This is a genomic window from Rhizobacter sp. P2_G4 (assembly GCF_056403575.1).
In genome coordinates, this window is the sequence record NZ_JBFUFG010000012.1 from 1 (window position 1) to 55,168 (window position 55,168).

At 65.6% G+C, this 55,168-nt stretch carries 52 protein-coding genes, 2 tRNA genes, 1 rRNA gene and 1 pseudogene (1 of these 56 cut by a window edge); 20 read left to right on the forward strand and 36 right to left on the reverse strand.

The window, feature by feature from the left end; translation table 11 throughout:
• Positions 1–322 precede the first annotated feature (322 nt).
• The 4 genes from AC1DYS_RS27555 to ptsP all read right to left on the reverse strand — a co-directional run bounded on the left by AC1DYS_RS27555 (position 323) and on the right by ptsP (position 4,397).
• Positions 323–398, reverse strand: a tRNA-Ala gene (locus AC1DYS_RS27555).
• Between the two features lie 8 nt (positions 399–406).
• Positions 407–483: transfer RNA gene (locus tag AC1DYS_RS27560), tRNA-Ile, on the reverse strand.
• 147 nt (positions 484–630) lie between these two features.
• Positions 631–2,161 (reverse strand): 16S ribosomal RNA (locus AC1DYS_RS27565).
• Positions 2,162–2,603: 442 nt separating this feature from the next.
• The gene (gene ptsP, locus AC1DYS_RS27570; protein WP_477904741.1) at positions 2,604–4,397 is read right to left on the reverse strand and encodes a phosphoenolpyruvate--protein phosphotransferase; all 1,794 of its coding nucleotides are present in this window, start codon (positions 4,395–4,397) and stop codon (positions 2,604–2,606) included.
• A gap of 137 nt (positions 4,398–4,534) precedes the next feature.
• Here ptsP and AC1DYS_RS27575 point away from each other — a divergent pair, with 137 nt between their 5' ends.
• On the forward strand, positions 4,535–5,380 hold the full coding sequence (locus AC1DYS_RS27575) for a GNAT family N-acetyltransferase (protein ID WP_477904742.1): 846 nt from the start codon (positions 4,535–4,537) through the stop codon (positions 5,378–5,380).
• 25 nt (positions 5,381–5,405) lie between these two features.
• Here the strand turns inward: AC1DYS_RS27575 and AC1DYS_RS27580 are convergent, their stop codons facing one another.
• The 3 genes from AC1DYS_RS27580 to AC1DYS_RS27590 all read right to left on the reverse strand — a co-directional run bounded on the left by AC1DYS_RS27580 (position 5,406) and on the right by AC1DYS_RS27590 (position 6,766).
• Entirely contained in the window at positions 5,406–5,675 is a 270-nt protein-coding gene (locus tag AC1DYS_RS27580) for an HPr family phosphocarrier protein (RefSeq protein ID WP_477904743.1), read from the reverse strand.
• Positions 5,644–6,093 (reverse strand): PTS sugar transporter subunit IIA, encoded by a 450-nt coding sequence (locus AC1DYS_RS27585; protein ID WP_047489051.1) that lies wholly within the window; start codon positions 6,091–6,093, stop codon positions 5,644–5,646. The genes AC1DYS_RS27580 and AC1DYS_RS27585 overlap by 32 nt, the downstream gene beginning before the upstream one ends.
• 139 nt (positions 6,094–6,232) lie before the next feature.
• A complete protein-coding gene (locus tag AC1DYS_RS27590; protein WP_477904744.1) occupies positions 6,233–6,766 on the reverse strand; it encodes a hypothetical protein in 534 nt (177 codons plus the stop codon).
• A 38-nt stretch (positions 6,767–6,804) separates the two neighbouring features.
• Between AC1DYS_RS27590 and AC1DYS_RS27595 the strand changes: the two genes are divergently transcribed.
• Together AC1DYS_RS27595 and AC1DYS_RS27600 are read left to right on the forward strand one after the other, a co-directional pair.
• Complete coding sequence (locus AC1DYS_RS27595) at positions 6,805–8,070, forward strand: CaiB/BaiF CoA transferase family protein (protein WP_477904745.1); 1,266 nt, start codon at positions 6,805–6,807, stop codon at positions 8,068–8,070.
• A gap of 152 nt (positions 8,071–8,222) precedes the next feature.
• Positions 8,223–9,368 (forward strand): hypothetical protein, encoded by a 1,146-nt coding sequence (locus tag AC1DYS_RS27600; protein ID WP_477904746.1) that lies wholly within the window; start codon positions 8,223–8,225, stop codon positions 9,366–9,368.
• Positions 9,369–9,488: 120 nt separating this feature from the next.
• On the opposite strand, the gene AC1DYS_RS27605 is transcribed toward AC1DYS_RS27600, so the two are convergent.
• Entirely contained in the window at positions 9,489–10,175 is a 687-nt protein-coding gene (locus AC1DYS_RS27605) for a DUF4197 domain-containing protein (RefSeq protein WP_477904747.1), read from the reverse strand.
• Between the two features lie 12 nt (positions 10,176–10,187).
• Here AC1DYS_RS27605 and AC1DYS_RS27610 point away from each other — a divergent pair, with 12 nt between their 5' ends.
• Positions 10,188–10,691 carry a TlpA family protein disulfide reductase gene (locus tag AC1DYS_RS27610; RefSeq protein WP_477904748.1) on the forward strand — a complete coding sequence of 168 codons (504 nt, stop codon included), beginning with the start codon at positions 10,188–10,190 and terminating at the stop codon, positions 10,689–10,691.
• A gap of 9 nt (positions 10,692–10,700) precedes the next feature.
• On the opposite strand, the gene lipA is transcribed toward AC1DYS_RS27610, so the two are convergent.
• Together lipA and lipB are read right to left on the reverse strand one after the other, a co-directional pair.
• Positions 10,701–11,693 (reverse strand): lipoyl synthase, encoded by a 993-nt coding sequence (lipA, locus tag AC1DYS_RS27615; RefSeq protein WP_477904749.1) that lies wholly within the window; start codon positions 11,691–11,693, stop codon positions 10,701–10,703.
• A 22-nt stretch (positions 11,694–11,715) separates the two neighbouring features.
• On the reverse strand, positions 11,716–12,411 hold the full coding sequence (gene lipB / locus AC1DYS_RS27620; RefSeq protein ID WP_477904894.1) for a lipoyl(octanoyl) transferase LipB: 696 nt from the start codon (positions 12,409–12,411) through the stop codon (positions 11,716–11,718).
• 138 nt (positions 12,412–12,549) lie between these two features.
• Here lipB and AC1DYS_RS27625 point away from each other — a divergent pair, with 138 nt between their 5' ends.
• From AC1DYS_RS27625 to AC1DYS_RS27640, 4 genes are all read left to right on the forward strand, one after another.
• Positions 12,550–14,088 (forward strand): DUF4331 domain-containing protein, encoded by a 1,539-nt coding sequence (locus AC1DYS_RS27625; RefSeq protein WP_477904750.1) that lies wholly within the window; start codon positions 12,550–12,552, stop codon positions 14,086–14,088.
• Between the two features lie 10 nt (positions 14,089–14,098).
• Positions 14,099–14,353 carry a hypothetical protein gene (locus AC1DYS_RS27630; RefSeq protein ID WP_477904751.1) on the forward strand — a complete coding sequence of 85 codons (255 nt, stop codon included), beginning with the start codon at positions 14,099–14,101 and terminating at the stop codon, positions 14,351–14,353.
• Positions 14,354–14,416: 63 nt separating this feature from the next.
• A complete protein-coding gene (locus AC1DYS_RS27635) occupies positions 14,417–15,646 on the forward strand; it encodes a tetratricopeptide repeat protein (RefSeq protein WP_477904752.1) in 1,230 nt (409 codons plus the stop codon).
• Positions 15,643–16,788, forward strand: coding sequence for a HupE/UreJ family protein (locus AC1DYS_RS27640; protein WP_477904753.1), 1,146 nt, complete (start codon positions 15,643–15,645; stop codon positions 16,786–16,788). The genes AC1DYS_RS27635 and AC1DYS_RS27640 overlap by 4 nt, the downstream gene beginning before the upstream one ends.
• A 6-nt stretch (positions 16,789–16,794) precedes the next feature.
• On the opposite strand, the gene AC1DYS_RS27645 is transcribed toward AC1DYS_RS27640, so the two are convergent.
• From AC1DYS_RS27645 to AC1DYS_RS27675, 7 genes are read right to left on the reverse strand one after another with little or no spacing between them, the layout of a single operon-like run.
• The gene (locus tag AC1DYS_RS27645) at positions 16,795–17,070 is read right to left on the reverse strand and encodes an HP0495 family protein (protein WP_047489271.1); all 276 of its coding nucleotides are present in this window, start codon (positions 17,068–17,070) and stop codon (positions 16,795–16,797) included.
• 43 nt (positions 17,071–17,113) lie between these two features.
• Positions 17,114–18,001, reverse strand: coding sequence for a D-amino acid aminotransferase (locus AC1DYS_RS27650; RefSeq protein ID WP_477904754.1), 888 nt, complete (start codon positions 17,999–18,001; stop codon positions 17,114–17,116).
• Positions 18,002–18,032: 31 nt separating this feature from the next.
• Positions 18,033–19,226 carry a D-alanyl-D-alanine carboxypeptidase family protein gene (locus AC1DYS_RS27655; protein ID WP_477904755.1) on the reverse strand — a complete coding sequence of 398 codons (1,194 nt, stop codon included), beginning with the start codon at positions 19,224–19,226 and terminating at the stop codon, positions 18,033–18,035.
• A gap of 44 nt (positions 19,227–19,270) precedes the next feature.
• A complete protein-coding gene (locus tag AC1DYS_RS27660) occupies positions 19,271–19,882 on the reverse strand; it encodes an alpha/beta hydrolase (RefSeq protein WP_477904756.1) in 612 nt (203 codons plus the stop codon).
• A 10-nt stretch (positions 19,883–19,892) separates the two neighbouring features.
• The gene (locus AC1DYS_RS27665; RefSeq protein WP_047489087.1) at positions 19,893–20,219 is read right to left on the reverse strand and encodes a (2Fe-2S) ferredoxin domain-containing protein; all 327 of its coding nucleotides are present in this window, start codon (positions 20,217–20,219) and stop codon (positions 19,893–19,895) included.
• Between the two features lie 19 nt (positions 20,220–20,238).
• Complete coding sequence (locus AC1DYS_RS27670; RefSeq protein ID WP_477904757.1) at positions 20,239–21,453, reverse strand: VanZ family protein; 1,215 nt, start codon at positions 21,451–21,453, stop codon at positions 20,239–20,241.
• Positions 21,454–21,465: 12 nt separating this feature from the next.
• Positions 21,466–21,903, reverse strand: a complete 438-nt coding sequence (locus AC1DYS_RS27675) for a CopD family protein (RefSeq protein ID WP_477904758.1) — start codon at positions 21,901–21,903, stop codon at positions 21,466–21,468.
• Between the two features lie 393 nt (positions 21,904–22,296).
• On the opposite strand from AC1DYS_RS27675, the gene hemB reads away from it, so the two are divergent.
• Together hemB and AC1DYS_RS27685 are read left to right on the forward strand one after the other, a co-directional pair.
• Positions 22,297–23,301, forward strand: a complete 1,005-nt coding sequence (hemB, locus tag AC1DYS_RS27680; protein WP_477904759.1) for a porphobilinogen synthase — start codon at positions 22,297–22,299, stop codon at positions 23,299–23,301.
• Positions 23,302–23,310: 9 nt separating this feature from the next.
• Positions 23,311–24,423 carry a magnesium transporter CorA family protein gene (locus AC1DYS_RS27685; RefSeq protein WP_477904760.1) on the forward strand — a complete coding sequence of 371 codons (1,113 nt, stop codon included), beginning with the start codon at positions 23,311–23,313 and terminating at the stop codon, positions 24,421–24,423.
• Between the two features lie 13 nt (positions 24,424–24,436).
• Here the strand turns inward: AC1DYS_RS27685 and ybeY are convergent, their stop codons facing one another.
• Together ybeY and AC1DYS_RS27695 are read right to left on the reverse strand one after the other, a co-directional pair.
• Positions 24,437–24,877, reverse strand: coding sequence for an rRNA maturation RNase YbeY (gene ybeY / locus AC1DYS_RS27690; RefSeq protein ID WP_477904761.1), 441 nt, complete (start codon positions 24,875–24,877; stop codon positions 24,437–24,439).
• Positions 24,874–25,860, reverse strand: coding sequence for a PhoH family protein (locus tag AC1DYS_RS27695; protein ID WP_477904762.1), 987 nt, complete (start codon positions 25,858–25,860; stop codon positions 24,874–24,876). Before AC1DYS_RS27695 ends, ybeY begins: the two co-directional genes overlap by 4 nt.
• 93 nt (positions 25,861–25,953) lie before the next feature.
• On the opposite strand from AC1DYS_RS27695, the gene AC1DYS_RS27700 reads away from it, so the two are divergent.
• The 4 genes from AC1DYS_RS27700 to AC1DYS_RS27715 all read left to right on the forward strand — a co-directional run bounded on the left by AC1DYS_RS27700 (position 25,954) and on the right by AC1DYS_RS27715 (position 29,829).
• Positions 25,954–27,840: a sensor histidine kinase gene (locus tag AC1DYS_RS27700; protein ID WP_477904763.1), complete on the forward strand. Its 1,887-nt coding sequence runs from the start codon at positions 25,954–25,956 to the stop codon at positions 27,838–27,840.
• 79 nt (positions 27,841–27,919) lie between these two features.
• Positions 27,920–28,573 (forward strand): response regulator, encoded by a 654-nt coding sequence (locus AC1DYS_RS27705; RefSeq protein ID WP_047489106.1) that lies wholly within the window; start codon positions 27,920–27,922, stop codon positions 28,571–28,573.
• A gap of 25 nt (positions 28,574–28,598) precedes the next feature.
• The gene (gene ruvA, locus AC1DYS_RS27710) at positions 28,599–29,171 is read left to right on the forward strand and encodes a Holliday junction branch migration protein RuvA (RefSeq protein WP_477904764.1); all 573 of its coding nucleotides are present in this window, start codon (positions 28,599–28,601) and stop codon (positions 29,169–29,171) included.
• A 163-nt stretch (positions 29,172–29,334) separates the two neighbouring features.
• On the forward strand, positions 29,335–29,829 hold the full coding sequence (locus tag AC1DYS_RS27715) for a DUF8082 domain-containing protein (RefSeq protein ID WP_477904765.1): 495 nt from the start codon (positions 29,335–29,337) through the stop codon (positions 29,827–29,829).
• 48 nt (positions 29,830–29,877) lie between these two features.
• On the opposite strand, the gene AC1DYS_RS27720 is transcribed toward AC1DYS_RS27715, so the two are convergent.
• The 3 genes from AC1DYS_RS27720 to AC1DYS_RS27730 all read right to left on the reverse strand — a co-directional run bounded on the left by AC1DYS_RS27720 (position 29,878) and on the right by AC1DYS_RS27730 (position 33,406).
• Complete coding sequence (locus tag AC1DYS_RS27720; protein WP_477904766.1) at positions 29,878–30,357, reverse strand: copper chaperone PCu(A)C; 480 nt, start codon at positions 30,355–30,357, stop codon at positions 29,878–29,880.
• A gap of 162 nt (positions 30,358–30,519) precedes the next feature.
• Positions 30,520–32,898 (reverse strand): TonB-dependent receptor, encoded by a 2,379-nt coding sequence (locus tag AC1DYS_RS27725; protein WP_477904767.1) that lies wholly within the window; start codon positions 32,896–32,898, stop codon positions 30,520–30,522.
• A 106-nt stretch (positions 32,899–33,004) separates the two neighbouring features.
• Entirely contained in the window at positions 33,005–33,406 is a 402-nt protein-coding gene (locus AC1DYS_RS27730; protein WP_477904768.1) for a DUF2946 family protein, read from the reverse strand.
• Positions 33,407–33,458: 52 nt separating this feature from the next.
• Between AC1DYS_RS27730 and ruvB the strand changes: the two genes are divergently transcribed.
• The gene (ruvB, locus tag AC1DYS_RS27735) at positions 33,459–34,514 is read left to right on the forward strand and encodes a Holliday junction branch migration DNA helicase RuvB (protein ID WP_477904769.1); all 1,056 of its coding nucleotides are present in this window, start codon (positions 33,459–33,461) and stop codon (positions 34,512–34,514) included.
• 121 nt (positions 34,515–34,635) lie between these two features.
• Here ruvB and AC1DYS_RS27740 read toward each other — a convergent pair whose 3' ends face one another.
• Positions 34,636–35,040, reverse strand: a complete 405-nt coding sequence (locus AC1DYS_RS27740) for a hypothetical protein (protein ID WP_477904770.1) — start codon at positions 35,038–35,040, stop codon at positions 34,636–34,638.
• Positions 35,041–35,304: 264 nt separating this feature from the next.
• On the opposite strand from AC1DYS_RS27740, the gene AC1DYS_RS27745 reads away from it, so the two are divergent.
• Positions 35,305–35,493 (forward strand): hypothetical protein, encoded by a 189-nt coding sequence (locus AC1DYS_RS27745; protein WP_477904771.1) that lies wholly within the window; start codon positions 35,305–35,307, stop codon positions 35,491–35,493.
• A gap of 16 nt (positions 35,494–35,509) precedes the next feature.
• Positions 35,510–37,708, forward strand: coding sequence for a phosphocholine-specific phospholipase C (locus AC1DYS_RS27750; protein ID WP_477904772.1), 2,199 nt, complete (start codon positions 35,510–35,512; stop codon positions 37,706–37,708).
• Between the two features lie 40 nt (positions 37,709–37,748).
• Here the strand turns inward: AC1DYS_RS27750 and AC1DYS_RS27755 are convergent.
• The 7 genes and pseudogenes from AC1DYS_RS27755 to AC1DYS_RS27785 form a co-directional block, all read right to left on the reverse strand.
• Positions 37,749–38,798: pseudogene (locus AC1DYS_RS27755) on the reverse strand (sterol desaturase family protein); the annotation flags it as partial.
• Positions 38,799–38,894: 96 nt separating this feature from the next.
• Positions 38,895–39,797: an amino acid ABC transporter substrate-binding protein gene (locus tag AC1DYS_RS27760; protein WP_477904773.1), complete on the reverse strand. Its 903-nt coding sequence runs from the start codon at positions 39,795–39,797 to the stop codon at positions 38,895–38,897.
• Positions 39,798–40,010: 213 nt separating this feature from the next.
• The gene (locus tag AC1DYS_RS27765; protein WP_477904774.1) at positions 40,011–41,114 is read right to left on the reverse strand and encodes a DSD1 family PLP-dependent enzyme; all 1,104 of its coding nucleotides are present in this window, start codon (positions 41,112–41,114) and stop codon (positions 40,011–40,013) included.
• Positions 41,111–41,773 (reverse strand): histidine phosphatase family protein, encoded by a 663-nt coding sequence (locus AC1DYS_RS27770; RefSeq protein WP_477904895.1) that lies wholly within the window; start codon positions 41,771–41,773, stop codon positions 41,111–41,113. Before AC1DYS_RS27770 ends, AC1DYS_RS27765 begins: the two co-directional genes overlap by 4 nt.
• Positions 41,774–41,855: 82 nt before the next feature.
• Positions 41,856–42,482, reverse strand: a complete 627-nt coding sequence (locus AC1DYS_RS27775) for a YbhB/YbcL family Raf kinase inhibitor-like protein (RefSeq protein WP_477904775.1) — start codon at positions 42,480–42,482, stop codon at positions 41,856–41,858.
• 23 nt (positions 42,483–42,505) lie between these two features.
• On the reverse strand, positions 42,506–42,781 hold the full coding sequence (locus AC1DYS_RS27780) for a DUF1840 domain-containing protein (RefSeq protein WP_477904776.1): 276 nt from the start codon (positions 42,779–42,781) through the stop codon (positions 42,506–42,508).
• A gap of 38 nt (positions 42,782–42,819) precedes the next feature.
• On the reverse strand, positions 42,820–44,070 hold the full coding sequence (locus AC1DYS_RS27785; protein WP_477904777.1) for a class I SAM-dependent methyltransferase: 1,251 nt from the start codon (positions 44,068–44,070) through the stop codon (positions 42,820–42,822).
• Positions 44,071–44,152: 82 nt separating this feature from the next.
• On the opposite strand from AC1DYS_RS27785, the gene AC1DYS_RS27790 reads away from it, so the two are divergent.
• A complete protein-coding gene (locus tag AC1DYS_RS27790; RefSeq protein WP_477904778.1) occupies positions 44,153–44,989 on the forward strand; it encodes a fumarylacetoacetate hydrolase family protein in 837 nt (278 codons plus the stop codon).
• Positions 44,990–45,028: 39 nt separating this feature from the next.
• On the opposite strand, the gene AC1DYS_RS27795 is transcribed toward AC1DYS_RS27790, so the two are convergent.
• From AC1DYS_RS27795 to AC1DYS_RS27810, 4 genes are all read right to left on the reverse strand, one after another.
• Complete coding sequence (locus AC1DYS_RS27795) at positions 45,029–47,122, reverse strand: putative bifunctional diguanylate cyclase/phosphodiesterase (RefSeq protein WP_477904779.1); 2,094 nt, start codon at positions 47,120–47,122, stop codon at positions 45,029–45,031.
• Positions 47,119–48,417 (reverse strand): cyclic di-GMP phosphodiesterase, encoded by a 1,299-nt coding sequence (locus tag AC1DYS_RS27800; RefSeq protein WP_477904780.1) that lies wholly within the window; start codon positions 48,415–48,417, stop codon positions 47,119–47,121. The genes AC1DYS_RS27795 and AC1DYS_RS27800 overlap by 4 nt, the downstream gene beginning before the upstream one ends.
• Positions 48,418–48,630: 213 nt before the next feature.
• Complete coding sequence (locus tag AC1DYS_RS27805) at positions 48,631–49,989, reverse strand: putative bifunctional diguanylate cyclase/phosphodiesterase (RefSeq protein ID WP_477904781.1); 1,359 nt, start codon at positions 49,987–49,989, stop codon at positions 48,631–48,633.
• A gap of 164 nt (positions 49,990–50,153) precedes the next feature.
• Positions 50,154–50,738, reverse strand: coding sequence for a hypothetical protein (locus AC1DYS_RS27810; protein WP_477904782.1), 585 nt, complete (start codon positions 50,736–50,738; stop codon positions 50,154–50,156).
• Between the two features lie 82 nt (positions 50,739–50,820).
• Here AC1DYS_RS27810 and pcaF point away from each other — a divergent pair, with 82 nt between their 5' ends.
• Both pcaF and AC1DYS_RS27820 read left to right on the forward strand, forming a co-directional pair.
• Positions 50,821–52,023, forward strand: a complete 1,203-nt coding sequence (gene pcaF, locus AC1DYS_RS27815; RefSeq protein ID WP_477904783.1) for a 3-oxoadipyl-CoA thiolase — start codon at positions 50,821–50,823, stop codon at positions 52,021–52,023.
• A gap of 166 nt (positions 52,024–52,189) precedes the next feature.
• Positions 52,190–53,968: a zinc-ribbon domain-containing protein gene (locus AC1DYS_RS27820; RefSeq protein WP_477904784.1), complete on the forward strand. Its 1,779-nt coding sequence runs from the start codon at positions 52,190–52,192 to the stop codon at positions 53,966–53,968.
• 9 nt (positions 53,969–53,977) lie between these two features.
• Here AC1DYS_RS27820 and AC1DYS_RS27825 read toward each other — a convergent pair whose 3' ends face one another.
• Together AC1DYS_RS27825 and AC1DYS_RS27830 are read right to left on the reverse strand one after the other, a co-directional pair.
• Entirely contained in the window at positions 53,978–55,051 is a 1,074-nt protein-coding gene (locus AC1DYS_RS27825; RefSeq protein WP_477904785.1) for a protein-glutamate methylesterase/protein-glutamine glutaminase, read from the reverse strand.
• A protein-coding gene (locus tag AC1DYS_RS27830) for a chemotaxis protein CheD (protein WP_477904786.1) crosses the window boundary here: on the reverse strand, positions 55,048–55,168 show its final stretch. It continues 392 nt past the right edge of the window; 121 of the gene's 513 nt are visible here — the last part of the coding sequence; the start codon falls outside the window, past its right edge — the gene reads right to left on this strand; it ends in the stop codon at positions 55,048–55,050. Before AC1DYS_RS27830 ends, AC1DYS_RS27825 begins: the two co-directional genes overlap by 4 nt.

Consider the following 55,168-nt stretch of genomic DNA (forward strand, 5'->3'; position numbering starts at 1 on the left):
GTCGCCTGTAATCGCCAAGGCATCCACCACATGCACTTAGTCACTTGACCCTATAATTTTGACGCCTCTCGCAAGAAGCATCGTCAAGGACTGTCTATTGAGTATTACGCGTTATGCCGTTCTTCATATCTCTTGCGAGTTGAAGTTCATTTGACGCAATCAAAATGTCACTGACGGCACGGAGCGCCATGAAGCGCATTTCCGTCAGCAACGCTGATTTTCGACTCTACAAATTGTTAAAGAACAACAGCCGATTCTTTCGAATCGCTGACGCAAATAATCGAAGATTATTTGCGTCAGCGACGATATCGATGTGAATTTTTGGTGGAGGATGACGGGATCGAACCGACGACCCCCTGCTTGCAAAGCAGGTGCTCTCCCAGCTGAGCTAATCCCCCAATGAAATTGGTGGGTCTGGTTGGTCTCGAACCAACGACCCCCGCCTTATCAAGACGGTGCTCTAACCAACTGAGCTACAGACCCATCGCGAATCTTGTGAAGCGCGAAGGTCGGTGCAGTCACGTCAGCCTGGCGCAAGCGCGCTCGGACGCTTTGGCCGGCTCACATTTCACACTGTTGTAAACGACAGCCGATAAGAGTGGGCGCTCAAATTTGAGTGCTATTTTCCAGAAAGGAGGTGATCCAGCCGCACCTTCCGATACGGCTACCTTGTTACGACTTCACCCCAGTCACGAACCCTGCCGTGGTAATCGCCCTCCTTGCGGTTAGGCTAACTACTTCTGGCAGAACCCGCTCCCATGGTGTGACGGGCGGTGTGTACAAGRCCCGGGAACGTATTCACCGCGGCAAGCTGATCCGCGATTACTAGCGATTCCGRCTTCACGCAGTCGAGTTGCAGACTGCGATCCGGACTACGACCGGTTTTCTGAGATTAGCTCCCTCTCGCGAGTTGGCAGCCCTCTGTACCGGCCATTGTATGACGTGTGTAGCCCTACCCATAAGGGCCATGATGACCTGACGTCATCCCCACCTTCCTCCGGTTTGTCACCGGCAGTCTCATTAGAGTGCCCTTGCGTAGCAACTAATGATAAGGGTTGCGCTCGTTGCGGGACTTAACCCAACATCTCACGACACGAGCTGACGACGGCCATGCAGCACCTGTGTTCTAGTTCTCTTTCGAGCACGAATCCATCTCTGGAAACTTCTAGACATGTCAAGGGTAGGTAAGGTTTTTCGCGTTGCATCGAATTAAACCACATCATCCACCGCTTGTGCGGGTCCCCGTCAATTCCTTTGAGTTTCAACCTTGCGGCCGTACTCCCCAGGCGGTCAACTTCACGCGTTAGCTTCGTTACTGAACAGCAAGCCGTCCAACAACCAGTTGACATCGTTTAGGGCGTGGACTACCAGGGTATCTAATCCTGTTTGCTCCCCACGCTTTCGTGCATGAGCGTCAGTACAGGCCCAGGGGATTGCCTTCGCCATCGGTGTTCCTCCGCATATCTACGCATTTCACTGCTACACGCGGAATTCCATCCCCCTCTGCCGTACTCTAGCCATGCAGTCACAAATGCAGTTCCCAGGTTGAGCCCGGGGATTTCACATCTGTCTTGCATAGCCGCCTGCGCACGCTTTACGCCCAGTAATTCCGATTAACGCTCGCACCCTACGTATTACCGCGGCTGCTGGCACGTAGTTAGCCGGTGCTTATTCTTCAGGTACCGTCATTAGTCCAATTTATTAGATTAGACCGTTTCTTCCCTGACAAAAGTGGTTTACAACCCGAAGGCCTTCTTCCCACACGCGGCATGGCTGGATCAGGCTTGCGCCCATTGTCCAAAATTCCCCACTGCTGCCTCCCGTAGGAGTCTGGGCCGTGTCTCAGTCCCAGTGTGGCTGGTCGTCCTCTCAGACCAGCTACAGATCGTCGCCTTGGTAGGCTTTTACCCCACCAACAAGCTAATCTGCCATCGGCCGCTCCAATAGCGCGAGGTCTTGCGATCCCCCGCTTTCACCCGTAGGTCGTATGCGGTATTAATCCGGCTTTCGCCGGGCTATCCCCCACTACTGGGCACGTTCCGATGTGTTACTCACCCGTTCGCCACTCGCCACCAGGATTGCTCCCGTGCTGCCGTTCGACTTGCATGTGTAAGGCATGCCGCCAGCGTTCAATCTGAGCCAGGATCAAACTCTTCAGTTCGATCTTGATAAATTACTCAAAGAATTGAAGTGAACTTCACTTCTATGAGCGTTTAAGGTCCATGAGACCTTGAGTCTTGCGACTCTTGGCACTCGCCTTCAAACGCCCACACTTATCGGCTGTTAGTTTTTAAAGAGCTAGCAAACTTTCGTCTGCTTTCGCTGAATTTGTTATCTCAGCGGAGCCTGTGATTTTGACATGTTTTAAATAACCTTGTCAATCTCTTGGCTATTTGCTTTTCGTTGCTGACTTCGTTTTTGCGACTTCAACTTCGTTTAGCAGAGCCTGTGATTATGACTTGTTTTCTTTCAACTCGTCAACTACTTGCTCTATTTCTTTTCTGCTTGCTGCTGGCACTGCGTTTGCGGTGTTTTCTGCAATCAGCGAAGACCACGACTGTAGCACCCTTTTTCAAGGTCGCACAAGGGGCAGCAAAAAAATCTCAATTGAGCCCTGCCAAGACTTCGGTATGCGAAGGCCTAGCAAAGAGTTCACGGCAAGCCGCTTCCGCGTCTTCGCTCTCCAAGACAGTCTTAAGTTGTGGCGTCAGCCGTCGCGTGTCCGCTCTGAGAACACGCTGTTTGACGGCCGCGATCTGCGAGGGATGCATGGAAAAACTCCGGAGCCCCATGGCCAACAGCAGTTCCGTGAATGCCGGGTCGCCAGCCATTTCGCCGCAGACACTGACGGCCTTGCCAGCCGTGCGCGCGGCGGAAATGCTCTGCGCAATGAGCTGTAGCACAGCCGGGTGCCATGGGTCATACAGATGCGCCACGGCCTCATCGGCTCGATCGATGGCCAAGGTGTACTGAATCAGGTCATTGGTACCAATCGACACGAAGTCGAAATACCGCAACAAGGAAGGCAGAGCGATCGCGGCGGCTGGCACTTCGACCATGGCGCCTATCTCGATCGCGCCGCAAGGGCGCCCCGCGTCCAGCAGCTGCTGCCGTGCCCGTGCGAGAGCTTCCAGCGCCGAACGGACCTCACTGAGGTGCGCCACCATAGGAATCAATATCCTGACTTTGCCCAGAGCGCTTGCCCGCAGGATGGCGCGCAGTTGCTGCCGGAACATCCGCGGCTCCGACAAACTCCATCGGATCGCGCGCAACCCCAGAGCTGGATTCAGAGCATGTTCATGACGCAGCTCGGTCGCACTCAGTCGATCGAGCGGCTTGTCGGCGCCAATGTCAACCGTTCTGATCGTGACCGGCAAGCCTTTCATTGCCTCCACCGCAGCTCGGTAGGCCTCGAACTGCTCGTCTTCCCCTGGCAGCTCGCCCTCCCGGTTCATGAACAGGAATTCGCTGCGGAACAAGCCAACACCGACTGCTCCCGCTTCCATGGCAGCGATCGCATCGGCCGGGAGTTCGATGTTGGCCTGCAGCTCAACGCGCTCGCCGTCCAGAGTAACGGCTGGCGTGTGCCTCAGACGCGAGAGGCGATCGCGCTCCAAGCCGCTCTGCCGCTGACGAAACCGATATTCCTCCAGCAGCAGCGGCGACGGATCGACCACAACGACCCCGTTGTCGCCATCAATGACCACCCAATCATCCTGGCGAATGATGTGACTCGCCTCGCGCGCGCCCACGACGGCAGGAATGTCCATGCTGCGCGCGACGATCGCCGTGTGGGACGTGCGCCCGCCGACGTCAGTGATGAATCCGGTGAAGATGCTGCGCTTGAACTGCAGCATGTCCGCCGGTGCAATGTCGTTGGCCACCAGGACCAGCGGGTCTTCGCCCGCAAAGTCGCGCGGGCTGACACCAGGCGCCGGGGCATAAGTGGATGACGGCCCTCGACTCATAGCCCGCAGAAGCCGCTCTACCACCTGCTCGAGATCGGCCTTTCGCTCGCGCAGGTAGTCGTCTTCCATGTCGTCGAACTGGCGGGCGATCACCTCGAGCTGGGCTGACAGCGCCCACTCGGCGTTGTAGTGCCGCTCTTGGATCCACTGCTTGGTTGCCAGCGTCAGGGTTTCGTCGCGCAGCAACATCAGGTGAACGTCGAGCAGAGCGGACAACTCACCCGGCGCATCGGCCGGCAGGTCGCGCTGCAAGGCGCTCAACTCGGCGGCCACCGCGTCGCGCGCAACGCGCAAGCGCTCGATTTCTTGATCGACCTGACTCTCTTCAACAAAGTAGTGGGCCACGTCGATTCGACTGGACGCCACCAGCACCGCACGTCCGATGGCCACACCACGTGAAACCGGCAATCCGAAGACCTGAAAGCTCATGCGAAGCATCGTAGCAGCGCGAAACCTCGTAGCACCTGGGAACGACCCGCGCCGACTGTCATCGCAGCGTCACGCCAGCTTCACGGCCGCGTCACGCCTTCGCACGACCATCAGCGCATGATCTACAGGAGAAAGCCATGAGGGACTTGCCCTTGCCGACACTGCCCATCTCTGCGCTACGTGCCGACACGTCCCGGAGGTCAGTTCATCCCCGCTCACCGCATGCCGAACCTGTCCGCGCTGACGCGGCTCGGTTTGAAGTGGTTTGGGCTCGCGATGAAAGAGACGTTCGCCAAGCGCAACAGCTGAGGCACCTGGTCTTTGCCGAAGAAATGGGCGCTCGCCTGAGCGTGCCGCATGGTTCGCCAGCAGGGCATGACATCGACATGTTCGACCCGTTCTGTGAGCACCTGTTGGTGCGAGCGACAGGCGAAGCCGGTGAACCGGGCCAAGTCATCGGCACCTACCGCGTGCTGACGCCCGAATCTGCCAAGCGCGTGGGCGGCCTGTACAGCGAAACCGAATTCGACCTGACGCGCCTGCGCCCATTGCGCTCGACCATGGTGGAGCTCGGCCGCTCTTGCGTGCACCCCGAATGGCGGTCGGGCGGCGCCATCATGGCCCTGTGGGGCGCGCTCGCCGAGTTCATGGTGCGCAACAAGCTCGACACCATGATTGGCTGCGCCAGCATCAGCATGCGCGATGGCGGCCACTTTGCTGCCAGCCTGTGGGAGCAACTCCGGCACACGCATCTGGCACCAATCGAGCTGCAAGTGACGCCGCGCCTGCCGCTGCCGGTGGAAGACCTGCAGCACGATCTGGACGTCGAAGCGCCCGCCTTGATCAAGGGGTACCTGCGCTGCGGCGCCAAGGTACTGGGCCCGCCAGCCTGGGATCCCGACTTCAACACCGCCGACCTGCCGATGATGATGCGCATCGCCGACCTGCCTGCGCGCTATCGCAAGCACTTTCTCGGCGCCTGACGCCGGGTCTGCAGATGGAGGGCGGCTACTCGCCTTCGCCGAATTTGTCGTTGATCAGGGCCAGCAAGGCATCCATGGCTGACTGCTCGTCCGGACCGGAGGTCTCGATCTCGACCTCGCTGCCCATGCCGGCAGCAAGCATCATGACGCCCATGATGCTTTTCGCGTTGACGCGGCGGCTGTTGCGGGTCATGAAGACGTCACTCTGAAAGCCACCGGCCAGTTTGGTGAGTTTGGCCGAGGCTCGCGCGTGCAGACCCAGCTTATTGCTGATGCTGATGCTTGTTTTGATCATTGGCGCCGGGTTTGTAGGCTTGGTTCTGGGGTCGCGACGTCGCCACCTGCATCACGCCTTGTGTAGCGCCGGCGACTGCACGCGCGACCACCGCATCAAGCGATTCGTCCGCATAACAGAGCGAACGCCACAGCATGGGCACGTTGACGCCGGCGATCACCTTCACATGAACACCGTCAGCCAGGCGCTGAGCCACGTTGCACGGGGTGGCACCGAAAACGTCGGTGAAGATGAGTGCGTCAGGGTTGCTCACCTGCCCCAATAAGATTCGCGCCCGCACTTCGATCTCTTCGATCGTCTCCTCAGGCAGCACGTCAAGCGCTTCGAGGCTGCGGCCACAGTCCGGGAACGTGTGCTGAGCCACCGCCTTCAAGGAAGACGCCAGAGGCGCATGGGCGATGATCAGCAAGCCGGGCATGAGGAATTATCAGAGGTTCAGCGTGAGCAAACGGCCATCGTACGGGTTGAGCAGCACTCGTCTCGCCACAAAAACCACACATAGGGCGGCACGCCACTCACTGTCCTTAACGCAAAACCGTGTCAACTGGCTGACACCATCATGACGGCAGCTTCAGGTTGTCGAAGAATGTGGCCACAGCATCGGTGCCCGGAGCGGCACCCATTGCGGTCGCCTGGAAGACCCAGGTGCCTTTGGCAAAGAACCCCGCCTCCAACGTGACCGCGCCGCCATCTGGCAGCTTTCCTCTGATTCGCACACGCTCGGCCTGCGGATTGGGCGTCATGCCGCTGACCTGCAGCGGCCCGATGGCCTGCACCGATGCCGCCAGATTGGCCACGGAGGCAGCCCGCAGCGCCGCCAACGCCGGTCCCACCCGTGCAGGCTGCTCCGTGTCCGCAGAGGCCAGCGCCCATGTCACGTCGCCGGCACGGCAAGCGGTGAGCAGCATTCGCACGCGCGCGCCATCAAGCGTCACCATGCGTGCATCGGTCGTTGGCTTGCAGGGGAACAGGGCGACCACGCCCGTGCCTTCGGGCCGCACTTCACGCCAATCCAGGGTGGGCGAACACGCGCACAAGCCCGTCAGCGCAATCGCTGCAGCCACGCGGCCGCCAATGTGAGAACACAGCATCGGGCGATTATCAGGTTGGGCTGCATGACAATCTTTGGATGAGCGCACACCCCACTTCGCCCGCTGCCACTGCCCCACAGCCACTGGCGGGCATCCGCATCCTCGATCTGTCACGCGTGCTGGCCGGGCCATGGTGTACGCAGACGCTGGCCGATCTGGGCGCAGATGTCATCAAGATCGAGCGGCCCATGAAAGATGGCGCCGGCGGGGACGATACCCGCAGCTGGGGGCCGCCCTTCCTCAAAAACCGCGAGGGGCACGACACGGCTGAAGCCGCCTATTACCTCGGCACCAACCGCAACAAGCGCTCGGTCACCGTGGACATTGCCCAACCCGAAGGCCAGGCCTTGATTCGCCGCCTGGCCGGCGAATGCGATGTGTTCATCGAGAACTTCAAAGTGGGCGACATGGCCCGTTACGGGTTGGACGCCGCCGCGCTGAGGGCGCAGTACCCGAAGCTGGTCTATTGCTCGGTCACCGGCTTCGGCCAGACAGGCCCGTACCGCGAGCGCGCCGGCTACGACTACGCCGTGCAAGGCATGGGCGGCCTGATGAGCGTGACCGGTGAACGGGATGACCTGCCCGGCGGCGGCCCGCAAAAGGTCGGCGTGGCCGTGGCCGACCTCTTTACAGGCATGTACGCCAGCGTGGCCATCCTCGCGGCGCTGCGCCACCGCGACTCCACCGGCGAAGGCCAGGTCATCGACATGGCCCTGCTCGACACCCAGGTCGCGATGCTCGCCAACCTCGGCGCCAATTACCTGACGACGGGTGTTGCCCCGCAGCGCATGGGCAATGCGCACCAGAACATCGTTCCGTACCAGGTGTTCGAAACCTCCGACGGGCACCTGATCCTGGCAGTGGGCAACGACGGCCAGTTCGCCAAGTTCTGCGGGGTGGCGGGGCGGCCCGACCTCGCCCAAGACCCACGCTACGCCAGGAACGCTGACCGTGTGCGCCACCGCGACACCCTCGTGCCGCTGCTGGCCGAGATCCTGAAGAGTCGCAAAAAACACGACTGGCTGTCTGCACTGGAGGCGGCCAAGGTGCCCTGCGGTGCGATCAACAACCTGGGCGAGGTGTTCGCCGACCCGCACGTGCAGTCTCGCGGCATGACCGTCGCCATGCCTCATCCACTGACCGACAACCTGCGCCTGGTCGCGAGCCCGATGAAATTGTCGGCCACCCCCGTGCAATACCGCCGCCCGCCGCCGCTGCTGGGTGAGCACACCAACGAGGTGCTCCATGAGCTGGGTTGGCGCACCGACGAGGTCGAGGCGCTGCGAAATCTCGGTGTGATCTAGGTTTTACCCTCAGCGCCCAAGCCTCCAAATCACCCTCCATTCGGGGGAAAGTCCATGGTCCCGTGCCACAAAGCGGTCAACTCCGACGACACTTACGCCGTGCAACAAATGGCACGCTTTTTGTCACACGACGCGACCAGCCCGAGGCTCCCATGGACATGACCGAACTGAAGCGCGCACCAATCTCGCTTGCCCAGGCCCCGCAGAACGTGCCCGTCGAGCCCGATCATTGGCGCGATGTAGTGAGCGAAATGAGCGCCGAAATCGCCGGTCCACTGACCGCGGCCCTCGACCGCGTCCAGACCCTCACCACGACCGGCCGTATTGACCGCTCCAGCCTGCGCGCCCTCGGCGACGAGATTCAGCGTGCCCGCCAGATCAGCATGTCGGGCCAGCAGATCGCCCGCCTGGCCTCGGGCCGGCTGCGCCAGACCCACGAGCGCCTGCCGCTCACCGAAACGCTGAAAGACGTGCTGACCCAGCGCGCCCGTGAAACCCAGGCCCGCAACATCCACATCAAGCAGGTGTTGCGGCCGGCCGAGGTGATCGTGGATGCCTCATTGCTGTTCAGCCTGCTCAACACCTTGTTGAGCTGGTCGATGGAACATGCACAGTCGACCATCGACTTCCGCATCGACATCAAGACCTGGCCCACGCATGCGCGCCTGGCCAGCAAGTTCGCCTACCGCCCGGTCGACCAGCAATTTGACGCGACTGAAGAGCCCGCACTGCAGGCCGCGCTCGACTCGATGACCTGGCGCCTGATGGAGCAAACCGCCTGGACGATGGGCCTGCCAATCGATCGCAAGATCGACGGCGCCAACGTCCACCTGACCATCGAATTCCCTCGCACCATCAACGACCAACTCGAAGGCGTGAGCGCCATCGAGCTTGATCAGGGCTTCTCGCCCTCGCTGAGTTCGAAGCCGCTCTCCGGCAGCCAGGTGCTGGTAGTCGCATCGCGCCGCGATGTGCGCGTGCAGGTGCGCGACGCCATCCGCAACATGGGCATGATCGTCGACTTCGTCAACTCAGTGGACGAAGCGCGCGAGTTTTGCCGCGGCGGCCTGCCGCACGCGATCGTCATCGAATCGGTACTGCGTGGCGACCGCTTCAACGACATGCGCAACGAGGTCGAGTCCGAAGGCGCCGAGGTGGTCTTCATCGAGATCATCGAAGAAGGCAACACCTTCGAGATCTCGGGTTTCGGTGGCCTCAGCATGGCCCGCGTTGGGCGCGACGCGATCCTGACCTCGTTGCCTTCGGCCCTGATGTTCGAGTTGGCGAAGACGATTTAGCTCCCAGTCGCTTCGCTCCTGCCCCTGAGGGGCGCCGCCTGGCGGCCCGGCAGAGCCGGCTCCGCGGGCGTTGCTTGATGGGCTCCACGCGTTGCTGCCGCATGCCGGAAGACGCCCGAGCTACTTCAAACTGCCGAAGACCTTTTTCAAGATCGCGCTGCCGGTACCAATGGGGTCGGCGCGGATCTTCTTTTCCTCTTCGCCGATCATCAGGTAGAGGCCGTCGAGAGCCTTCTCGGTCACATAGGACTGGATGCTCGCGTCTTGCGGCTTCAGCAGGCCAAAACTCGCTGCCTTGCCGGCCACGGCGTTGTATTTGTCGACCAGCGCCACCTTCTGCGTGGCACGCGTCACGATGGGCAGAAACTTCACGCCCAGCGGCTCGCGGGTCTTGCCAACGAAGAACTGCGTGACCGAGTTGTCGCCACCCGTCAGCACCTGCTTGGCATCTTCCACGCTCATGCTTTTGACGGCGTTCACCAGCAAGGCTTTGGCTTCGGGCACCGCGGCCTCGGCGGCCCGGTTCAGCGCCGTCTCCAACGCGTCGACGCGCTTTTGCTGTCCGGTCGCCCTGAGAAACCCGGCCGCGTCGTTCAGGAAACCAGGCAGGGGAATGTGCACCTTCGGGTTGCCAAGGAACCCATCGGTTTTGCCGAGCAAGTTGACAGCGGACGTGGCGCCCCGCTCCAGCGCGACACGGATGCCCGAGGCTGCGTCGGTCTCCGTCAGGCTGATGGCCCTCGCAGGGCTCCATGCCCCCCAGGCCATCATCGACAAGAGCGCGGGCGTAAACTTTCTTCGCTGCATGAACACATTCCCATGAAATTGAACCGCCATCTTGCCGCCGGTATCGCCGTTTTGGCAATCGGCGCCACTGCAGCCTATGCCTACCTCGGCAAGAGGGAGATGGCACCCGACGCCGCCTTCACCCGCATGGACGGTTCACGCGCTCACGTCGCCGAGTTGAAAGGCAAGGTGGTGCTGGTGAATTTTTGGGCCACCACCTGTGAGATCTGCGTGAAGAACATGCCGCAGATGATCGCGACCCACAACCGGTTCAGCGGGCGGGGCTACGAAACCCTGGCCGTCGCGATGAGCTACGACCCGCCTGCACGCGTCATCGACTTCACCGAATCGCGCAAGCTGCCTTTCACCGTGGTGATCGACAACACCGGCTCGGTGGCCCACAGCTTCGGCGACGTGCAAGGCACGCCCACCTTGGTGCTGATCAACAAGCGCGGCGAAATCGTCAAGCGATTCGTCGGTGAGCCCGACTTCGCCGCGTTGCAAAAGGCCGTCGAAGCCCTCTTGGTCGAAGCCTGAACTGACAGGTCAGACGGCGTTTGCCACGCCGGCTTCACTGGCCTGCTTGTCGGCGTGGTAGCTGCTGCGCACCATGGCACCCACGGCAGCGTGGGTGAAACCCATCTTCACCGCCTCGGCCTCGAACATCTTGAAGGTGTCGGGGTGGACGTAGCGGCGCACCGGCAGATGGTGGCCGCTCGGCGCGAGGTATTGCCCGATGGTCAACATGTCAATGCCGTGCTCACGCATGTCGCGCATCACCTGCAGGATTTCTTCATCCGTCTCGCCCAGGCCGACCATCAGGCCGCTCTTCGTCGGCACGTGGGGCGCGAATTCCTTGAAGCGCTTGAGCAGGTTGAGTGAATACGCGTAGTCAGAGCCCGGCCGCGCTTCCTTGTACAGGCGCGGCGCGGTTTCCAGGTTGTGGTTCATCACATCGGGCGGCGCGGCCTTGAGGATCTCGAGCGCACGGTCCATGCGGCCACGGAAATCGGGCGTGAGGATCTCGATGCGCGTCTGCGGCGACAGTTCGCGTACGCGCTGGATGCATTCAACGAAGTGGCCAGCACCACCGTCGCGCAAATCATCGCGGTCTACGCTCGTGATCACCACGTACTTGAGCTTCAGCGCCGCAATGGTCTTGGCCAGATTCAGCGGTTCGTCCACATCCAGCGGGTCCGGGCGGCCGTGGCCCACGTCGCAGAAGGGGCAACGGCGCGTGCACTTGTCGCCCATGATCATGAAGGTTGCCGTGCCGCCGCCGAAGCATTCGCCGATGTTGGGGCACGAGGCTTCTTCGCACACGGTATGCAACTTGTGCTCGCGCAGGATCTGCTTGATCTCGTAGAAGCGGCTGTTCTGCGAACCCGCCTTGACGCGGATCCAGTCGGGCTTCTTCAGCGTCTCGGCCGGCACGATCTTGATCGGGATGCGCGCGGTCTTGGCCTGAGACTTCTGCTTGGCCGTGGCATCGTATTTCGCCGAATCTTGAGCTTGGTGGACGACGTTGTCGGTCGACATAACTTCTTTCTGTTGAGCGTGTTCAGCTCAGGTGGGAGGCCAGCCGGTCGCCCAGCACGCGGGCAACGTCAGCCCAATCGGCCATGACGCCCAGTGTAGCCAGATCGATTGTCTGCAGCCCGGCGTAGCCGCAGGGGTTGATGCCGCTGAAGGGGCTCAGGTCCATGGCTACGTTGAGGGCCACGCCGTGGTACGTGCAGTGCCGGCTCACCTTGATGCCCAGTGCAGCGATCTTGCCGAGGCCGGCAAACGGGTCAGCCCGCGGGCCTGTCAGCGCGGCGTGGCCGAATGGATCGGCCTGGTTCACGTAGATGCCCGGTGCGCCCGCCACCCGATGGCCGGTCACGCCGAAGTGCTCAAGCGTCTTGATCACGCAATGCTCGAGGCGGTAGACGTATTCCTTGACGTAGATGTTCAGGTGCCGTAGGTCGATCAGCGGGTAGGCGACCACCTGGCCCGGCCCGTGGTATGTGACCTGCCCGCCGCGGTTGGTCGCCACGATGGGGATGCCGCGCGCATCGAGCACGTGGTCGGCCTTGCCGGCCACGCCCTGCGTGTAGACGCCTTCGTGTTCGCACAGCCATATCTCATCCGCCGTGTCGGGCGTGCGCGTTTCGGTGAAGGCGCGCATTGCAGCCTCGGCCTCGAGGTAGGGCACGCGACCGCGCAGGTGCAGCGTGGGCAGAGCCCCTCGAACCGAATCGCGATCGGTAGAAATTTCTGACACGACAGGATTGTCTCTGCTGAGCCGAAGCGTCAGCGAAAGAAAGCGCGAAACCCCTGCATCCGGCACGACAAACCCTGCGTAGTGCTGCTAACCGACCACTTTGTCGGCACACACATCAGGAGATACGACATGCAACCTTCCCTGTTCAAGGCGGCACCGCTGCTGGCGGCCGCGCTGATGGCGGTCTGCGGCACGGCCGGCGCTTCCAGCCACCGCGAAGCGCCTTTCATCACCACCGTGCCCAAGGTGGATGCGACCGACTTCTACATGTTCCGCAGCTACGAGAGCGGCCGCACGGCCTACACCACCCTCATCGCCAACTACCTGCCGCTGCAGGACGCCTATGGCGGCCCGAATTACTTCTCGCTCGATCCGAATGCGCTGTACGAGATCCACATCGACAACAACGGCGACGCCAAGGAAGACATCACCTTCCAGTTCCGCTTCAAGAACACGCTGGCCAACGCCGGCAAGGGCATCGAGCTGCCGGTGGGCGACAAGAGCGTGGGCATCCCGCTGATCCAGGCCGGCGGCGTGGCCAACGTCAAGGACGCCAACCTGAACCTGGCGGAAAGTTTCACCGTGACGGTCGTTCGCGGCGACCGCCGCAGCGGCACATCCGCCGCGGTGACCAACGCGACAGGCGGCTCGGCCACCTTCGACAAGCCGGTGGACAACATCGGCGTGAAGACCATCCCCGACTACGCTGCGTATGCGGCCAAGCACGTCTACAACGTCACCATCCCCGGCTGCTCGGCCCCCGGCAAGGTGTTCGTCGGCCAGCGCAAGGACCCGTTCGCCGTCAACCTCGGCGTCATCTTCGATCTGGTGAACGCATCGGTGGCCACCATCACCGATCCGTCCCTGATCGGCGCCGCGCCCAACACCATCGACGACAAGAACGTCACCTCGCTAGCCCTCGAAGTGCCCACGGCCTGCCTCACGGCGGGCAGCGAAACCGTGATCGGCGGCTGGACCACGGCGAGCCTGCGCCAGGCTCGCCTGCTCGACCCATCACCCAAGCCCGGCCACCAGACCAGCGAGAAAGCCGGCGGCGCCTGGACGCAGGTCTCGCGCCTGGGCATGCCACTGGTGAACGAGGTGGTGATCGGCCTGAAGGACAAGGACCGCTTCAACAGCTCCAAGCCCAAGGACGACGGGCAGTTCGCCACCTACGTGACCAACCCGTCGCTGCCCAAGCTGCTTGAAATCGCGCTGGCCTTGCCCAACACCGCACCGACCAACTACCCGCGCAATGACCTGGTGACGACCTTCCTCACCGGCATTGCCGGCGTCAACAAGCCGGCCAACGTGGTGGCGTCCGAAATGCTGAGATTGAACACCTCGGCAGCACCGGTGGACTTCGCGCAGCAGAACCGGCTCGGCATCGTCGGCAACATCCTCGCTGGCGGAAGCGACGGCGCGGGCTACCCGAACGGCCGCCGCCCGAAAGACGACGTGGTCGATATCTCGCTGGTGGCGATGATGGGCGGCTTGTGCGTTGCCAATGGCGACACGGACGCACTGGGCTTCGGCACCGCCTGCAAACCCTCGGCCGCGCCGCTCGGCAGCACGGCATTCAAGCTGCACGATGCCGTCGACCAAGCCGTCGTGCCCTTGATGACGAGCTTCCCTTACCTGTCCACGCCCAACGGCGGCTCACATTAAGGAGCGGTTCATGACAACGACACGACTCCTTCTCTCCGCGGGCCTGCTGGCGGCCGGCCTCACAGCCTGCGGCGGCGACCCCGCCCAGGCTCCGCCGGCGCCCCTGGTCGAGGTGCCGGTCTCGGCGGCCAACTCGCCTTCGGCTTATGTCACCTTCGTTCAAGCGCAGGCGGCCAGCGGCAGCGAAGCCGGTGAACCGCTGAGCCTGGACAGCTTTGCCCTGGCTCCGACCACCGAAGCCGATGAACCGGTCGCATTGAACTGACGCGACCCTGCGGCCGGCTCACGAGGCTGGCCGCTCTTTCATTCACTCCCCAGGTTCACGACCATGCGATCTTCCTTCCAGAAGTTGGTGCAAGGCCTTGCCGTCTCAGCAGCGCTTTGCGCCATTGCGATCACCGGCACGGCCATAGCCGCTCCGTACGTGCCGAGCAGCGACGACGAGGTCGTCGAGCGTCTGCCCTCGCGCATCGGCACGGCCGAGCAGCGCCAGCAACAGCGCGCCGCGCGTGAACGCCTGCGCGCCCAGCCGGGGCAGTTGCCGCTGGCGCTGCAACTGGCACGCGAGGCCATCACCCGGGCACGCCAATTTGGCGACCCGCGTGAGCTCGGCCAGGCCGAAGCGGCGCTCGCACCGTGGTGGAAGCTGAGCGAACCTCCACCAGCCGTGCGCCTGCTTCGCGCCACGGTCCGCCAAAGTCAGCACGATTTCGACACCGCACTGGTCGACCTGGATGCGCTGTTGCGCGAGGGCAGCACCGCCCCGCTGCCGTTGCAAGCGCAGGCAGAGCTGACGCGAGCGTCAGTGCTGCAGGTCCGTGGCCGCTGGCAAGAAGCCGCCGCCGGCTGCTCGCGCCTTGGCGGCGAGCGCTATGCCGCGTTGGGCAGCACCGTTCAACTGCCGGCACAAGCGTGCCTCGCCGAGTTGGCCAGCCTTCAAGGCCAAGCCGACAAAGCCCGTGCCGATCTTGCGCGTCTGGCCCGGCAAGCAGGCGACGCCTCGGCCAGCTGGCTCAGCCTGGTTCGCGCCGAACTGGCCGAACGCCAAGGCGACGACTCGGCCCAAGCCCTCTACCGTCAGGCGCTGCAAACGCCGCAGCCCGAGGTCTACACCCTCGCGGCCTACGCCGACTGGCTGCTCGACCGTGGACGCCATGCCGAGGTCATCCCGTTGCTGGCGGGCCGTGAAGATGCCGACGCCTTGCTGCTGCGCCTGGCGATCGCGCACCGGCGCAACCACGATCCGCTCGCCGAAACAGCCATCGCCACGCTGGCAGCGCGCTTCGAGGCCGCGGCCTTGCGCGGTGACCGCAGCCATGGCCGCGAACAGGCCCGCTTCGAGCTCGAACTGAAAGACAAGCCGGCCGCCGCCCTGGTCTCCGCACAAGCCAACTGGGCGGTCCAGAAGGAACCCGCGGACGCGCTGGTGCTGGTGCGTGCCGCCCATGCTGCCGGCCAGGCCCAAGCCGCCGAGCCGGTATGGCGCCTGATGCGAGAGACCGGTCTGCAGGATGCGCGGCTGACAGCCGTCGCCAAGGTGTCGAAAGGCATGACATGAACCGCCTCTCTCGTGCCGCCGCGCTTGTGCTGGCGTTGCTGCTCCCCGCGCTGGCCCAAGCGCACAAGCCCAGCGATGCCTACCTGCAGCTTCAGGTGCAAGGTAGCCACATCGACCAACGCTTCGACATCGCCCTGCGCGATCTCGACCGTGAACTGGCCCTCGATGCCGACGACAACGGCCAACTCGAATGGCGTGAGGTGCGCACGCGCTGGAGCGACATCGCGCAACTCGCCCAGAACGGCGTTGCGCTGAGCGCCGAAGGGCGGCCCTGCAGCGCCGAATCCCCAGGCACACCGCAACTCGACGAGCACAGCGACGGCCGCTACGTCGTGCTGACGCGCCGCTGGACCTGCCCGGCCGAGGCGCATCAGCTCGACGTGAGCTACACCTTGTTCGCGCAGACCGATCCCACCCACCGCGGCATCGTGCGCGTACAGCATGGCGAGCAAAGCGACACGGCCGTGCTGGTGCCCGGCTCTGCTGCCCACCGCTTCGACATCGGGGCCAGCGATGCGCCACCCGCAGGTTTTGCCGGCTTCGTGCTCGAGGGCATGCACCACATCCTGATCGGCACCGACCACATCCTCTTCTTGCTGGCGCTGCTGCTGCCCGCGGTGCTGGTCCGCACGGCAACCGGTGGATGGCGCGCCGCGCCAAGCCTGCGCCCGGTGCTGACCGACGTGCTGCGCGTGGTCACGGCCTTCACCGTCGCGCACTCGATCACACTCGCACTGGCGGCCTTCGATGTGCTGAATCCGCCCTCGCGCTGGGTCGAGTCGGTCATCGCGGCCAGCGTGGTGCTCGCTGCCTTGAACAACCTCTACCCGGTGATCCGCGAAGGCCGCTGGAAGCTGACCTTCGTGTTCGGCCTGGTGCACGGCTTCGGGTTCGCCAGCGCGCTCAAGGACATCGGCCTCACACAGGGTGGGCTTGCGTTGCCGCTGTTCGGCTTCAACCTCGGCGTGGAGCTGGGCCAACTCGCCATCGTGGCGATCTTCGTTGCGGTGGTCTGGACGCTGCGCGACACGCGCCTCTACCGAGGTGCCGGGCTGCGTGCGGGTTCCGTTGCGATCACGCTGCTGGCACTGGGCTGGCTGGTCGAACGGGCGTTCGACCTCAAGCTGCCGCTGCTCTCGTGAGCCGCTTTACAGCACCACCTTGACCATCGGATGCGTGGACAACGTGCGGTACAGCTCGTCGAGCTGCTCGCGGCTCGTCACCGTGACGGTGACCGTCACACCCAGGTACTTGCCACCGCTGCTCGGGCGGATCTCAACGCTCGCCGCGTCGAAGGCCGGGTCGAACTGATGTGCGACGGTGGTGACGGCATGCACGAAGCCATCGACGTTCGCACCCATCACCTTGATCGGGAACTGCGACGGGTATTCGATCAGCGACTGCTCGGGCGGGATGTCTTGCATGGTCTGGGTCATGCCCCTGAAACTGGGGGCAAAGCAGGCGATTTCAAATGGACTGGCTGCGCTTGGCGCGCTGGTACGCCTCGTACAGCTTGGCGTAGACCGGCCCCGGCTTGCCGCGCAGCGCGCCGTGGCCCACCGGCTCACCATCGAGCAGCGTGACGGGCAGCACCTCTTTGGAAGCCGAACTGAGAATGATCTCGTCGGCCGCCAGCAGGTCGGCCTCGGGGATCGGGCGCAGGTTGAAGGCAATGCCTTCTTCTTCGCACAACTCGCGGATGAGCTCGTAGCGAATGCCTTCGAGCACGTGCTCGCTCTTCGGGGGCCCAAGCACCGCACCTTCGTGCACCACCCACACGTTGCTGGCCGAGGCCTCGGTGAGGTAGCCGTCGCGCAGCATGATGGTTTCCAGCGCACCATGGTCGGCCGACATCTGGCGCGCCAGCACGTTGCCCAGCAGCGAGATCGACTTGATGTCGCCGCGCTCCCAGCGAAAGTCGCGCGCGGTGATGCACGCGACGCCCTTGTGCCGCTGATCGGCAGAGGCCGGCGGCAGCGGGTTGCACATCATGAAGACGGTAGGCGCGATGTCGGCGGGCATTACGTGGTTGCGCGGCGCCACACCGCGCGTCACTTGCACGTAGATCATCTGGTCGCCCGCCGGCTGCGCAGCGATCAGCCTGCGGCAATGCGCCAGCCATTGCGATTCGCTCAGCGGGTTGGCGATGCGGATCTTGGTCAGGCTGCGATTCAGCCGTGCCAGGTGCTCGTCGAAACGGAAGATGCGCCCCTCGTACACCGGCATGGCTTCGTAGATGCCGTCGCCAAAGAGAAACCCGCGGTCGAGCACCGAAACGTGCGCATCGCGCATCGCGACGAACTCGCCGTTCAGGTAGCACAGGTTGTCAGCTAGCGTGTCAGGGACGGCGGACATTGCGTCTCCTACGTGGGTGGGAAGAATGAGGTTACTTGATCCACAGGCGGATGGCATCCCAAGCCCGGCCAAAAATGCCGGCTTGTTCAACCGTCGCCAGCACGACCAGCGGCTGCTCGGCGACCACCGCACCGGCCGGCGTGGTGACCTTGATGGTGCCGACGCGCTGGCCCTGGGCCAGCGGGGCCACCAGCGGGTCGGTGCGCTCGATCTTAGTCTGCAGCTTGCTGCCGTCGCCCTTGGGCACGCTGATGAAGACCGCCGAGCCGGCGCCGAGCTGGGCTTCGTTGAGCTTGCCCTTCCACACCGGTACGGTAGACATCGCCTTGCCGGCCTCGAACAGGCGCACCGTGTCGAAGGCCTGGAAGCCCCAGTTCAGCAGCTTCTGGCTTTCGTTCGCGCGGGCGTCCATCGAGGCGGCGCCCAGCACCACGCTCAGCAGGCGCCGCTTGCCGCCGCCGGTGCCCGAGGCTGCCAGGTTCGGGAAGTCGCGCTGCGCCGACACCACCATGCAGTAGCCCGCCGCCTCGGTGTAGCCGGTCTTCATGCCATCGACACTCGGGTCGCGCAACAGCAGCACGTTGCGGTTGTTCTCGTTGGTGGTGGGCGAGCCCTGGTAGTGGTACTTCTTGATCGAGTACAGCGGGTAGTACTCAGGGAAGTCGGTGATGATGTGAGAGGCGATCACCGCCACGTCGCGCGCCGTGCTCTTGTGGCCCGCTTCGGTCAGGCCGGTCACGTTCTTGAAGCTGGTGTTCTTCAGACCCCAGGCCTGGGCCTGGCGGTTCATCATCGCGACAAAGTTGTCGAGCGTGCCGCCGACGCCTTCGGCGATCACCACCGACGCGTCATTGCCCGAGTTGACGATCACGCCGCGCAGCAGGTCGGCGACCGGTGGGTTCATGCGCGGCTCGATGAACATCAGCGAGCCACCGCCCTTGCGCTCCTGCCAGGCGCGCAGCGAGACGGGCAGGGTCTGCTCCAGCGTCAGCTTCTTCTCGCGCAGCGCGGTGAAGGCAACGTAGGCCGTCATCAGCTTGGTCAGCGAGGCCGGGTCGGCAGGCGCATCGGCCTCGCGCTCCGCGAGGGTCTGGCCGGTGCTCAGGTCGAGCAGCAGGTAGCTGCGCGCGGCCACTTCGGGCGGCGTGGGCATCTGGGCAAAGGACGAGGTGGCCGCAGCCAGCCCGGAGACAAAAACGAGCACGAAAGCGAGCGATCTTTTCATTGGTCTGGTTTCAAAAGTGAGAGCGTGAATGGCCACGCCAGGGTCTATGACCCGTGGCGAACCACCAGGTTCTTGAGCAACGTGAGTTGCCCGTGAAAGAAATGGCCGACGCCGGGGATCACGATCACCGGCAGGGCCTGTGGCCGGGCCCAGTCGAAGGTGGCCGACAAAGGCACAACGTCGTCGAGCTCGCCGTGGATGACGAGCGTGCCTTCTGGCACGGCAGGCATTTGCTGCTTCTGCGTCGACGGGCCGACGAGCACGAGGCGCTCCGCCTTGGCATCGTCGGGCAATCGCTGCGCGGCCTGTGAGACCACGTAAGCGCCAAAGGAGAAGCCCGACAGGACCAGCGGCAGCGCCGGGTCGCGGTGGGCGGCGATCACCGCCAGCGTGTCATCGGTCTCGCCACGGCCTTCGTCGTACTCACCTTCAGAGGCGCCGACACCGCGGAAGTTGAATCGCACCGCCCGATAGCCGAGCTGCACGAAGGCGCGGGCCAGCGTCTGCGCCACCTTGTTGTCGAGCGTGCCGCCCCCTTGCGGGTGGGGGTGGCAGACGATGGCCACCGCGCGCGGCGCATCGGCCGGCGTGTCGATCGCGCATTCGATCGACCCCGCCGGGCCGGCGATCTGGGTTCGTTGGGTCTGCGAGTTCATCGACCGACCATCACCGACCCACGGAATCGGGCAGCAGCAAGCGTTCCACCACCACGCCGTTCTTCAGGTGCGATTCGACGATCTCGTCGATGTCGTCGTTGTCCACATAGGTGTACCAGACGGCTTCGGGGTAGACCACCGCCACCGGCCCGCCGGCGCAGCGGTCCATGCAGCCGGCCTTGTTCACGCGAACGCCGCCCGGGCCATTGAGCTTCTCGGCCTTGGCGCGCGACTTGCACCGGTCGAAGCCTGCCTGCGCGTTGTGGTTGGCGCAGCTGTCTTCGCCCTTGTCTCGCTGGTTCAGGCAGAAGAAGATGTGGCGCTTGAAATAGGTCATGCGGCATTTTAAGTACGCGCTATGACTGCGCCGCCAGCGCGGGCTCATCACGCGCCGCCACACGCAGCAGCAGGTACACCAGCGCGGCATACGGCCACAGCCAGCCCACCCACTGCGCCGCGCCGTGAAAGCGGATGAAGCGGCCCTGCTCCCAGGCCTGCAGGCTCTCGGCGTAATAAGGATCGGCCGGAGCTTGAGACACCAAGGCCACCAGCGCCGTCAACGCCACCAGCCCCAGGCCAGCTGCGCCACGCCGCGGCACCGCGGCCAGCGCCAGTGCCAGCACGCTGCCCACCACGAGCGCCGGCAGCACGGTGGGCGTGAGCCAGGTCATCGCATGCTGTGGCCCGAAGTTGAGCACCGTCGACAAGGTGGTGGTGGCCAGGCCCACGACCAGCACCGCAGGGACCTGCAGCACGCGGCGCCAGCCGGGCCGCATCACGCTGAAGGCGACGAAGCTCGGTGCCAGGAAGCCGAGCACGATAGCCACCCACTCGGCGCCCGGTGACAAGGGCGTCAGCGAGTCACGGGCGTTGACCCAGTCTTCCACCCAGCTCGACCACGGCGTGCCGTCGAGCGCGAGCGCCGTGAGTTCTTGCAGCCGCGCCAGCACCTGCCCCAGACCGAAGGGCACCGGCGCAGGGAACAGCAGGCCCACCGGCCACAGAAGCAGCAAGGCAATGCCGCCGGCACTGCGGGCGATGAACCAGCGGTCGCGCAGCACCTGCCAGCGGTCCACCCCGCCCAACGCTCGCACGGCCATGGCCACCAGCAAGCCGAGGGCGGTGCCGCCGGTGTTGAGCACGAAGTCGAGGCTCGAGGGCACGCGCTGCGGCAGCCAGTTCTGCAGGCTCTCCATGCCGGCCGACAGCCCGGCGCCCACCAGCACCGTGGTCAGCACCGAAACGCCGACTGCCCGGCCACTGCGCACCCGGGCGCCGAACAACAGGGCGCCGAAGGGCATGTAGCCCAAGAGGTTGGAGACGACGTCAAAGCCCGTCCACCAATGCGGCCAGGGCATGTGGCCTATGCCGAAAAACGGCACGGCCACCGGCTGCTTCCAGCCGCTGAACGGCGAGAGGCTCGCGTAGACGATCAGCGCAGCGTAGAGCCAGGCCAGCGGTGCAGCCGAGCTGCGGTGGCGAGGGGCGCTGGAGGCTTGCGCGGCAACGGGGTGCGGGCCGACTTGCGTCTGCCCGGCATCAGGCTGGGAGCGATCAGGCGATGCGCTCATGTTCAAGCAAGGTCAGAAGGGCTTGATCACCACCAGCACCACGATCAGGGCGAACAGCACGACCGCGGCCTCGTTGAAGACCCGAAACCAGCGCTCGCTGCGCTGGTTGCTGAAGGTCTCGAACTTGCGCAGCAAGGAGCGGCAGGCGTGGTGGTAACCGACGACCAGAACCACCAGGACCACCTTTGCATCGAGCCAGCCGTGGTGCGCACCGCTGCGCCACACCTCAACCCCAAGCCACAGCCCGAACACCAGGGCCGGCACCATCAGGAAGCTGGTGAAGCGGTACAGGCGGCGCGCCATCAGCAAGAGGCGCTCGCGCTCGGCATGGCTGTCGGCCGGCACGGAGGCCAGGTTGACGAAGATGCGCGGCAGGTAAAACAGGCCGGCGAACCAGCTCGCGACGAAGACGATGTGAAGGGCCTTGACCCACAGATACAGACTGCTCATGACAGTCCCTCGACGAACGAGTACGTTCGGCGATCCTCCGAGGAGATGCWGGCCGGCTCGGGAGCGGCCCAGCGCTCGGCCCGCGCGAAATTGGCGTATTTGATGTCTCTCATGCGGCCGCATTATGGGCGCCGCACCCTGCGCCAATAAAAAAGCCCCGGCCATCAGGCCGGGGCTGGAAAAGCCTCATCGCTGTCATCACGGTAAGGCTCCTGCTCAGGGAGGAAAAGCAGGGGACGACGGCCTTGCGGCTATCATCCATCGGCGACTTTAGCAGATGACCCCGGCCCAAAATCAAGCTGTATACCGCGGAGAAACGCGCATCTGCCGACCATTTCGCGCTCCACCTTTCGTTCATCTCTTGCGCCCCGACAACGAGACAGGAACCGAGCCTTGCTGACCCCGCCCCCCTTCCCCGCCAGCCGGCCGCGCCGACTGCGCCGCGACGAATTCACCCGCGCCCTCGTGCGCGAGCACCAGGTCACCGTGAACGACCTGATCCTGCCGGTCTTCGTGCTGGCCGGCAAAAACAAGATCCAGAACATCGATTCGATGCCGGGCGTGCAGCGCCTCAGCCTCGACCAGCTGCTGCCGGTGGCCGACGAGTGCGTGCGCCTCGGCATCCCGGTGATGGCCCTGTTCCCGGTGATCGACCCCAAGCTCAAGACCGAAGACGGTGCCGAGGCCATGAACCCGCAAGGCCTGGTGCCCAAGGTCGTGCGCGAGCTGAAGAAACGCTTCCCCGAACTCGGCCTGTTGACCGACGTGGCGCTCGACCCCTTCACCACGCACGGGCAAGACGGCGTGCGCGACGAGAGCGGCTACATCCTCAACGACGAGACGGTGAAGGCCCTGACGCAACAGGCGCTGGTGCAGGCCGAGGCCGGCGTCGACATCGTCGCGCCCAGCGACATGATGGACGGCCGCATCGGCGCCATCCGACAGACGCTCGAGCGCCGCGGCCACATCCACACCAAGATCATGGCGTATAGCGCCAAGTACGCGAGTGCTTTTTATGGGCCCTTCCGCGACGCGGTGGGCTCGGCCGGCAACCTCGGCAAGAGCAACAAGAAGGTCTACCAGATGGACCCTGCCAACACCGACGAGGCACTGCGCGAAGTGGCGCTCGACATCGCCGAAGGCGCAGACATGGTGATGGTCAAGCCCGGCATGCCCTACCTCGACATCGTGCGCCGCGTGAAAGACGAGTTCCGCGTGCCGACTTTCGCCTACCAGGTGAGCGGCGAATACGCCATGCTCAAGGCGGCCGCCATCAACGGCTGGCTCGACAACGACGCGGTGATGATGGAAAGCCTGCTCGCCTTCAAGCGCGCTGGTGCCGATGGGGTACTGACTTACTTTGCGCTCGAGGCGGCGCGCCTGCTCAACCAGCGCTGACTCCGCCGCATGCGCATCTTCCACGTCATGCCCGACCAGTTCGCCGAACTGGCGGAGCTGCCCGAGCAGATGCCCGCCGCCGGCTACCTCTGGATCGGCAGCGCGCGGCGCGAGTTCGAGGTCAACGCCGCCCTGCTGCAGGGTGCGTTCCAGCGCTTGACGGGGACGCAGCTGGTCGACCTTCATATCTCCGACCTGCTCAACAACCAGCTGCCGTCGCACTTCGACTACACGTCGTCGTACGACCTGCTGGTGTTTCGGCGGCTTGCGGCGGGCAGCGGCAGCAACAACATGTTCCTCGACGACGTCCAGGGAACACTGGCCACGGCCAAACGTGCCCTGGACGCGATCGACACCAGCCCGGTCGGCTTCGCGGTGTTCGACCGTGTGCTGCTGACCGTGCACCCGACCGATTGCCAGGTGCGCGACTTTTTCGCCAGCCGCCTGGTGCAGATGACGCAAGGCGCGGAGCAGCGCTCGGAACAGCGCGCCGCAACGCGACTGCCCACCAGCCCGGCCGACCTGATGCTACGCATGGTCAACCACATGGTCGACAGCTACCTCGAGCTGCGCCGGCTGCTGACCAAGCAGCTCGGCTACCTGCAGCAGGAGCTCTTCAACCCGCGCAGCCACTTCGACAGCTGGCAGGTGCTGCTCGACTCACGCAATGCACTGCACCTGCTCGAAGACACCTGCGAAGACCAGCGCAGCGCCGTCGTCGAGTGGATCGACTCACTGGAAGAGTGGCCCAGCGCACAAGACCCGGTGGTGATGCGCGAGCGCGAGCTGCTGCGGCTGCGCTCGCGCGACGTGCTGGAGCACATCGAACGTGTGCTGAGCCACGTGCGGCGCCTGGAATCGTCGGCCGAGACCGCAGTGCAGATGCACTTCTCGGCGCAGAGCAACCGCACCAACGACATCATGCGCACGCTGACCGTGCTGACCGCCATCTTCATGCCGCTGAACCTGATCACCGGTTTCTTCGGCATGAACTTCGACGGCCTGCCCCTGATCCATGCGCAGACCGGCGTGTGGATCGCCAGCGTGGTGATGGTGGTGCTGGGCCTCGGCCTCGGCTTCTTCTTCTGGCGGAAACGCTACCTCAGCACCTCGAAGCGCTGACTCCAGCAGCGGCTCAGCGCGCGTACGGATCGGCGAACCCCAGGCCGGCGAGGATGGCAGTCTCCTTGGACTCCATCTCGACTGCTTCAGCCTCGTCTTCATGGTCGTCGCCCTGCGCGTGCAGCGTGCCATGCACCAGCAGGTGCGCGTAGTGGGCTTCGAGCGTGATCTTCTGCTCGCGCGCCTCTGCCTCGACGACCGGTGCGCAGATGATCAGGTCGGCCATCACCACCGGCTCGTGGCTGTAGTCGAAGGTGAGCACGTTGGTCGCATAGTCCTTGCCGCGGAATTCGCGGTTCAGAGCCTGGCCTTCTTCGGCGCCGACGATGCGCACGGTGATCTCGCCCGGAGCCGCCAGCGCCGCCCGGATCCAGCGCGCCACCTTGTGCCGCGGCAGGTGCGCGCGATGCGAAGCGTCGGCAAATTGCAGGGACAGCGTCAACTCCGGCTTCAAGGACGCTCCTGCGGATCGGCCTCGTAGGCCTCAACGATGCGAGCCACCAGCGGGTGACGCACCACGTCGGCCGAGGTGAAGCGCGTCATCGCGATGCCGCTCACGCGGCGCAGCACGCGCTCGGCGTCGATCAGGCCGCTGTCGGTGCCGCGCGGCAGGTCGATCTGGCTCACGTCACCGGTCACCACGCACTTGCTGCCGAAGCCAATGCGCGTGAGAAACATCTTCATCTGCTCGCGCGTGGTGTTCTGCGCCTCGTCGAGGATCACGAACGCATGGTTCAGCGTGCGGCCGCGCATGAAGGCCAGCGGTGCGATCTCGATGCTGCCCTTCTCGAAGGCCTTGCCCACCTTCTCCATGCCCATCAGGTCGTAGAGCGCGTCGTACAGCGGGCGCAGGTAGGGGTCGACCTTCTGCGCCAGGTCACCAGGCAGGAAGCCGAGCCGCTCGCCGGCCTCGACCGCGGGGCGGGTCAGGATGATGCGCTGCACCGCGCTGCGCTCCAGCGCGTCGACGGCGCAGGCCACGGCCAGGAAGGTCTTGCCGGTACCGGCCGGGCCGATGCCGAAGGTGATGTCGTGCGTCTGAATGTTGTTGAGGTACAGGTGCTGGTTGGCGGTGCGGCCAGCGAGATCGGCGCGGCGGGTGCGCAGCACCAGTTCGTCGCCCTCGCTGGCGGCGTCGCCCACTTCGTGCAAGGCGGAGCGCTTGTCGACACGCTTGGCTTCGGCCAGTGCTTCGACCAGTGCGAGCTGGAAGGCTTCGGCCGAGATGGGCTTGCGGGCCCGGTCGTACAGTGCCTGCAGAAGCGCCACCGCGCGCTCGGCCGCCGGCTTGGCGCCCTCGATGCGGAAGGATTCATTGCGCCGCGAGATGCTGACGCCGAAGGCCGCCTCGATGTTGCGCAGGTGCTCATCCAGGCTGCCGCACAGGTGCGAAAGGCGAATGTTGTCGAGTGGGATGAAGGCGTGGCGAAGGATCACAGGCGGCTTTCCAAAAGCGGATTGTCGCGCCACGGCGTTATCCCGCGGAGCCAGGGGGCACGCGAGGTTGGCGCTCCTGCACAATCGGCGCCCATGCACGTTCCCCGTCGTCTCTCTGCCGCCTTGTCCTGGCTGGGCCCTTTTGCCTTGGCCTGCTTGCTGGGCTGGATGGGGCTGCAGGCATGGTCGGCCGAGAACGACACCAAGGTCATCGAGCTGGCCACGGCACTGACCGCGCCCGGGACCAGCGAGCGCTTCCCGCCCGAAGAGACCGCCAAGCGCGTCAGCCTGCCCGACAACTGGTGGACCAGTCGCCCGCGCGAAGACGGGCCGGTCTGGTACCGGCTGCGCTTCGACGCGCCCGGCGGCAGCGGCGACCCCTTGCTCGCCGCCTACATCGAGCGTGTCTGCAGCAACGCCGAGGTCTACCTCAACGGCTTCATCATCTACAGCGGCGGGCGCATGAGCGAGCCGGTGACGCGCAACTGCTTCTACCCCCAGCTCGCGACGCTGCCCAGCGGCCTCTTGCGCGCCGAAGGCAACACGCTCGACATCAAGGTGCAGGGCTTCGCGCTGCAGAAGGTGGCGTCGCGCCAGCGCTCGGGTGGTTTGTCGCAGGTGCGCATCGGGCCGCAGGCCGTGCTGGCCGAAGAGCATTCGTCGCAGATGTTCTGGAACATCACGGTGCTGCAGCTGATGACGGTGGCCACCACCGTGCTAGGCGCGTTCCTGCTGTTCCTCGGCTGGATCAACAGGCAGGAGGCCCACCTCAGCTACTTCGGCCTGCTGATCCTCGGCTGGAACGCCCTCACCGCCCGCATCTGGCTGCAGAACGTGCCAGTCGACAACGGCACCGCCGAGTTGCTGGTGTGCGCCGGGTTCGCCATCCTCACGGCCATCGGGGTGCAGTTCCTGCTGAGCTATGGGGCGCTGCGCTCCCGCGCCATCGAGGCCGGCCTGCTGGCGCAGTGCCTGCTCGTGCCGCTGACGCTGGTGCTGGCCGGCCCGCAACGCCAGTTCAACCTCAGCAGCGCGTGGTACCTGCTGATGACGCTGGAAATGGTGGTCGTCATGGCCCTCTACCTCTACGCCGAACGCCGCTCCGAACGCGACAACTTCTGGCCCATGGCCGTGATGCTGGGCCTTCTGGGCGTGCTCGTGCTGGTCGAGCGCGCGATCCAGTACGAGTGGCTGCCGGTTCCGCACATCCACCTGCTGCACTTCGCGCTGCCGCTGATGTTCGTCGTGATCGGGTCGCGGCAGCTGAAATCGTTCGGCCTGGCCCTGCAGGCAGCCGAGGCGGCGCGCAACTCGCTGGAGAGCCGTGTCGCGGAGGCCACCGCCGAGATGGAACGCAACTACGTGCAGATGGCCGAGCTGCGCGTCGAGCAGGTCACCGAGAAGGAGCGCAAGCGCATTGCCGGCGACCTGCACGACGACCTGGGCGCCAAGCTGCTGACCATCGTGCACACCAGCGAATCGGAGCGCATCTCGTCGCTGGCGCGTGAGGCTCTGGAAGAAATGCGGCTTTCGGTGCGCGGCCTCACCGGCAAGCCGCTGCCGGTGGCCGACGCCTTGGCCGACTGGCGGGCCGAGACGGTCTCGCGCCTGGGCCAGGCCGGCATCGAGGTCGACTGGCGCAGCCCGACCGAAGACGTGACGCAGCAGCTCTCGGCCCGCGCCTTCGTGCAGACCACCCGCATCCTGCGCGAGGCGGTAAGCAACGTCATCAAGCACAGCGGTGCGTCGCACTGCAAGGTGCGCTGCAGCCTCGGTCAGCAAGACTTCGTGCTGGTTGTGCAAGACAACGGCAACGGCATTCCGATGGAGCTCGACGGCAAGCTCGACCGCGGCCACGGCATGGCCAGCATGAAGCACCGCGCCAAGCAGATGCAGGGCCAGTGCCTGGTGGAGTCGGGCCCAGGCTACGGAACCGTGATCCGGCTCACGCTTCCCCTGGGCACGAGCATGTCGGCATAGGGCCCGAAAGGCCCGTTCGGGCTGACAGGCTGTTACGATGATTTTTGGCTGATCCCCTCAGCGCAACCCGCGAGTCGCCATGAACAAGATCTTGTTGCTTGAAGACCTCCCCGAGATCCGCGCCTGGCTGAAAGCCCTGGCGCTGCAGGTCTTTCCACAGGCCCATGTGTTCGAGGCAGCGCGCGTGCACGATGCGCTGGCGCTCATCACTGCCGAACGCTTCGAAGTGGCCCTGGTCGACCTGGGCCTGCCCGACGGCTCGGGCGTCGACGTGGTGGCCGCCTTGCGCGAGGCCCAGCCCGAAGCACAGTCGGTGGTCGTGACTATCCACGACGATGACGATCACCTGTTCCCCGCGCTGCAGGCCGGCGCCTTCGGCTATCTGCTCAAGGAGCAGCCGCGTGAGCACTTCGTCGAGCAGCTGCAGCGCATCAGCCAGGGCGAGCCGCCCTTGTCGCCATCGATCGCCCGCCGTGTGATCGCCTATTTCGCCAAGCAGAACAAGCCGCACGAGCGCCCGCAGAACCTGCCGCATGTGTCGCTCACCGACCGCGAGAACGAGGTGCTGTTGTGGGTGGCCAAGGGCTTCACGCTGCCCGAGATCGGCGTGCAGCTGAACCTGTCGCGCCACACCATCGCCGACTACGTGAAGCAGATCTACCGCAAGCTCAACGTGAGTTCACGCGCCGAAGCGGCGCTGGAAGCGCAGCGCCTGGGCTTGTTCCGTCGATGATCGAGATGACTGACGGGCGCGCCCGATGATCGGGCGCTTGAGCGGGCTGCTGGCCGAGAAGAATCCTCCGCAGTTGCTGGTCGACGTGAACGGCGTCGGCTACGAAGTCGACGTGCCGATGAGCACGTTTTACAACCTGCCCTCGCTGGGCGAGCGCGTCACGCTGCTCACGCATTTCGTGGTGCGTGAAGACGCGCAGGTGCTGTTCGGCTTTCTCACTGCCGAAGAACGCGCCACCTTCCGCCTGCTGGTCAAGATCTCGGGCGTGGGGCCGCGCACGGCGCTGTCGATTCTCTCGGGGCTGAGCGTGGGCGAGCTGGCGCAGGCGGTGTCGCTGCAAGAGAGCGCGCGCCTGGTCAAGGTGCCGGGCATCGGCAAAAAAACGGCCGAGCGACTGCTGCTCGAGTTGAAGGGCAAGCTCGGCGCCGACCTGTCGGTGCCGGCCAGCGTGGGCAGCGATGCGCAGGCCGACATCCTGCAGGCCTTGGTGGCGCTGGGTTACAGCGACCGCGAGGCGGCCCTGGCATTGAAAAACTTACCGGTCGACATCGGCGTCAGCGACGGCATCAAGCTCGCGCTCAAATCACTCGCCAAGTGATCCCCGTTTGACCTGCTGAACACGCTGCGCAGCGTGCCAACACAGGCGTGCAAAGTCTGCCTACACGTTGCATGGAGTTACCGCCATCCCCCCTCATTTGGCCGGTAGGGAGAAGGGTGCGCTCATAAAATTTGCGGGCACTTTCTGAGCTATCCGCAGGTACATGGCCGATCTGATCAACACACGTCTCTTTGCTCGCGTGGAGCGTTCGCTCCGCAAGCGGCTGAACAACATCAACGTGAAACCGCACCTGATGCGCGCCGCGCTTCACGCTCGCAATGAAGACGAGTTCATGGCCGCAGCCGCACGCCTGCTGATCAACGCGCAGGAACGGCAGGACTGGCTGGCCTCATGGGCTGCGCGCCGCCAAGCCGAAGCCCAAGACACAAGCCCTGTCGAACTGGACACCACGCCGGCCTCGCTGGACGAACCGCTTCATCGCACCTTCGGCATCACCCCGGCGCAACACGATCGCCTGCGCGAGGCCCTGGCCCACGAGCTGGGCCCGATCGCTGACGAACTGCTCGAGAACGAAACCCAGCGTTCCGATTCGGTGGGCGAATTGCTGGACCGCCTGGAGTCGCACATCGGCGGCGAAATGCAGCGTGCACGCTTCCGCGACTCCACCGTGTCGTCGGGGATCCAGCCCGACGCCTGAGAACGTGTGAGCGCCGGCCGCCGAAGCGGCCTTCAGCGTTGGCTCGGCTCACTTCTCGTGCTTCATGTCGTGCTTCATTTCGTGAGCGGCGCCGGCCGCTTCGACATTCACCTGCACCGTCACCTCGCCGGCCTTCTCGAACTTCAGCTTGAGCGGGAACTTGTCTCCCGCCTTGAGCGGCGCCTTCAAGCCGATGAACATGATGTGCAGGCCACCCGGCTTGAGCTCGACCGATTTGCCGGCCGGCACCTCGATGGCGTCGACCTGCCGCATCTTCATCACGTCGCCGTCCATCGCCATGCTGTGCAGTTCGACCGACTTCGACACGTCGGCACTGACCGACAGCAGGCGGTCATCAGCGCCTCCGTTCTGCAGCGACAAGAAGCCACCGCCCGTGGGCTGGCCGGCAACCGTGGCGCGCGCATACGGATGGCCGATGTCGATCGCGCCGAGCTTGAAGGAATGGGCTTGTGCCAGCGCAGCAGCCAGGCCGAGTGCCACGATGGCGAGTGAGCGTTGCAGTGTCATGTGTTTCTCCGTTGACGCGCGTCGTTAGGGGCGGTTGAAATGGGCAAGGCGGCTGACGCGACTCTAGTCGCCGAACTGTAGGCCGGCACGATAGGTACGCTGCCGACAGGGTGGAAGGTTGAAACCGGGGTGGCGCGCCCATCGCATCGATGGGTGCCTCGTTCACAAGTCGAACTTCAGTTCTGCGCTGTAGCTGCGCTGCGGGTAGGGGTGGAAGTTCCAGTACTTGTAGTTGTTCAGGTTGTCGATGCCGAAGGCCACCGACCACTGGCGATCGATCTGGTAGCGCACCCGCACGTCCGTCGTGAAGTACTTGCTGACGCCTTGGTAGCTGTAGCCGTTGACGTCGGCGTTGTTCAGCGTGCGGTACTGCGGGCCGCTGTAGCGTGCGCCGAGCGACGCCGTCCACTGGTTGTCGAACCGGTAGCTCGCAAGCGCCGTCGCGCGCCACTTCGGAATGTTGGGCTGGCGCTTGCCGATCGTGTCGCCCGGCGTCGCGACGAAGCCCTCGTTCTCCTTGATCACCGAATCGGCGTAGGTCACGCTGCCATTGAAGTCCAGGCCCCGCTTCAGCACATCGGTCGCGTTGAATGCCACCTCCAGACCATGGGTCTGGATGCGGGCAACGTTCTGCACCCGGCTGATGTTCTTGTTGGCCGCCGGGTCGAAGGTGGTTTGCGAATACAGCGAATCGTGCGTGTCTTCGGTGAAGAAGGTCAGGCGCAGCATGCCGCGGTCGAAGTCTTTCTCGCCGCTCAGCTCGGTGGTCCAGGAACGCTCGGGCTTGAGGTTCGGGTCGTTGATGTATTGCGAGTTGGTCGTAGAAGTCGCGCCATAGAGTTCGCCAACCGTCGGCATGCGTACGGCACGGCCGGTCGACGCCTTCAGCACCAAGTCAGTCGCCGCCTGATACGACAGAGCCGCCTTCGGTGACAGGTGGTTCTCCGTTCGCGGCGCGTAGGGCAGCGTTGGAATGCTCGCCGAGAACGTGGTCTGTCCGGCATAGGCCTGCCAACGCTCGGCACGCAGACCCATCACCGTCTTCCACGACGGCGCAAACGCCCACGCATCTTGCGCATAGGCGCTGCGCAAACGCGTCTTGCCGCCCACGCCGCTGGCCAGTGCGCCGGCGGCGTCGTTCAGCCAGTTGCCGGGCACATTCGACGTGAGGTACTGCAGCCTGTAGCTGTCTTGCTGAAGGCCGAAATCGACCACGTGTTCGCCCTGCACGCCGCCGGGCCGCCATGTGCCCTTGACGGCGAGGTTGTTCCAACCGGTGCCGTTGCCATCGGACAGTGTGCCGGCGCCGCCGGAGAGGGCGTTGGGCAAGGTGTTGGCGGCGTTGTTCTGGCGCTTCTGATCCTTTTGGTAGTCGTACAGGCTGGCGTCGATCTCCCAGTCCCATTCGCCCTTTGTGTTGCTCTTGACGCTCACCCCGTGCATCACGTGCGTCAGGTCTTCGTTGGTGGCTGCGAAGTCCCCGCCAGTCAGCCCGGCGTAGGTCAGGCCGTTGATGCTGACGGGCCCGCTGTACACGGCTTGGCCGGCTGCATCACGCAGGTACGAGACCGGGCGTCCCTCCGATGTGTTCTGCCACACCCCCAGCACATAGTTCGCACGGATCGTCGGCGTGATGTCGTAGGACAGCTTGGCCTTGAAGTGGTCCTGCTTCGTGTGGTACTCGGTGCCGGTGCCCAGGATGTACCAGGGCTGGTTGGCGTTGTTGGCGTCGAGCACCGCGCCCGTCACGGGGGTTCCGGTGCCACCGGCCGTGCCCGCGCTGACCAGGCGCTGCGCAAACGTCAGCGGCTGCCCATGGCTGTCGCTGTGGTTGAAGTTTAAGAGCCACGCGAAGTCGCCACTCCTGTTGCCCACCGAGGCGCTGGTTTCCCAGGCGCGGTAAGTCGCATCGGTGTTGTAGAGCTCGAACGGCTGGCTGCTGTAGCCCGTCTTGGCATGCGCCTCGAACCCCTTGGGCATGCCGGTCGTGAAGACCACCACCGCGCCCACCGAGTTGCCGGGATACGCCGCTGAGAACGGCCCGTACATCACGTCGACGCGCTCGATCTCTTCGGGCGTGACCATGCTCCAGCGTGGCGGAAAGCTCAGGCCGCCGACCCCGTTGCCAAGGTAGTTGGACAGCAGGATGCCGTCGCCATACACGGCAGAACGTGCGCTGTTGCCGGTGCCCGAGGCGCGGCTGGACAGGATGGCGTGGTTGTAGTCGCCGATGTAGCGCTTGCGTACCAACAGGCTGGGCAGGTACTTCAGCGCGTCTTCGCTGTCGGTGGCATTGACGGTGCGCTCGATCTGCTCACGCGTGATGCCTTCCATCGTGGCCGGTATCTGCGTCGGCAACGAGGTCGGCTGGCTGCCGGTGATGGTGACCATGCCGAGCGCCTTGACGGGCACGTTGTCGGGCGCCTCCGCGCTGGCCGGCGGGGCGGGCTGCGCATGCAATCCGGGAGAGAACGGAAAGGCCGCGGCCAAGGCAAGTGCGAGGCGGCAGCGCTGCTGCCTCGCCGGGTTGAAGCTGAACATGACGATGAATCCTGAACGGACGCGGCAGAGCCGCAGTCCTTGGCAAAGGGCTGGCTGCGCGCGGTCTGTCAGGGGGACAGCCATCGGCGAGCCGACAACAATGTGTTCAGGCGGCCGTCGGTGGGCCGTGCTTGAGCCGTGCGACCCAGGTCGCGCAGGCGTCGGGCGCCTGGGACGAGGGGTGGGAGATCGGTGCCGGAGCCGCGCGCCCGGCCACGGGAACGGCCAGCGCTTCGGCCTCGGGCGCTGCCAGCGCCATCAACGCATTCAGCGCGCAATGGTCGCCTTGGTGCGCCGTGCCATGGTCAGAGTCGGGCTGCGAGCTGCTGCCATCCACCGCCACCGTGGCCACGCCGTAGACGGTGCAGACCTCGACCAGCGTCTTGCCCTGCGCATGCGCCGAGGCGCTGGCCAGCAGAGGCACCGCCGCCTTGAGCAGCAAGGCGCACATCGCCACCCAGATCGCGAGGCGATGGGTGAAACGGCTGGGCCGGGTGCGGGCGTTCATGAGCCGACCATTGTGCCGCGGCCATTCGAGGCGCATGCACATAATGGCAACCATGAGTATTCAGACCGATGAGTTCGAGCCTGCCAAGCGGGTAGTAAGTGCCGCGCCGACCTCCCCCAACGAGGAAGCCATCGAGCGTGCCTTGCGCCCCAAGGGCCTGGCGGAGTACGTGGGCCAGACCAAGGCGCGCGAGCAGCTCGAGATCTTCATCGGCGCCGCCAAGATGCGCAGCGAGGCGATGGACCATGTGCTGCTGTTCGGCCCGCCGGGCCTCGGCAAGACCACGCTCAGCCACATCATCGCCAACGAGCTGGGCGTGAACCTGCGCCAGACCTCGGGCCCAGTGCTCGAGAAGCCGAAGGACCTGGCCGCCATCCTCACCAACCTCGAGCGCAACGACGTGCTCTTCATCGACGAGATTCACCGCCTCTCGCCGGTGGTCGAAGAAATCCTCTACCCCGCGCTGGAGGACTACCAGATCGACATCATGATCGGCGACGGCCCCGCGGCCCGCTCGATCAAGCTCGACCTGCAGCCCTTCACGCTGGTCGGCGCCACCACCCGCGCCGGCATGCTGACCAACCCGCTTCGCGACCGCTTCGGCATCGTCGCGCGGCTCGAGTTCTACACCGCGGACGAACTCGCGCGCATCGTGCACCGCTCGGCCGGCCTGCTCAACGTACCCACCGACACCGAAGGCGCCTACGAGGTCGCACGCCGCTCGCGCGGCACGCCCCGCATCGCCAACCGGCTGCTGCGCCGCGTGCGCGACTACGCCGACGTGAAGGCCGACGGCCGCATCAACAAGGCCCTGGCCGACAAGGCGCTCAAGATGCTCGACGTCGACCCGCAAGGCTTCGACGTGATGGACCGCAAGCTGCTCGAAGCCGTGATCCACCGCTTCGACGGCGGCCCCGTCGGCCTCGACAACGTGGCTGCCGCCATCGGCGAAGAACGCGACACCATCGAAGACGTGATCGAGCCCTACCTCATTCAGCAAGGCTTTCTGCAGCGCACGCCACGCGGCCGCATCGCCACCCTCGCCGCATACCGCCACCTGGGCGTGACACCCCCCAAGACGACCGGCGCCGACCTGTTCGACGCATAGAGACGTCAACCGCCAGACGCGCGAGCGCAGCAACGCGCACCATCAAGCAACGCCCAAGGCACGGGTCTCCCGGGCCAATGGGTGGCGCCCCTCGGGGGCAGGAGCGAAAGCGACTGGGGGGCTACATCAAGTCTTCGACGACGAGCCAGTGGTACTTGACCGCGCTGCGCGCGCCGAAGCGCCGAGCCACCTCGGCCACGCGCTCGGTGTGCGGTGCGTCGGGCGCGTAGACCAGCAGCCAGCTGCAGCCTTCTTGCGCCAGCGCCTGGTAGCGCCGCATCAAGGTCACCTCGTAACCGAAGCCCGATAACTCGCTGGCGCGAGCCAGCATGTGCTCCATCTGATCGCGCTCCTCTTCGGCGCTGTAGTGCAGCACGTCTTCGTCGTCGAACCCGATGTGGCGCAGGGCCCCGGTCGCTTCGAGCGCCAATGCTTCGCTGGGCAGCGCCAGCAGCACGTGACCTACCGGTTTGTAGGTGCCGAGCGACTGGGGAGAGTCGCTCTTCGTCATCCGCTTGATCGCCATGGAGACCTCCTGACCAAAAGGGAATGAACGCCTTTCAGTCTAGGCCGGCCGTTGCCCATGTCAATCGGCAGTCTCTGCCCCGCGCTCACCTGGCCGACACCTCGGCACACCTCAGGTGATCGCAGGGGCTTCCATCGCATTCACGAAGTTGCCACACCTGCGGCCTACGCTGACATCGCCGCATCGGTTCGCCTCGTACTGAGCGGCGCACGCCCGCCCGCGGTTCAGCCGCGCGCCTCCCCTCACACGACCCGGAGATCCCCGATGCAAGCACTTAATCGGTCGCTGCGCCTTGTCGCCGCGATCCTGCTCGCCCACGCCTTGTCCGCCTGCGGCGGCTCTGACGAAGGAGCCACGGCTTCGAGCCAGCGCCAACGCACCGCAACCAGCGCCGCGGCCTCGTCACCGACAGCGGCCAGCAAGGCCGACCCCGAAGTCCGCTTCGCCCCGTGACCCGAAGGACGACACGATGACTTCACGCCGCCGCTTCATCAAAGGCTCTGCCACCGCGGGCATTGCCGCTGCCACCTACGCGGGCTTTCCGCCCAGCATCCGCCGTGCGCTCGCCATCCCTGCGTACCACGAGACCGGGACCATCCAGGACGTCAAACACGTGGTCATCCTGATGCAGGAGAACCGCTCGTTCGACCAATACTTCGGCACGCTCAAGGGCGTGCGCGGCTTCGGTGACCGCTTCACCATCCCGCTGCCCGGTGGACGAAAGGTCTGGCAGCAAAACGATGCCAACGGCCAACCCGTGCTGCCCTATCACCTCGACGGCAGCACCGGCAACGCGCAGCGCAACACCGGCACGCCGCACAGCTGGAACGATGGCCAGAACGCCTGGGACGGCGGCCGCATCGAGCAGTGGGTACGCTACAAGACGCCGGCCTCGATGAGCTACTTCAAGGAGGCCGAGCTGCCCTTCCAGTTCGCGCTCGCCAATGCCTTCACGCTGTGCGACGCGTACCACTGCAGCATGCACACCGGCACCAACTCCAACCGCATGTTCATGTGGACCGGCACCAACGGCCCCACCGGCGCCGGCGTGGCGAGCGTCAACAACGAGTGGGACAGCATCGACAAGCCCACCCTCGGCTACAGCTGGAAGACCTACCCCGAGCGCCTGCAAGAGGCCAAGGTGAGCTGGATCGTCTACCAGAACATGCCCGACAACTTCGGCGACAACCCGCTCGCCGGCTTCAAGCAATACCGTCAAGCGAACGAGGCCTCGGGCAAGCCGGTGAGCAACGATGCGCTGTCGCCCGCCTATGACCCGGCCAGCGACGACACCGGCAATCCGCTCTACAAGGGCATCGCCAACACCATGCCCGGCACCTTGGGCGACGCGAACAGCTACTTCGAACGCTTCCGCCAGGACATCAAGAACGGCAGGCTGCCGCAGGTGTCGTTCCTCATCGCACCGGCCACGTACTCGGAGCACCCCGGTCCGTCGAGCCCGGTGCAAGGCGCCTGGTACATCCAGGAGACGCTGAATGCGCTGACCGCCGTGCCCGAGGTGTGGAGCAAGACGGTGCTGCTCGTCAACTTCGACGAGAACGACGGCTACTTCGACCACGTGCCCTCGCCGTCCGCCCCGTCGATCAACCCCGACGGCACGCCGGCCGGCAAGACCACGCTGCGCGAGAGTGATGTGTCCTTCGAGCGCTTCAACCACCCCAACCCGCCCGGCACCACCGACCAGCCGCAGCCCGATGGCCGCGTCTATGGCCCGGGCGTGCGCGTGCCGCTGTACGTGATCTCGCCGTGGAGCCGCGGTGGCTGGGTGAACTCGCAGGTGTTCGATCACACCTCGATCCTTCGCTTTCTGGAGAAGCGTTTCGGCGTGAAGGAGCCGAACATCAGCCGCTACCGCCGCGCGGTGTGCGGCGACCTCACGACTGCATTCAACTTCGAGCGGCCCAACAACGAGGTGTTGCCGACACTGCAAGGCCGCAAGACGATCGGCCAGGCCGATGCGCTGCGTGCCGCGCAGGAGCAGTTGCCGAAGATCGTGCCACCCGCCAACCCGGTGCTGCCAGTGCAGGCCACTGGCGTGCGGCCCTCACGCGCCCTGCCCTACGAGCTGCACGTGAGCTCGCGCTGCAACGTGACGCAAGGCAAGGTGAAGTTGATCTTCGCGAACAGTGGCGACGCCGCCGGCGTGTTCCACGTCTACGACAAGCTGCACCTCGACCGCCTGCCGCGCCGCTACATGGTCGAACCCAACGAGCGACTCGATGACGACTGGTCCGCGATGGCGGACAACGGCGGCCTCTACGACCTGTGGGTGCTCGGGCCCAACGGCTTCCACCGCCACTTCAAGGGCGATTTGAACCGCTTGCGCGCACGCGACGCGGCCGAGCCTGAGATCCGAACCGGCTACCACCGCCGTCGAGGCGAAGTGCACCTGCAGCTGCGCAACGAGGGCGAGCGCGCGTGCGTGTTCACGATCAAGCCGCTGGCCTACCGCAACGAGGCTCCGAAGACCGTGCGCGTGAAAGGCGGCGACGAGGAGACGCTGCACTGGGCCATCGATGACAGCGGCTTCTGGTACGACTTCGCGGTGACCTGCGATGCTGACCCGGCCTACTACCGCCGCTTCGCCGGCCGGGTCGAGACCGGCCGCCATTCGGTCAGCGACCCTGCGATGGGAACGGCGTCGTAGCTGCCTGTTCGGGCGCGTGGGCCGAGGCTTCAGTGACTCGGCCCACTGCCCACAGGCCGGCCACGATGCCGAGCGCACCCAAGGCCTGCTGAGGCAGGCTCATGCGGTGCGCGTTCCACAGCAGCAGCGAGGTGGCGACGAGCAACGCCACGAACAGGCCGATGGCCAGCCACTGCGCGGTGGCCGACATCGGCGGGTCGTAGCGTTCCACGCGCGCGATGTCGAACGCCGGCTTGGGGAAGCGCGCCGCCACGTCGGCCGGCCGCCAGCCCGGGTGCATGAACCACACGCGCAGCTTGTCGCCCCAGCTCGCGGCGTGCCACGAGTCCTTGAAAAGATCTGCGTAGTACTGCAGGTTGGCCCACACCGGGTTCCAGCTGCGCAAGGGGCCGCGCGTGCCGTAGACGATCATCTCGCCCTCAGGGCCGTCTTCCTCGATGAAGCTGCCGAACAGGCGGTCCCACACGATGAAGATGCCGCCGTAGTTCTTGTCGAGGTACTTGTCGTTCACGGCGTGGTGCACGCGGTGGTTGCTCGGCGCGCAGAACCAGCGGTCGAACCAGCCGAGCTTGCCGATCTGCTGCGTGTGCACCCAGTACTGGTAGAGCAGGTCGACGAGCGCCACCACACCGAACACCAGCGGCGGAAAGCCCAGCACCGCCATCGGCAGGTAGAACAGCCAGCCGCCGACCCAGCCGCTGCCGGTCTGGCGCAAGGCGGTGCTGAGGTTGTAGTCCTCGCTCTGGTGGTGCACCACGTGGGCAGCCCAGAAAAGCGCCACCGTGTGGCCGAAGCGGTGGTGCCAGTAGTACAGGAGGTCGTAGAACACGAGCCCCACAAGCCACACCCACAGCGCGTTGGCGGGCAGCTGCCACAGCGACGCATGCTCGAACACCAGCACGTACAGCCACACGGTGAACAGCGCGCTGAACAGGCCGACGATCTGGCTCATGATGCCCAGGCCGATGCTGTTGAGCGCGTCGTTGAGCCGGTAGGTGTTGCGGCCGCGCCTGAGGCCGACGAGAAACTCGATGCCGATCAGCAGCAGGAAGACCGGCGTGGCGAGAACGATGATTTGCGGGCCTGTCATGGCCGCCATGTTCGCCCGTGGCCCCGCCCCCGCACAGAGGGCGAGTCCCTCTTGTCAAATGCCGGTCGGCTCGTTCAGCCCGAATTCAGCCCGAATTCACCCCGGTACCCAGTCCGACGGGAAGCGCCAGAAGTCCTTCAGCAGGTAGTTCATCGGCACGCCGAGCACCCGGTTCTTGGGCGGAATGGGCTGGCCGAACCAGCGCTCGTAGATGGCTTGGGCCTCGCGCGTGTTGATGAGGCTGCGCATCTCGTCGTCGACGATCTTCTTGAACTCGGGGTCGTCCTTGCTGAGCATGATGGCCAGCGCCTCGATGGTCAGGAACTTGCCCACGACCTTCAGCTTGCTCGGGTCGGGCCGACCTGAGATCAGGCCGTACAGCTGCACGTCGTCCATCGCGAAGCCGTCGGCAGCCCCGCTCTCGACCATCTCGACCGCCTTGGCGTTGTCCGGCACCTCGAGGATGCGGATGCCCAGCAGGCGGTCGCGGTTGGCGCTGTCGATCGCCTTCAGCGGCGTGGCACCCTTCGTGGAGACAAGGTTCTTGCCCTCGAACATCGGCAGGTCTTCGATCGGGCTCGTCGACCGCACCATGTACCGCGTGCCGGTGATGTAGTGCGGGATGGTGAAGGCGACCTTCTGGCGGCGCTCGGCGTTGTTGGTGGTGGAGCCGCATTCGAGGTCGGCCTTGCCATCGGCCACCGCCGCAATACGCGTCGCAGGCGTCACGGCAAGAAACTCCGTCGCGATGGTCTTCATCTCGAGCTTCTTGCGCACGCCCTCGGTCAACCGCTTGCACAGGTCGATGGCGTACCCCACCGGTTTCGCGTCGGCATCGAGGTAGGAGAACGGCACCGAAGACTCGCGGTACGCCAGCACGATGCGGCCGCTCTGCTTGATGCGATCGAGCACGGGCCCTGCATGCGCGGGCAGGGCCGCTGCGAGCAGCAGCAACACGCCGGCGCAAATTCGGACGACCGGGGTGAAGGGGGTATTCATGTGTGTGGCGATTGCGCGGGCATCGAACCCGGCGAATCGGATCTGTGGACCAGAGCTTCATCCTATGGACGCGGCCCCCACGGGTACTGATCGTTCCATGACGAAACTCAGACGCAGCTGCACCCGCCACTCGAGTGACACCTCGACGTGAGATTTCCCACGGGTGCCCGGCCAAGCCCGCCGATGTGGCCGCCGGAAGTTCAGCGCCCCGCGTCAAACCAGGCAGCCGCGCGCGTCGACGGGCCACACGGCCTCGACCACGCCATCGCTCAAACCACCGCGCACCGCCACGTAGTGGTCGTGCAGGTTGACCGTCGGGTCGCAGTGGCCCGGTACCAACCACACGGTGTCGCCCAGCTCCGGCAAGGCATCGCGTGCCGCATGAAGAATGCCGTGCTCGTCGCCGCCATTGCTGAAGCTCAGATCGCGCTGCCACACCCGCGGCAGGCCGCTGTCGATGGAATGGCACTTGTGGCCGGCGTCGATCACCGCGTGCGACTCGTCGCGGCTCACCACCTGGCTCTTGATGAAGAGCGCGTGCTCGAAGATGGGTGCGCCGGGAGTCGGCTCGTTGCTGCCGTAGTCCGCGTCCATGAAGAGGTAGCTGCCGGCCTGCAACTCACCGTAGACACCGCTGGCGGCTTCGAACACAAAGCTGCCAGTGCCAGCGCCGGTGACCAGCGGGCACGGGATGCCCGCCTCGGCGAGCCCAGCTTGGGCGATGCGCACCCAGGCCACGGTTTGCGCGATGGCAGCTTCGCGCTCTGCTGTCGTCCGCAGGTGCTGTGCGCGGCCGTGGTATGCCTGCAGTCCAGCGAAACGCAGGCCGTGCGCCACCACCTGCTGCGCCAGCGTGGCGGCGTCAGCTGGCTTGATGCCGCAGCGGCCCTGGCCGACGTCGATCTCGACGAACACGTTGATAGGGTGGCCGCTGGCCTTCACGGCCGCTGCCAATCGCGACACGCCAAGTGCCGAGTCGACGGCGATCGCCAGCGTCACCCTGCCGGCGAGTGCGGTCACGCGTGCGAGCTTGGCGGGCTCGATGACCTCGTTGCTGATGTAGATGTCGTTCACGCCGACGGCTGCCAGCGCTTCGGCTTCCGACAGCTTCTGCACGCACACGCCCACCGCACCGGCCGCCATCTGCAGCTTCGCGATGTGGCCGCTCTTGTGCATCTTGGCGTGCGGGCGCAGTCGCAGGTCTCTGTCGCGGGCGAACTCGGCCAGTCGCGCGAGGTTGCGCTCCATCGCGTCGAGGTCGATCACCAGCGCCGGCGTCAGCACCGACGCGACAGAGTCCCCCGGCCGCGCGCTCATGCGGCGCTTCCCACCCGGTCGTTGCTTTCGTCCAGCGCGCCGCCTTCGAGGTGCGAGGTATCGCTCCAGCCGATGAGCGTGAAGCCGCCCGGCGTGTGGAGCAAGCGGTTGATGCTTGCATTGCCCAGCAGCCACGAGCGCGGGGCCGCCAGGTCGAGGCGCGATGCGGCCCGGTACAGGCAGTCCATCACCCCGCCGTGCGAGATCACCGCGATGGTCTCGCCCGGGTGGGCGGCGGCCAGGCGAGTGGCCACGGCCACGCAGCGGTCGTAGAAGACGCGGATCGATTCGCCCGCGCCGCGCGGTGCGAATTCGGGGTCGCGCTTGCGCCAGCGTTCGGCTTCCTCCGGCCAGCGCTCGGCAATCTCCTGGTAGGTGAACCCTTCGAATTCGCCGAAGCCGCGCTCGCGCAGGCCGGTGTCGCTGACGATCGGCACACCGGTCGCGCGCGAGATCGCCTCGGCGGTCTGGTAGGCGCGCATCAGGTCACTCGAATAGATCGCGGTGATGCCCTCTTCGGCCACGGCCGCAGCGACGCGGCTCGCCTGCCAGAGGCCCTTGTCGTTGAGCGGAATGTCGAGATGGCCCTGGATGCGGGTATCGACGTTCCAGGCGGTCTCTCCGTGGCGGATGGCCAGGACACGTGTCGGCTCGTCCATCAGACCGGCCGGCACGAGGCCGCCTCCAAGACAGCCCGCATCCTCTGCGAAACGCAGGCGCAATACGAAGAACGCGCAGCCATCAGATCAGGCGGCGATTCAGTGTGTACGTGCCTGAGTGGGTCGCCTCGGCCAGAACGTGCTTGGCAACGGCTTCACGGACCTGCGGGCCGGTGAAGGCGCCATCCACCGCCACGCGCGGCACGCTCAGCGCGTAGAGCGTGAACACGTAGTGGTGGATCAGCGAATCGTTGAAGGGCGGAAACGGGCCGTCGTAGCCGAAATACTGGCCGGCGTTGGCCGGGTCACCGGCGAACCAGCCGGTGTAGTCGTTGAGGCCGTGGCGCGCGCCGTGCAAGGTGTCGGGGCCGGATTTGCCGTGCGGTGTGAAGCCGCGGCTGAACTCGCCTTCGCTCAGTTGCTGCAGGCTAGCCGGCAGGTCGACCATCACCCAGTGGAAGAAGTCAGTGCGCGGCAAGTCGCTCGGGACCTCGCGGTCGGGCTTGTTCACGTCGTCAGCGCGTGTGGGCACGTCAACGTCGTGGCAGATCAGCGCGAACGACTGTGTGCCGGCCGGTACCTCGCTCCACGCGAGGTGCGGGCTGAGGTTGTCGGAAAAGGTGACGCCGTTGGCCACGTCGGGCTTGCCGGCGGCATAGCGGGTGGGAATGCGTTCGCCGTTGGGCCAGCTGTCGCTCCAGAGTTTCATGGGCTTGCCTCCCGAGTTTGTTGTCATACGCCCCAGACGATGCTTTCACCCGCGGCGTGCGAGCGCTTCATCATCTCGAGCAGCGGCCAGGCGCGCTGGCGCAGCGTCACGCCGTCGCCCTTGCCCGGCTTGGGCTCGTCGTCCTTCTCCGTGTCGGGCTTGCGGGCGGCTTCATCGGCCGCAACCGCCTGCTCGATGGCCCTCATCGCTGCGGGCATGGACGAGCTCTCGATGATGCCCTTCGGCCCCGGCTCCTTGCCGATGATGCGCAGCACGGCGTCGCCTCCGGGCCCCATCATGATCACGTCACCTGCCGCTTTTGACTTGAACTTGTAGATCATCGGTACATGTACTCGCGGTTGAACGGAAACCGCGATTGTGCGCCTCGCATCGGGCCACAGCTCACGTCACCACTCGGTCGGGAAGCGAGCATCTGGAACAGCGAGATCCAGCCTTGCTCGAAGCTCATCGCGCTGCCGGCGAGGTAGAGGCGATACGCCCGCACCACCGCCTCGCTGGTGACGCGGCGCGCCTGCGCCAGCTGCGCTTCGAGCCGGTCGCTCCAGCCCCACAGCGTGCGGGCGTAGTGCGGGCGCAGGTTCTCGGTGTCGACCGGCTCGAGCGCGGCCTCGCTCATCACCCTGAGCACGTGCGACACGTGCATCAGCTCGCCGCCCGGGAAGATGTAGCGCTCGATGAAGTCGCCCATGCCGGCACCGAGCGGGTCGTTGCGCGTGTTGCCGGCCGTGATGCCGTGGTTCATCAGCAGCCCGCCGGGTTTGAGCAGGCGGCGGATCTTGTTGAAGTAGACCGGCAGCTGCGCCTGGCCCACGTGCTCGAACATACCCACCGAGGCAATGCTGTCGTAGGGCTCGTCTTCGGGCAGGTCACGGTAATCGCGCAGGCTCATGGTCACGCGACCGCGCAGGCCGCGTTCTTCGATCAGGCGGTTCACGTGAGCGTGCTGGTTCTTCGACAGCGTGATGCCGTCGGCCCGCACGCCGTAGTGCTCGGCGGCCCACAGCAGCAGCCCGCCCCAGCCGGCGCCGATGTCGAGAAAGCGCTCGCCTTCGCGCAGCATCAGCTTCTTGCAGATGTGATCGAGCTTGGCGGCCTGTGCGCCTTCGAGCGTCATGTTGGCGCCGCGCCAGTAGGCGCAGGAGTAGACCTTGCGCTCGTCGAGCCACAGGTCGTAAAACGCATCGGAGACGTCGTAGTGGAACTGGATCTGCTTCGCGTCCGCCTCCACGTGGTGGTGCGCACGCGATCGCGCCGCCTTCACGATGTGCCGCCACCAGGCGATCGGTAAGGCCGCATCTCCGGAGATGGGCTCGTCACCAGCGACCTGCGCCGTCACGTGCATCAGGTCGCGCATGCTGCCTTCGAAGTCGAGCTTGCCCTCGACGTAGTCTTGCGCCACGCGCCCGACCTGGCCGGTGGCGATGTGCCCCAGCGGCGCGAGGTCATGCAGGCGCAGCGTCACGGTGGGCTGTGCGCTGCCCAATCGGCGTCCTCCCGGCAACACCACCGCCAGCGGCACGCCCTGGGGTGCCAGTCGCTCTTCCAGTGCTCGTTCGATTGCTTGCATCGTCCATCACCTCGCATCCAGGTCCGTCGATTGAAAAAATCGTATGAGAATCAGCCCACCATCACAGCCTCCGGGGATATTCATGAAATGGCTTCGTTTCGGCGCCGAGGGGCGTGAGCGAGTGGGCGCGCTCGACGCTCAAGGCGCACTGCGCGATCTCTCCGGTGCCGTGCCGCACCTTGACCTGCCCACGCTGGGCCGAGTCGGTCTGCAGCGGCTGAACCGCCTCGACCCGGCCGATTTCCCACGCGTGAAAGGGCAGCCGCGACTCGGTGTGCCTTTCACTGGCATTAGCAAATTCATTGCCATCGGCCTGAACTACGCGGACCACGCGGCGGAATCCGGCCTGCCGATCCCGAACGAACCCATCGTTTTCATGAAGGCGACGAGCTGCATCACCGGCCCGAACGACGAGGTGCAATTGCCGCCCGGCAGCGTGAAGACCGACTGGGAGGTCGAACTCGGCGTAGTGATCTCGCACACCGCGCGCCACATCAGCGAGCAAGACGCGCTGAAGCACGTGGCCGGCTACTGCATCGTCAACGACGTGTCGGAGCGTGAGTACCAGCTCGAGCGCGGCGGCACCTGGGACAAGGGCAAGGGCTGCGACACCTTCGGCCCCATCGGCCCGTGGCTGGTCACGCCCCACGAGGTGCCCGACCCGCAGGCCCTCGGCATGTGGCTCGACGTGAACGGCGAGCCACGCCAGCGCGGCAACACCTCGACCATGATCTTCGGCGTGGCGCGGATCGTGAGCTACGTGAGCCGCTTCATGACGCTGCTGCCGGGCGACGTGATCTGCACCGGCACACCGCCCGGCGTGGGCATGGGCATGAAGCCGCCGCAGTTCCTGAAGCCAGGCGACGTGATGTCGCTGGGCATCGAGGGCCTGGGCGTGCAAAGGCAAACGGTGCGGTAACTCTTTCCAAGATCGGCATGCCGATCGTTCAGCCGCGATTCACTTCTGAATCAAGCGCACCGGTTTCTTGCCGGGATGCGGTGCGTCCAGGCGGCTTTCGAAGCTCGATGCGTCGAGCGCCGGGGCGTACAGGAATCCCTGGAACTCGTCGCAGCCGGCGTCGAGCAGGAACTGCCGCTGCGGCTCGGTCTCCACGCCCTCGGCGATCACGCGCAGGTTGAGCGCGCGGCCGAGCTGGATGATGGCGTTGACGATGGCCACGTCGCTCGCGTCTTCGGGCAGCTGGCTCACGAAGCTGCGGTCGATCTTCAGCCGCCCGATCGGAAAGCGCTTGAGGTAGCCCAGGCTCGAGTAGCCGGTGCCGAAGTCATCGATCGCCAGCAGCACGCCGAGCTCGGCCAGCGCCTGCAGGCGGTGCAGCGCGTCCTCCGCGTCGTGGAGCAGGATCGACTCGGTGAGCTCCAGCTCGAGCAATCGCGGCGGCAGGTCGGCGGCCTTGAGTTCGCGCGCCACGCGTTCGGCGAAATCGGGCTGCTGGAACTGCAGCGCCGACACGTTGATCGACACCGGCATCGGCAACCCGTTGGCGCGCCAGACCGCCGCCTGCTTCACAGCCTGCGCCAGCACCCAGTCGCCGATGGCGATGATGAAACCGCTCTCCTCCGCCACCGGGATGAACTCGTTCGGCGACATCTCGCCCAGCACCGGGTCACGCCAGCGGATCAGCGCCTCGGCACCGACCACGGCCCCGGTCTTCAGGTTGATCTGCGGCTGGTAGTGCAGGCGGAACAGGCCGCTGACGAGCGCCTGGCGCATCGCATGGTCGAGCTTCATGTGCGAACGCTGCCCCACGTCGCTGCGCGCCTGGTGGAAGCGGAAGCTGGCGCGGCCGGATTCCTTCACGCGGTGCATGGCCGCGTCGGCCCGCCGCATCAGCGCATCGGGCGTGTCGCCATCGGCCGGGCCGAGGGCCACGCCGATGCTGCAGGTCACGGTGAAGCTGAGCGAATCGATGTCGAACGGCCGCCCGATCGCATCGAGCACGCGGCGCGCGGTGGCTTCGGCACCGGCCGCGTCGACCTGGTGAACGAGCAGCACGAACTCGTCAGCACCCAGGCGCGCCACAGTGTCCACATTGCGCAGGCAGGACTTGATGCGCTCGGTCACTTCGAGGAGCACGCGGTCGCCCAAGCCAAGGCCCAGCGCGTCGTTCACCTGCTTGAAACGGTCGAGATTGAGCACCATCAGCGCAAACGGCTGGCCGTTGCGCTGCGCCATGGCCAGCGCGAACTCCACGCGGTCGGCCAGCATGCGGCGGTTGGGCAGGCCCGTGAGCCCATCGGTGTGCGACAGCTCCTCGATGCGCTGCTTCGCGGCCAGCTTCTCGCTGATGTCGCGAAACGAGAACACGCGGCCGACCGGCTGGCCACGGCTGCACTGCGGCAGCGTCACGCGCTCGATCACCTTGCCCGAATGCAGCGTCAGCACGTCGGTCGTCTGCAGCAGCGCGGCATTCATGATGGCGTTCAGGCGGCGGGTGTAGTCGTCGCCTTCGCCGCCCTGTGAGACCACGCTGCGGCGCATCCAGTCCTGCACGGCCTTGTCGTCGCGCTGCTGGAGCAGCTCTTCCGGCAGGCTCCACAGCGCAGCGAAGCGGCGGTTGAAGTTGCGGATGGCGCCGCCCAGGTCGGTGACCAGAATGCCGTCGGCGCTCGATTCGAGCGTGGCCTGCATCTCGGCCACGCGCGCTTCGAGCTCGTCTTCGGTGGCGCGTTGGCGGCTCAGGTCGCGCAGCGTCACCACCAGCATGTCGCCGGAGCCGAGCCGGCTCACCCGCCGCGTGACAGGCACGATGGCACCATCGAAGCGGCGCACCACGGTGTCGGACAAGATGGCATCCGTCAGCCCGGCCGCCACTTCGTTCCAGAACACGATGTCTTCACCAGTGGCGCTCAGGTCGGCAGCGGCGCGGCCGCGCAGCGACCAGGCGTCGACGCCCAGCAGTGTGCCCGCGGCGGTGTTCGCGGCCGTGATGCGCAGGCTCTTGTGATGGACCAGCCAGACCGGGTCGAGCAGGCCTTCAATCAGTGCCGACCAGTGTTCGAGCGCGGCCGATTCCGCCGCCTCGCTCACGCCGCGGTCTCCAGCGGCGACAGCTCAGGCTCGAAAAAGTACGCCACGCGCAAGCGCGGCGACAGGTATTCCATCGATTCGGGCGGCAGCTGCTGCGGCTTCAGGCTGCGGCGGATGCCCAGGCGCGGGTCGTATTCCAGGTTGAGCAACAGCGCCTCGTCGCGCGGCACGCGGGGCTCGTGCACCATCACGCGCGGCTTCAGCGGCCGGGCGGAATTGACCGACACCACCATCGCATAGCGATCGTCGGTGAGCTGCACCACCGAACCCGGCGGGTACACGCCCATCATCTTGATGAAGGCCCCGAGGATGGCCGTGTCGTAGCGGTTCTTGCCCTGAGCGAACAGCAGCGACAGCGCTTCGTGCGGCGTGAGCGCGCGCGAGGGCACGTTCGGGTTGCACATGTTGTCGTAGCGGTTGACCAGCGAGACGATGCGCGCGGCGGTGGTCATGCGGTCGCTGTTGAGCTTGAGCGGGAAGCCGCTGCCGTCGGCATGCTCGTGGTGCTGCGCGATGACCAGCGTGGCACCCGGCTTCAGGCTCATCTTCTTGGCCAGCGTGACGCCGTGCGACACGTGCTCCTGGTAGAACTGGGTCTCGGCCGGCGTGAAGTGCTCTTCGCGGTGGCGCACGCGGTCGGGCAGCTCGATCTTGCCGATGTCGTGCAGCATCGCGCCGACACCCAGGTCGAGCAGCTCGGCAGCCGACAGGCCGAAGGTCCGGCCCATCAGCAGCGAAATCACCGCCACGTTGATGGAGTGCAGCGAAGCCTTGTCGCCCGCACCTTCGGTGAGCAGGCGAATGCACATCTCCTGCTGCGCAATCATCTTGTCGACGAAGGCCTGGGCCAGCGCCTCGGTCTGCTCGCGGGCCTGCTGGGGCTTGGCCGGCACCAGCTCGACGGCCTGCTTGCAGGCGCGTGTGGCTTCGGCGAACTGTTGCTCGCACACCTGCAAAGCAGAGCGCTGTGCTGTCAGCGCCTCGCGCCGCAGGCGCCGTTCGGCGGCTTCGGGCGTTTCGACAGGTGGTGTAGGCACGGGTGCAGCAGCCGCCTTGGCATCGACCGATGCGGCGGCGGGTGTCAGCGATTCGATGGCGGTCTGGTCGCTCTTGTCGGGGCTCCAGCGCACGCGCTGCTTGCCCAGAGAGCGGATGGTGGCAATCTGCGCCGCGGAGCCGATCTTGAAGCTGCTCAGCGGAAACGGATGCGACATCCAGCCACCGTCGAGGTGAACGAACATGCCGATGCGCAGTTGCGCAACGTCGATCAGCGGTGGGTTTGATACTTCTTTCATGACGACGGTAGCGCGCGGGCTCCGTGAGCCTGCAGCTTATGAAGCTTTTCGGCGGCCTCTCCCTGTTACTTGAACCGATTATGTTCAGCCCCCGGGCCAGCACACCTGCTACATCTGACAGTAGCGCGCTGCCCGTCGAGGGTTGTGTGACGGATTGCGCACGACCTGCCAACCGTTACGAACGGCCACGAGCCGGTCTGGCCAGGGCCCGGTCTACGCGGGCGATGTCTCGGCCTGCGCGGCCACGGCATGCAGGGCCTCTGTCTTTGCCATCAGCGCGTCGAACTCGGCAATCGGCACGGCCTTGCTGAACAGGAAGCCCTGGTAGGTCTCGCAGCCCAGCCCCTGCAGGAACTGCCGCTGCTCCTGGGTTTCGACGCCTTCGGCGATCACCGCCAGCCCGAGATCGCGCCCGAGGCTGACCACCGTGTGGGCGATCGCCGCCTCCTTGGGTGAATTGAGCATGCTGCGCACGAAGGACTGGTCGATCTTCAGCAGGTCGAGCGGCAGCCGGCGCAAGTAGCTGAGCGACGAGAACCCGGTGCCGAAGTCGTCAAGCGAGAAGCCGATGCCGCGCGCCTTGAGCGCCGTCATCTTGGCGATGATGTCTTCCACGTCGTGGGCCAGCATGCTTTCGGTGAGCTCCAGTTTGAGCTGGAACGGGTCGATGCCCGACTGTTCGACGCACGCCAGCACACCCGCCACGAAATCAGCCTGAGCAAACTGCGACGCACTCACGTTGACCGCCAGCGACAGCCGCGCCGACTCGGGCCGACGCTGCCAGCTGGCCAGCTGGGCACAGGCCGAGCGCATCACCCAGTCGCCCAGCGGCAGCATCAGCCCACTGCGCTCTGCGAGCGGAATGAATTCACCGGGCGACACCATGCCCCGCCGCGGGTGCCTCCAGCGCACCAGGGCCTCGGCGCCGACGATGCGGCCACCCATCGTCACCTGCGGCTGATAGTGCAGCAGCAGTTCACCCCGCACCAATGCGTCGCGCAGCTCGCCTTCCATGCTGTTGCGTTCGGCCACGTCGTTCTGGATCACCCACAGCGCGGCGAACACGGTTGCCATCGCGATGGCGTTGTTGACCCAGACACCCCCGGCGCGCACGCTGTCGGGCAGCGCAAACGGTGTCACCCAGCCAAGGTTGCTGCTGGCAAACGCCAGGTAGGTGACAAAGCAGAGCGCAGGGATGCCGTGCCGCAGCCACGCCGGCTCGTCGCGCGTCAGCAGGCACGACATCACGCCGAGCGCCAGCAGGAACTGGTGTGCCGAGCGCGGCACCTCGGCGGTGGGGATGTCGTAGACCAGCGCGTTGAGGCACAGCACCACGTACAGCACCGCGATCATCAGCCGCGAGGCCTGGCGCAGATGGCCATGCCAGGTCAGCGAAGCGGTGACGACCGCCAGGCCCATCGTGGCGACGTCGATCGCCACGATGAACCAGTCGCCGCGCAGCGCAAAGAAGCCGCCCCAGAGCAGACAGGTGGCGCCGATGATGGCGCTGCCGAGCAGCAGCATGCGCCGCACACGGCGCTGGTGCATCGCCGCGCGGGGCGTGTCAGCCACCCGCGTTCCCCCGAACCGGGCGGACTGGAGAGCACAGGCACGTGCAGACGATCACAATGGCTTGTCCTGGTTGAGAAGGTGGCTGCGCGACTCCGCACGGCTTCACCCCCTCTGCATATCGGTCTGCCCCGTTCGACCTGAAGTGCGCTCCCGTTCAGCGGCGCCTATTTCGCACAGCGCCCCCGGGCCAGATCGACCGCCAGCATCGGCAGTGCCAACAAGCCTAAGCCTTGGGCCCCGTATCCGCCATCCCCTCCTTTAAGGCAGTCGCCCAGCCCAGCCGAGGCCACGCCCTTCTGCAGGGCGGTCTGGGTGCTCGCGTCCGGCCGGCCGATCTGGTCGGCGGCCAAGGTTGCCAGGCTCTTGTGCCGCGCCGACTCGCGCACCGCACGCTGAATGCTGTCGGCACGGAGCGGCGGCTCGGCGTCAGGCACTGGCGGCAGCGCTGCTGCGGTCTCTGCCTCGGTGGACGGGGCAGCAGCGGCTGCGGGCGGTGACGGAACGAAGGGCGCTGCAGGCAGGTGGCGCGCTCCAGGCACCGGCAGCCGCTTCGATGCAACCTGCACAGGCGCGGACTCATCGGCCTGCACAACGGGCGGCGGGGCAATCCACCGTGTCGTCACCGTGGGCGGGGACGACTTCGGCGCTTCGCGTGCCGCGCGGCGTTCCAGTCCCAGCCAGAGCACGAGTGCGTGCAAGGCACACACCAGGGCAACGAGCTGCGGAAGGCCGCGCGACGGGGTTGTCATGGCGCGGGATGGTACCGAGCAACGCCCTGCGCGTGACGATAATCAAAGCGAACGGTCCCACACCATCCCCCTGGAGAACGCCATGACCCACGCCTTCATCTGCGATGCCATCCGCACGCCCTTCGGCCGCTATGGCGGGGCCCTCTCTTCAGTCCGCACCGATGACCTGGGCGCCATCCCGCTGAAGGCGCTGATGGCCCGCAACCCGAAGGTCGACTGGGCCGCGGTGGCTGACGTGATCTACGGGTGCGCCAACCAAGCCGGCGAAGACAACCGCAACGTGGCGCGCATGTCAGCCCTGCTCGCCGGTCTGCCGATCGATCTGCCCGGCGCCACCCTCAACCGCCTGTGCGGTTCGGGCATGGACGCCGTGGGCACCGCGGCGCGCGCGATCAAGAGCGGCGAAGCGCAGCTGATGATCGCCGGCGGCGTGGAGAGCATGAGCCGCGCGCCCTTCGTGATGCCGAAGGCCGATACCGCCTTCAGCCGCAACAACGCCGTGTACGACACCACCATCGGCTGGCGCTTCGTCAACAAGCTGATGAAGGAACAGTACGGTGTCGACTCGATGCCCGAGACGGCCGAGAACGTAGCCACCGACTACCGCATCGAGCGTGAAGCGCAGGACCGCATGGCCCTCGCCTCGCAGCTCAAGGCGGTGGCGGCGCAGAAGAGCGGCTTCTTCGATGCCGAGATCACGCCGGTCACCATCGTGCAGAAGAAGGGTGACCCGCTCGTCGTCAAGCAGGACGAGCACCCGCGCGAGACCAGCCTCGAAGTGCTCGCCAAGCTCAAGGGCGTCGTCAAGCCCGACGGCTCGGTGACCGCCGGCAATGCCTCGGGCGTGAACGACGGCGCAGTGGCACTGCTGCTTGCGAGCGACAGCGCCGCCGGCAAGCACGGCCTCACGCCACGCGCCCGCGTGGTCGGCATGGCGACTGCCGGCGTGGCGCCGCGCATCATGGGCATGGGGCCGGCGCCGGCCACGCGCAAGGTGCTGGCGCTGACCGGCCTCACGCTCGACCAGATGGACGTGATCGAACTCAACGAAGCCTTCGCCGCCCAGGGGCTGGCGGTGCTGCGCGATCTCGGGTTGAAGGACGACGACGTGCGCGTGAACCCGAACGGCGGCGCGATCGCACTCGGCCACCCGCTGGGCGCGAGCGGCGCGCGGCTGGTCACCACAGCGGTGAACCAGCTGCACAAGACGAATGGCCGCTACGCGTTGTGCACCATGTGCATCGGCGTCGGCCAGGGCATTGCGTTGATCGTCGAGCGGGTTTGAGTTTCCCTTCCCTGGGTTCGCCCTGAGGTATCGAAGGGCGGCGCAGTGCACAGTCGCTACCCTTCGATACCTCAGGGCGAACGAGGCTTAATGAGCTGGACGGGTTTGATGGTCCGGTGCCCAACGGGCATCCTGGCTCTAATGCTTCTTTGAACGTGAGGCCGACATGGCATACGACTACAGCTCTGAATCAAAGTTATTGGAGCTGCCCAATCCGTACCGATTGCAGAACCGCCTACTGTGGCTGTGCGCCGCGGCCTTGGTCATCGCTGGCGTCGTGAGCCTCTGGTGGGCCCGCACTGCCATGCAGGCGCATTCGGTCGGCATGGCCGGCGCGCCACTGGTGGCCGGGTTGCTGATGCTGGCCGGTGGCCTGGCCTGCGCCGCCACCGCCGCACGCCGGCTGCGCTTCTTTTTCGGCCGCGGCCGCCCCGCTTCGCTGGCGCCCGAAATTCCCTCGGGCGCCGTCGGCGGCTCGAAGGCGGCCGACCATGTGAAAGACATGCTGCGCCAGGGCGGCCTCACCTACCCCGAACCCAAGGGCGCGCTCGAAGGCCTGCTCTACCACTGGGCACCGACGCTCATCACCGCGCCGCTCGAAGTCCAGCTGCTCGCGCAGCGCTACATGTTCAACCTGGCCGCCATCGCGGCCACGCTGCTCAGCTTCCTGTTCTCGTGGCTGGTGTTCGGCACGCCGGCCACGCGGCCGTGGATCGGCATCCTGTACTTCGCGTTCGGCGCGTTCTTCTTGCTCAAGCCGGTGCTGTCGCAGGGCCGCGCACGGCTGACGGCTGCCTCGCTGATCGGCCTGATCGCCGCCGCCATCCTCGCGCCGGTGGCGCTGGCCCTGCTCGGCGGCAGCCTGCCGCGACTCGGCAACTTCTCGCTCAACACGCAGGTGTTCGTGATGCTGTGCGCCTCGCTGCTGGCCTGCGGCCTCGCCATGGCGGCGGTGCTGGCGCAGGTGGACGCCGCGCCGCAAACGCGCGCCAGCGTCGAGCAGCAACGGCTGTCGATGAACGCGCCGCCGGCCAGCCTGATGGACGAACTCGACCGCACGCTGCAATCGCAATGGACCGAGCGCATCCCGAACCGCCGCTACGCGCGCATCGAGCCGGTCACCTCGGCCGCCACACCCAGCGGCAGCTTTGCGGGTGAGTTGCTCGAAGAGACACAGCCGCTGCCGATCGCAGGCACGAAAGCGCCAACCTTCAGTGCCGCACTCAGCGAGCGGCGCCACCGCGCACTCTTGCTGCTGGACCTGTACGCCGTGCTGCTGATCCTGGTGTCGGTCGGCTTCGCGCTCTACTTCGTGCGTGAGTTCAACGTGATGGACGGCTGGCAGCAGAACCGCCTCTCGATCGCCGGCACCTCGGCCATCCTGGCGCTGGTGGCCGGCTTCTGCTTCCAGACCTCGAGCCAGCTCTGGGGCCGCTTCAACTTCGAGTCGGTGCTGACCTGGGTCGAGCTCGTCGGCAACTACCAGACCTCGCGCATCGGCACCGGCAACCAGTTCAACAGCCGCATGAACACGCAGAACGACGTGGTGCGCACCGAGGCGGCCACGCTGCGCGTCTGGCGCGCGCGCATCGAGTCGGTGGTGTTCGGCAAGGACGACGCGCGGCAAGTCACCGCGATGTTCTCGACCGAGAAAGATGCGAAGGTGCTGGCCGCGCACCTGATGGACTTTGCGCAAAGCCAGAGCGTGCTCGTCGCGCCCGGTTCGGCCACCGACCAGGCGCGCATCGCCGCACTCAACAGCGGCGAGCAAGGGCTCAGCGGCCCGGCCACGTCGCCGGCGCAACTGCAGCGCGAGCAGCACATCGCCGCCGCGATCACATCGACGGCCCCGGCGGCGGTGCACTGCACGCAATGCGGTACCGCGGCCGCGCCGGGCGCGCGCTTCTGTTCGAAGTGCGGAGCGAAGCTGTCGGCTGAAGCCTAGAAGAGAAAGTCAGCTCGTCAGCTGGCGCTGGATTTCCGCCGCCACCGACGACAGCGGAATCACGCGCTCGGCCCCGCCGCGCTTGATCGCTTCCTTCGGCATGCCGAACACCACGCAGCTTTCTTCGTCTTGCGCCAGTGTGCGCGCGCCGACGTTGCGCATCTCCAGCAGCCCAGCCGCGCCGTCGTCGCCCATGCCGGTCATGATGACGCCGAGCGCATTGGCGCCAGCGCTCTTGGCGACCGAACGGAACAGCACGTCCACCGACGGGCGGTGGCGGTTGACCAGCGGCCCATCGATCACTTCGACGTGGTACTGAGCGCCGCTGCGCTTGAGCAGCATGTGGCGGCCACCCGGCGCGATGAGCGCACGCCCCGGAAGCACGCGGTCGTTGTGCTCGGCTTCCTTGACGGTGATCTTGCACAGGCTGTCCAGCCGCGCAGCGAAGGCGGCGGTGAACTTCTCCGGCATGTGCTGAACGATCACGATGCCGGGGCACACACGTGGCAACGCCGTCAACACCTCTTCCAGCGCCTGTGTGCCGCCGGTCGACGTGCCGAGCGCCACCACGCGCTCGGTGGTCTGCGTCATCGCCCGCGTGGCCGGCGGCAGGATCGCGTCGGCCGTCTGCTTGCCCGGTACCACCGGCAACGCGCTCGTGCCGGGCGCCAGGCGGCGCACGTTGGCGTTCGCCGCCGCACGCACCGCCTGGATCAACTCGTCGGCCGAGTCGCTGAGAAACTGCTTCAGCCCCATCTTGGGCTTGGTGACGATAGCCACCGCGCCGGCCGCCATGGCCTCCATCGACGTGCGGGCGCCCTTCTCGGTGAGCGTGGAGCAGATCACCACCGGCGTGGGCTTCTGCTGCATCACCAATTTCAGGAAGGTGATGCCGTCCATGCGTGGCATTTCCACGTCGAGCACGATCACGTCGGGCCAATCGAGCTTCAGTCGTTCGATGGCCAGCACCGGGTCGGCCACGGCCGCCATCACCTCGATGCCCGGCGCTTCGTCGAGCAGGCCGGTGAGCACCTGCCGCACCACGGCGGAGTCGTCCACCACCATCACGCGTACCTTGCTCATTCGCCCTCCAATTGGCTGAAGCCGGAGGACGGCTGCACTTGGCGCGACCACACGTCGCCACTCGCCACGTCGAACACGATCTGCCGATGTCCGCAGCCGAACAGGCTTTCGGACTGG

Coding starts and splice junctions, on each gene's coding strand:
- ptsP (WP_477904741.1), bottom strand. CDS start 4,397: ATGAGCTTTCAGGTCTTCGGATTGCCGGTTTCACGTGGTGTGGCCATC.
- AC1DYS_RS27575 (WP_477904742.1), top strand. CDS start 4,535: ATGAGGGACTTGCCCTTGCCGACACTGCCCATCTCTGCGCTACGTGCC.
- AC1DYS_RS27580 (WP_477904743.1), bottom strand. CDS start 5,675: ATGATCAAAACAAGCATCAGCATCAGCAATAAGCTGGGTCTGCACGCG.
- AC1DYS_RS27585 (WP_047489051.1), bottom strand. CDS start 6,093: ATGCCCGGCTTGCTGATCATCGCCCATGCGCCTCTGGCGTCTTCCTTG.
- AC1DYS_RS27590 (WP_477904744.1), bottom strand. CDS start 6,766: ATGCTGTGTTCTCACATTGGCGGCCGCGTGGCTGCAGCGATTGCGCTG.
- AC1DYS_RS27595 (WP_477904745.1), top strand. CDS start 6,805: ATGAGCGCACACCCCACTTCGCCCGCTGCCACTGCCCCACAGCCACTG.
- AC1DYS_RS27600 (WP_477904746.1), top strand. CDS start 8,223: ATGGACATGACCGAACTGAAGCGCGCACCAATCTCGCTTGCCCAGGCC.
- AC1DYS_RS27605 (WP_477904747.1), bottom strand. CDS start 10,175: ATGCAGCGAAGAAAGTTTACGCCCGCGCTCTTGTCGATGATGGCCTGG.
- AC1DYS_RS27610 (WP_477904748.1), top strand. CDS start 10,188: ATGAAATTGAACCGCCATCTTGCCGCCGGTATCGCCGTTTTGGCAATC.
- lipA (WP_477904749.1), bottom strand. CDS start 11,693: ATGTCGACCGACAACGTCGTCCACCAAGCTCAAGATTCGGCGAAATAC.
- AC1DYS_RS27625 (WP_477904750.1), top strand. CDS start 12,550: ATGCAACCTTCCCTGTTCAAGGCGGCACCGCTGCTGGCGGCCGCGCTG.
- AC1DYS_RS27630 (WP_477904751.1), top strand. CDS start 14,099: ATGACAACGACACGACTCCTTCTCTCCGCGGGCCTGCTGGCGGCCGGC.
- AC1DYS_RS27635 (WP_477904752.1), top strand. CDS start 14,417: ATGCGATCTTCCTTCCAGAAGTTGGTGCAAGGCCTTGCCGTCTCAGCA.
- AC1DYS_RS27640 (WP_477904753.1), top strand. CDS start 15,643: ATGAACCGCCTCTCTCGTGCCGCCGCGCTTGTGCTGGCGTTGCTGCTC.
- AC1DYS_RS27645 (WP_047489271.1), bottom strand. CDS start 17,070: ATGCAAGACATCCCGCCCGAGCAGTCGCTGATCGAATACCCGTCGCAG.
- AC1DYS_RS27650 (WP_477904754.1), bottom strand. CDS start 18,001: ATGTCCGCCGTCCCTGACACGCTAGCTGACAACCTGTGCTACCTGAAC.
- AC1DYS_RS27655 (WP_477904755.1), bottom strand. CDS start 19,226: ATGAAAAGATCGCTCGCTTTCGTGCTCGTTTTTGTCTCCGGGCTGGCT.
- AC1DYS_RS27660 (WP_477904756.1), bottom strand. CDS start 19,882: ATGAACTCGCAGACCCAACGAACCCAGATCGCCGGCCCGGCGGGGTCG.
- AC1DYS_RS27665 (WP_047489087.1), bottom strand. CDS start 20,219: ATGACCTATTTCAAGCGCCACATCTTCTTCTGCCTGAACCAGCGAGAC.
- AC1DYS_RS27670 (WP_477904757.1), bottom strand. CDS start 21,453: ATGAGCGCATCGCCTGATCGCTCCCAGCCTGATGCCGGGCAGACGCAA.
- AC1DYS_RS27675 (WP_477904758.1), bottom strand. CDS start 21,903: ATGAGCAGTCTGTATCTGTGGGTCAAGGCCCTTCACATCGTCTTCGTC.
- AC1DYS_RS27685 (WP_477904760.1), top strand. CDS start 23,311: ATGCGCATCTTCCACGTCATGCCCGACCAGTTCGCCGAACTGGCGGAG.
- AC1DYS_RS27700 (WP_477904763.1), top strand. CDS start 25,954: ATGCACGTTCCCCGTCGTCTCTCTGCCGCCTTGTCCTGGCTGGGCCCT.
- AC1DYS_RS27705 (WP_047489106.1), top strand. CDS start 27,920: ATGAACAAGATCTTGTTGCTTGAAGACCTCCCCGAGATCCGCGCCTGG.
- ruvA (WP_477904764.1), top strand. CDS start 28,599: ATGATCGGGCGCTTGAGCGGGCTGCTGGCCGAGAAGAATCCTCCGCAG.
- AC1DYS_RS27715 (WP_477904765.1), top strand. CDS start 29,335: ATGGCCGATCTGATCAACACACGTCTCTTTGCTCGCGTGGAGCGTTCG.
- AC1DYS_RS27720 (WP_477904766.1), bottom strand. CDS start 30,357: ATGACACTGCAACGCTCACTCGCCATCGTGGCACTCGGCCTGGCTGCT.
- AC1DYS_RS27725 (WP_477904767.1), bottom strand. CDS start 32,898: ATGTTCAGCTTCAACCCGGCGAGGCAGCAGCGCTGCCGCCTCGCACTT.
- AC1DYS_RS27730 (WP_477904768.1), bottom strand. CDS start 33,406: ATGAACGCCCGCACCCGGCCCAGCCGTTTCACCCATCGCCTCGCGATC.
- ruvB (WP_477904769.1), top strand. CDS start 33,459: ATGAGTATTCAGACCGATGAGTTCGAGCCTGCCAAGCGGGTAGTAAGT.
- AC1DYS_RS27740 (WP_477904770.1), bottom strand. CDS start 35,040: ATGGCGATCAAGCGGATGACGAAGAGCGACTCTCCCCAGTCGCTCGGC.
- AC1DYS_RS27745 (WP_477904771.1), top strand. CDS start 35,305: ATGCAAGCACTTAATCGGTCGCTGCGCCTTGTCGCCGCGATCCTGCTC.
- AC1DYS_RS27750 (WP_477904772.1), top strand. CDS start 35,510: ATGACTTCACGCCGCCGCTTCATCAAAGGCTCTGCCACCGCGGGCATT.
- AC1DYS_RS27760 (WP_477904773.1), bottom strand. CDS start 39,797: ATGAATACCCCCTTCACCCCGGTCGTCCGAATTTGCGCCGGCGTGTTG.
- AC1DYS_RS27765 (WP_477904774.1), bottom strand. CDS start 41,114: ATGAGCGCGCGGCCGGGGGACTCTGTCGCGTCGGTGCTGACGCCGGCG.
- AC1DYS_RS27770 (WP_477904895.1), bottom strand. CDS start 41,773: ATGGACGAGCCGACACGTGTCCTGGCCATCCGCCACGGAGAGACCGCC.
- AC1DYS_RS27775 (WP_477904775.1), bottom strand. CDS start 42,482: ATGAAACTCTGGAGCGACAGCTGGCCCAACGGCGAACGCATTCCCACC.
- AC1DYS_RS27780 (WP_477904776.1), bottom strand. CDS start 42,781: ATGATGGGGCCCGGAGGCGACGCCGTGCTGCGCATCATCGGCAAGGAG.
- AC1DYS_RS27785 (WP_477904777.1), bottom strand. CDS start 44,070: ATGCAAGCAATCGAACGAGCACTGGAAGAGCGACTGGCACCCCAGGGC.
- AC1DYS_RS27790 (WP_477904778.1), top strand. CDS start 44,153: ATGAAATGGCTTCGTTTCGGCGCCGAGGGGCGTGAGCGAGTGGGCGCG.
- AC1DYS_RS27800 (WP_477904780.1), bottom strand. CDS start 48,417: ATGAAAGAAGTATCAAACCCACCGCTGATCGACGTTGCGCAACTGCGC.
- AC1DYS_RS27810 (WP_477904782.1), bottom strand. CDS start 50,738: ATGACAACCCCGTCGCGCGGCCTTCCGCAGCTCGTTGCCCTGGTGTGT.
- pcaF (WP_477904783.1), top strand. CDS start 50,821: ATGACCCACGCCTTCATCTGCGATGCCATCCGCACGCCCTTCGGCCGC.
- AC1DYS_RS27820 (WP_477904784.1), top strand. CDS start 52,190: ATGGCATACGACTACAGCTCTGAATCAAAGTTATTGGAGCTGCCCAAT.
- AC1DYS_RS27825 (WP_477904785.1), bottom strand. CDS start 55,051: ATGAGCAAGGTACGCGTGATGGTGGTGGACGACTCCGCCGTGGTGCGG.